The sequence below is a fragment of the Luteococcus sp. Sow4_B9 genome (genome assembly GCF_052116585.1).
Classification (GTDB): Bacteria; Actinomycetota; Actinomycetes; order Propionibacteriales; family Propionibacteriaceae; genus Luteococcus.
Genome location: NZ_JBQKKT010000010.1, coordinates 1 through 56071 on the forward strand (window position 1 = coordinate 1; position 56071 = coordinate 56071).

The 56071-nt window shown below is 67.2% G+C and carries 53 protein-coding genes and 1 tRNA gene (1 of these 54 cut by a window edge); 27 read left to right on the forward strand and 27 right to left on the reverse strand.

All coding sequences use genetic code 11. The features are described 5' to 3' along the window. Window positions 1-204 precede the first annotated feature (204 nt). The 3 genes from ACTQ49_RS07990 (at window position 205) to ACTQ49_RS08000 (ending at window position 2444) form a co-directional block, all read left to right on the forward strand. Window positions 205-1026, forward strand: coding sequence for a tyrosine-type recombinase/integrase (locus tag ACTQ49_RS07990; RefSeq protein WP_441827318.1), 822 nt, complete (start codon window positions 205-207; stop codon window positions 1024-1026). Between the two features lie 217 nt (window positions 1027-1243). Continuing rightward, window positions 1244-1891: a hypothetical protein gene (locus tag ACTQ49_RS07995; protein ID WP_441827319.1), complete on the forward strand. Its 648-nt coding sequence runs from the start codon at window positions 1244-1246 to the stop codon at window positions 1889-1891. Window positions 1892-1904: 13 nt separating this feature from the next. Beyond that, window positions 1905-2444 (forward strand): OmpA family protein, encoded by a 540-nt coding sequence (locus ACTQ49_RS08000; protein WP_441827320.1) that lies wholly within the window; start codon window positions 1905-1907, stop codon window positions 2442-2444. A gap of 100 nt (window positions 2445-2544) precedes the next feature. Here ACTQ49_RS08000 and ACTQ49_RS08005 read toward each other — a convergent pair whose 3' ends face one another. After that, complete coding sequence (locus ACTQ49_RS08005; RefSeq protein ID WP_441827321.1) at window positions 2545-3426, reverse strand: alpha/beta hydrolase-fold protein; 882 nt, start codon at window positions 3424-3426, stop codon at window positions 2545-2547. A 143-nt stretch (window positions 3427-3569) separates the two neighbouring features. Here ACTQ49_RS08005 and ACTQ49_RS08010 point away from each other — a divergent pair, with 143 nt between their 5' ends. Beyond that, complete coding sequence (locus ACTQ49_RS08010; protein ID WP_441827322.1) at window positions 3570-5651, forward strand: HelD family protein; 2082 nt, start codon at window positions 3570-3572, stop codon at window positions 5649-5651. A gap of 61 nt (window positions 5652-5712) precedes the next feature. Beyond that, the gene (locus tag ACTQ49_RS08015) at window positions 5713-7746 is read left to right on the forward strand and encodes an FG-GAP-like repeat-containing protein (RefSeq protein ID WP_441827323.1); all 2034 of its coding nucleotides are present in this window, start codon (window positions 5713-5715) and stop codon (window positions 7744-7746) included. Window positions 7747-7779: 33 nt separating this feature from the next. On the opposite strand, the gene ACTQ49_RS08020 is transcribed toward ACTQ49_RS08015, so the two are convergent. Further along, a complete protein-coding gene (locus ACTQ49_RS08020) occupies window positions 7780-8178 on the reverse strand; it encodes a GtrA family protein (protein ID WP_441827324.1) in 399 nt (132 codons plus the stop codon). Between the two features lie 26 nt (window positions 8179-8204). Beyond that, a complete protein-coding gene (locus tag ACTQ49_RS08025; RefSeq protein ID WP_441827325.1) occupies window positions 8205-9155 on the reverse strand; it encodes a glycosyltransferase family 2 protein in 951 nt (316 codons plus the stop codon). A 92-nt stretch (window positions 9156-9247) separates the two neighbouring features. On the opposite strand from ACTQ49_RS08025, the gene ACTQ49_RS08030 reads away from it, so the two are divergent. Then, complete coding sequence (locus tag ACTQ49_RS08030) at window positions 9248-11773, forward strand: YfhO family protein (protein WP_441827326.1); 2526 nt, start codon at window positions 9248-9250, stop codon at window positions 11771-11773. 35 nt (window positions 11774-11808) lie between these two features. Here the strand turns inward: ACTQ49_RS08030 and ACTQ49_RS08035 are convergent, their stop codons facing one another. The 4 genes from ACTQ49_RS08035 to groL all read right to left on the reverse strand — a co-directional run bounded on the left by ACTQ49_RS08035 (window position 11809) and on the right by groL (window position 16735). Then, window positions 11809-12522 (reverse strand): copper homeostasis protein CutC, encoded by a 714-nt coding sequence (locus ACTQ49_RS08035; protein WP_441827327.1) that lies wholly within the window; start codon window positions 12520-12522, stop codon window positions 11809-11811. Window positions 12523-12591: 69 nt separating this feature from the next. Beyond that, a complete protein-coding gene (locus tag ACTQ49_RS08040; RefSeq protein WP_441827328.1) occupies window positions 12592-13626 on the reverse strand; it encodes an acyltransferase in 1035 nt (344 codons plus the stop codon). Between the two features lie 81 nt (window positions 13627-13707). Continuing rightward, window positions 13708-14910, reverse strand: coding sequence for a hypothetical protein (locus ACTQ49_RS08045; RefSeq protein WP_441827329.1), 1203 nt, complete (start codon window positions 14908-14910; stop codon window positions 13708-13710). Window positions 14911-15112: 202 nt separating this feature from the next. Next, window positions 15113-16735 (reverse strand): chaperonin GroEL, encoded by a 1623-nt coding sequence (gene groL / locus ACTQ49_RS08050; RefSeq protein ID WP_441827330.1) that lies wholly within the window; start codon window positions 16733-16735, stop codon window positions 15113-15115. A gap of 210 nt (window positions 16736-16945) precedes the next feature. On the opposite strand from groL, the gene ACTQ49_RS08055 reads away from it, so the two are divergent. Then, on the forward strand, window positions 16946-17389 hold the full coding sequence (locus ACTQ49_RS08055; protein WP_441827331.1) for a hypothetical protein: 444 nt from the start codon (window positions 16946-16948) through the stop codon (window positions 17387-17389). A 99-nt stretch (window positions 17390-17488) separates the two neighbouring features. Here the strand turns inward: ACTQ49_RS08055 and ACTQ49_RS08060 are convergent, their stop codons facing one another. Together ACTQ49_RS08060 and ACTQ49_RS08065 are read right to left on the reverse strand one after the other, a co-directional pair. Continuing rightward, a complete protein-coding gene (locus ACTQ49_RS08060; RefSeq protein ID WP_441827332.1) occupies window positions 17489-17683 on the reverse strand; it encodes a CsbD family protein in 195 nt (64 codons plus the stop codon). 137 nt (window positions 17684-17820) lie between these two features. Continuing rightward, on the reverse strand, window positions 17821-18099 hold the full coding sequence (locus ACTQ49_RS08065; RefSeq protein ID WP_441827333.1) for a DUF3263 domain-containing protein: 279 nt from the start codon (window positions 18097-18099) through the stop codon (window positions 17821-17823). A gap of 142 nt (window positions 18100-18241) precedes the next feature. On the opposite strand from ACTQ49_RS08065, the gene manA reads away from it, so the two are divergent. Beyond that, a complete protein-coding gene (manA, locus tag ACTQ49_RS08070; protein WP_441827334.1) occupies window positions 18242-19411 on the forward strand; it encodes a mannose-6-phosphate isomerase, class I in 1170 nt (389 codons plus the stop codon). 64 nt (window positions 19412-19475) lie between these two features. Further along, a tRNA-Thr gene (locus ACTQ49_RS08075) sits at window positions 19476-19551 on the forward strand. A gap of 18 nt (window positions 19552-19569) precedes the next feature. Here the strand turns inward: ACTQ49_RS08075 and ACTQ49_RS08080 are convergent. Beyond that, window positions 19570-19887, reverse strand: coding sequence for a rhodanese-like domain-containing protein (locus ACTQ49_RS08080; protein ID WP_441827335.1), 318 nt, complete (start codon window positions 19885-19887; stop codon window positions 19570-19572). A gap of 144 nt (window positions 19888-20031) precedes the next feature. Here ACTQ49_RS08080 and ACTQ49_RS08085 point away from each other — a divergent pair, with 144 nt between their 5' ends. Further along, a complete protein-coding gene (locus ACTQ49_RS08085; RefSeq protein WP_441827336.1) occupies window positions 20032-20649 on the forward strand; it encodes a class I SAM-dependent methyltransferase in 618 nt (205 codons plus the stop codon). 77 nt (window positions 20650-20726) lie between these two features. Here ACTQ49_RS08085 and ACTQ49_RS08090 read toward each other — a convergent pair whose 3' ends face one another. Continuing rightward, a complete protein-coding gene (locus ACTQ49_RS08090; protein WP_441827337.1) occupies window positions 20727-21851 on the reverse strand; it encodes a hypothetical protein in 1125 nt (374 codons plus the stop codon). 171 nt (window positions 21852-22022) lie between these two features. Between ACTQ49_RS08090 and ACTQ49_RS08095 the strand changes: the two genes are divergently transcribed. After that, on the forward strand, window positions 22023-22541 hold the full coding sequence (locus ACTQ49_RS08095) for an O-acetyl-ADP-ribose deacetylase (protein ID WP_441827338.1): 519 nt from the start codon (window positions 22023-22025) through the stop codon (window positions 22539-22541). A 35-nt stretch (window positions 22542-22576) separates the two neighbouring features. On the opposite strand, the gene ACTQ49_RS08100 is transcribed toward ACTQ49_RS08095, so the two are convergent. From ACTQ49_RS08100 to tdh, 3 genes are read right to left on the reverse strand one after another with little or no spacing between them, the layout of a single operon-like run. Next, window positions 22577-23383, reverse strand: coding sequence for a DedA family protein (locus ACTQ49_RS08100; RefSeq protein ID WP_441827339.1), 807 nt, complete (start codon window positions 23381-23383; stop codon window positions 22577-22579). 52 nt (window positions 23384-23435) lie between these two features. Then, window positions 23436-24629 carry a glycine C-acetyltransferase gene (locus ACTQ49_RS08105; RefSeq protein ID WP_441827340.1) on the reverse strand — a complete coding sequence of 398 codons (1194 nt, stop codon included), beginning with the start codon at window positions 24627-24629 and terminating at the stop codon, window positions 23436-23438. A 1-nt stretch (window position 24630) separates the two neighbouring features. Then, window positions 24631-25659, reverse strand: a complete 1029-nt coding sequence (tdh, locus tag ACTQ49_RS08110; RefSeq protein WP_441827341.1) for an L-threonine 3-dehydrogenase — start codon at window positions 25657-25659, stop codon at window positions 24631-24633. Between the two features lie 127 nt (window positions 25660-25786). Between tdh and ACTQ49_RS08115 the strand changes: the two genes are divergently transcribed. The 9 genes from ACTQ49_RS08115 (at window position 25787) to ACTQ49_RS08155 (ending at window position 36710) form a co-directional block, all read left to right on the forward strand. Next, a complete protein-coding gene (locus ACTQ49_RS08115; RefSeq protein ID WP_441827342.1) occupies window positions 25787-27178 on the forward strand; it encodes an L-serine ammonia-lyase in 1392 nt (463 codons plus the stop codon). Between the two features lie 284 nt (window positions 27179-27462). After that, complete coding sequence (locus ACTQ49_RS08120; RefSeq protein WP_441827343.1) at window positions 27463-28575, forward strand: ABC transporter ATP-binding protein; 1113 nt, start codon at window positions 27463-27465, stop codon at window positions 28573-28575. A 159-nt stretch (window positions 28576-28734) separates the two neighbouring features. Next, window positions 28735-29973, forward strand: a complete 1239-nt coding sequence (gene metB, locus ACTQ49_RS08125) for a cystathionine gamma-synthase (RefSeq protein WP_441827344.1) — start codon at window positions 28735-28737, stop codon at window positions 29971-29973. A 114-nt stretch (window positions 29974-30087) separates the two neighbouring features. Beyond that, window positions 30088-31485 (forward strand): DUF4032 domain-containing protein, encoded by a 1398-nt coding sequence (locus ACTQ49_RS08130; RefSeq protein WP_441827345.1) that lies wholly within the window; start codon window positions 30088-30090, stop codon window positions 31483-31485. Next, the gene (locus tag ACTQ49_RS08135) at window positions 31482-31721 is read left to right on the forward strand and encodes a hypothetical protein (RefSeq protein ID WP_441827346.1); all 240 of its coding nucleotides are present in this window, start codon (window positions 31482-31484) and stop codon (window positions 31719-31721) included. The genes ACTQ49_RS08130 and ACTQ49_RS08135 overlap by 4 nt, the downstream gene beginning before the upstream one ends. Before the next feature lie 51 nt (window positions 31722-31772). Then, window positions 31773-33224 (forward strand): cysteine--tRNA ligase, encoded by a 1452-nt coding sequence (cysS, locus tag ACTQ49_RS08140; RefSeq protein WP_441827347.1) that lies wholly within the window; start codon window positions 31773-31775, stop codon window positions 33222-33224. Beyond that, window positions 33224-34192 (forward strand): 23S rRNA (guanosine(2251)-2'-O)-methyltransferase RlmB, encoded by a 969-nt coding sequence (gene rlmB / locus ACTQ49_RS08145; protein WP_441827348.1) that lies wholly within the window; start codon window positions 33224-33226, stop codon window positions 34190-34192. Before cysS ends, rlmB begins: the two co-directional genes overlap by 1 nt. 175 nt (window positions 34193-34367) lie before the next feature. Beyond that, window positions 34368-35132 carry a class I SAM-dependent methyltransferase gene (locus tag ACTQ49_RS08150; protein ID WP_441827349.1) on the forward strand — a complete coding sequence of 255 codons (765 nt, stop codon included), beginning with the start codon at window positions 34368-34370 and terminating at the stop codon, window positions 35130-35132. A gap of 126 nt (window positions 35133-35258) precedes the next feature. Beyond that, entirely contained in the window at window positions 35259-36710 is a 1452-nt protein-coding gene (locus tag ACTQ49_RS08155) for a glycine hydroxymethyltransferase (RefSeq protein WP_441827350.1), read from the forward strand. A 298-nt stretch (window positions 36711-37008) separates the two neighbouring features. On the opposite strand, the gene ACTQ49_RS08160 is transcribed toward ACTQ49_RS08155, so the two are convergent. Next, window positions 37009-38730: a DUF2207 family protein gene (locus ACTQ49_RS08160; protein WP_441827351.1), complete on the reverse strand. Its 1722-nt coding sequence runs from the start codon at window positions 38728-38730 to the stop codon at window positions 37009-37011. A gap of 192 nt (window positions 38731-38922) precedes the next feature. On the opposite strand from ACTQ49_RS08160, the gene ACTQ49_RS08165 reads away from it, so the two are divergent. After that, window positions 38923-40047 carry a VanZ family protein gene (locus tag ACTQ49_RS08165; RefSeq protein ID WP_441827352.1) on the forward strand — a complete coding sequence of 375 codons (1125 nt, stop codon included), beginning with the start codon at window positions 38923-38925 and terminating at the stop codon, window positions 40045-40047. Between the two features lie 10 nt (window positions 40048-40057). Beyond that, on the forward strand, window positions 40058-41353 hold the full coding sequence (locus ACTQ49_RS08170; RefSeq protein ID WP_441827353.1) for a neutral zinc metallopeptidase: 1296 nt from the start codon (window positions 40058-40060) through the stop codon (window positions 41351-41353). A gap of 141 nt (window positions 41354-41494) precedes the next feature. Here ACTQ49_RS08170 and ispF read toward each other — a convergent pair whose 3' ends face one another. The 3 genes from ispF to ACTQ49_RS08185 form a co-directional block, all read right to left on the reverse strand. Next, window positions 41495-41962 carry a 2-C-methyl-D-erythritol 2,4-cyclodiphosphate synthase gene (ispF, locus tag ACTQ49_RS08175; protein ID WP_441827390.1) on the reverse strand — a complete coding sequence of 156 codons (468 nt, stop codon included), beginning with the start codon at window positions 41960-41962 and terminating at the stop codon, window positions 41495-41497. Window positions 41963-41967: 5 nt separating this feature from the next. After that, window positions 41968-42705, reverse strand: coding sequence for a 2-C-methyl-D-erythritol 4-phosphate cytidylyltransferase (gene ispD / locus ACTQ49_RS08180; protein ID WP_441827354.1), 738 nt, complete (start codon window positions 42703-42705; stop codon window positions 41968-41970). Window positions 42706-42766: 61 nt separating this feature from the next. Continuing rightward, the gene (locus ACTQ49_RS08185) at window positions 42767-43252 is read right to left on the reverse strand and encodes a CarD family transcriptional regulator (protein ID WP_441827355.1); all 486 of its coding nucleotides are present in this window, start codon (window positions 43250-43252) and stop codon (window positions 42767-42769) included. Window positions 43253-43507: 255 nt separating this feature from the next. Here ACTQ49_RS08185 and ACTQ49_RS08190 point away from each other — a divergent pair, with 255 nt between their 5' ends. Beyond that, on the forward strand, window positions 43508-44104 hold the full coding sequence (locus tag ACTQ49_RS08190) for a hypothetical protein (RefSeq protein WP_441827356.1): 597 nt from the start codon (window positions 43508-43510) through the stop codon (window positions 44102-44104). Between the two features lie 102 nt (window positions 44105-44206). Here ACTQ49_RS08190 and ACTQ49_RS08195 read toward each other — a convergent pair whose 3' ends face one another. Both ACTQ49_RS08195 and ACTQ49_RS08200 read right to left on the reverse strand, forming a co-directional pair. Beyond that, a complete protein-coding gene (locus ACTQ49_RS08195; protein ID WP_441827357.1) occupies window positions 44207-44884 on the reverse strand; it encodes a response regulator in 678 nt (225 codons plus the stop codon). After that, window positions 44881-46071 (reverse strand): sensor histidine kinase, encoded by a 1191-nt coding sequence (locus ACTQ49_RS08200; RefSeq protein WP_441827391.1) that lies wholly within the window; start codon window positions 46069-46071, stop codon window positions 44881-44883. The genes ACTQ49_RS08195 and ACTQ49_RS08200 overlap by 4 nt, the downstream gene beginning before the upstream one ends. Window positions 46072-46279: 208 nt before the next feature. On the opposite strand from ACTQ49_RS08200, the gene phoU reads away from it, so the two are divergent. After that, window positions 46280-46945: a phosphate signaling complex protein PhoU gene (phoU, locus tag ACTQ49_RS08205; protein WP_441827358.1), complete on the forward strand. Its 666-nt coding sequence runs from the start codon at window positions 46280-46282 to the stop codon at window positions 46943-46945. An 89-nt stretch (window positions 46946-47034) separates the two neighbouring features. Here phoU and ACTQ49_RS08210 read toward each other — a convergent pair whose 3' ends face one another. Further along, entirely contained in the window at window positions 47035-47784 is a 750-nt protein-coding gene (locus tag ACTQ49_RS08210) for a phosphoglyceromutase (RefSeq protein WP_441827359.1), read from the reverse strand. An 82-nt stretch (window positions 47785-47866) separates the two neighbouring features. Between ACTQ49_RS08210 and ACTQ49_RS08215 the strand changes: the two genes are divergently transcribed. Beyond that, complete coding sequence (locus ACTQ49_RS08215) at window positions 47867-48607, forward strand: SDR family oxidoreductase (RefSeq protein WP_441827360.1); 741 nt, start codon at window positions 47867-47869, stop codon at window positions 48605-48607. Between the two features lie 321 nt (window positions 48608-48928). Further along, window positions 48929-49774: a dihydropteroate synthase gene (gene folP, locus ACTQ49_RS08220; protein ID WP_441827361.1), complete on the forward strand. Its 846-nt coding sequence runs from the start codon at window positions 48929-48931 to the stop codon at window positions 49772-49774. Window positions 49775-50312: 538 nt separating this feature from the next. Here folP and ACTQ49_RS08225 read toward each other — a convergent pair. From ACTQ49_RS08225 to ACTQ49_RS08240, 4 genes are read right to left on the reverse strand one after another with little or no spacing between them, the layout of a single operon-like run. Further along, complete coding sequence (locus ACTQ49_RS08225) at window positions 50313-50684, reverse strand: biotin/lipoyl-containing protein (RefSeq protein ID WP_441827362.1); 372 nt, start codon at window positions 50682-50684, stop codon at window positions 50313-50315. 24 nt (window positions 50685-50708) lie between these two features. Beyond that, entirely contained in the window at window positions 50709-50963 is a 255-nt protein-coding gene (locus tag ACTQ49_RS08230; RefSeq protein WP_441827363.1) for a hypothetical protein, read from the reverse strand. A gap of 15 nt (window positions 50964-50978) precedes the next feature. After that, complete coding sequence (locus ACTQ49_RS08235; protein WP_441827364.1) at window positions 50979-52529, reverse strand: acyl-CoA carboxylase subunit beta; 1551 nt, start codon at window positions 52527-52529, stop codon at window positions 50979-50981. Between the two features lie 21 nt (window positions 52530-52550). Continuing rightward, window positions 52551-54047: a methylmalonyl-CoA carboxytransferase subunit 5S gene (locus ACTQ49_RS08240; protein ID WP_441827365.1), complete on the reverse strand. Its 1497-nt coding sequence runs from the start codon at window positions 54045-54047 to the stop codon at window positions 52551-52553. 123 nt (window positions 54048-54170) lie between these two features. Between ACTQ49_RS08240 and ACTQ49_RS08245 the strand changes: the two genes are divergently transcribed. Then, window positions 54171-54434: a hypothetical protein gene (locus tag ACTQ49_RS08245; protein WP_441827366.1), complete on the forward strand. Its 264-nt coding sequence runs from the start codon at window positions 54171-54173 to the stop codon at window positions 54432-54434. Between the two features lie 94 nt (window positions 54435-54528). Here the strand turns inward: ACTQ49_RS08245 and fbaA are convergent, their stop codons facing one another. Both fbaA and ACTQ49_RS08255 read right to left on the reverse strand, forming a co-directional pair. Continuing rightward, window positions 54529-55557: a class II fructose-bisphosphate aldolase gene (gene fbaA, locus ACTQ49_RS08250; RefSeq protein WP_441827367.1), complete on the reverse strand. Its 1029-nt coding sequence runs from the start codon at window positions 55555-55557 to the stop codon at window positions 54529-54531. A 211-nt stretch (window positions 55558-55768) separates the two neighbouring features. Continuing rightward, window positions 55769-56071: the final stretch of a hypothetical protein gene (locus ACTQ49_RS08255; RefSeq protein ID WP_441827368.1), read on the reverse strand. Its footprint extends 357 nt past the window's final position; the window shows 303 of its 660 coding nt (coding positions 358-660); the start codon falls outside the window, past its right edge; it ends in the stop codon at window positions 55769-55771.

Here is a 56071-nt window from a genome sequence, read left to right on the forward strand (position 1 = left end):
CTGGAAGGCAGCCCTTGCCGAACTCGCCAACGTCTACCCAGAGCGCTTCAACCCCTACCTGTAATCAAACATTCAACCGATCATCACTTACACAGATAGCTTGACAAGCTCAAGTCAACGGCCTGCTGACGAAACTCTGCCGAGTAGAACTTCTGGGCCATGATGATGATCATCTCGCTTCCTCCAGCCCATGCTGGATTTCACGTGTCCACAACCCGGGGTCAGGGTCCCATCGGTGAACTGCTCGACCTCGAGCTCGATGCCGTCATCGACCTGCCTGGCGCCGGGTCCTGGCTGAAAGTCCCGCTCGGCAAGCTCGAGACCGAGCGGATGGTCCCCATCGACGCCGACATACTCACCCTGCTCGACAGGATCACCACCACCCGCACCCCGGGCAGGCCGATCCCGCACCCCCGCACCGGCAAACCCGCCGATTTCTTGTTCACCGACCACGGACACCGCATCGGCTCCAACCGGCTGCGCCACGTCCTCAACCAAGCCACCCAGACTGCCCAGATCGGGCATGTCACTCCGCACCAGCTGCGGCACACCTACGCCACCGCCCTGGTCAACGCCGGTGTCTCGCTCCAAGCACTCATGGTCATCCTCGGGCACTCCTCGGCCGAGATGAGCCTGCGCTACGGGCGCCTGTTCGACAGCACCGTCCGTGACGAATACGAGCGGGCTCTCGACCTGGCCAAACAGCGCATCGGCGCGCTGCCTGCAACCCCCGCTGAGGATCTCGACGACGGCGTCGACTGGCGCACGACGCCGACCATCAAGACCGCCCTGGCCGGCGGCTACTGCCTACGCGCGCCTGCCCAGGGAGCCTGCAGCTACGCCAACATCTGCGAGAACTGCACCAGCTTCCACACCACCCGCACCTACCTGCCCGTCCTCCAAGCCCAACGCGACGACGCCAGAACCCTCGCCGACGACGCCCAATCTCGCGGCTGGGACCCCGAAACCGAACGTCATCTCCGCCTGATCAACCGCCTCAACACCCTCATGGACCACATCGCCTGACCAGACCACCGCAACAGGCCCTGACCAGCCCCGACTAGCCGGATAAGCAGGGGACAACGCCGCCATGGAAAGCTTCTTCGCCCTGCTGCAGAACAACGTTCTCAACCGTCACTATGGGGCTGGTCGCAGGGCCGGGCCCCGTGGCAGCAGCACACGGACAACAGGTGGACAACACCGGTCCCACCCGGGACAACACGGGAACGGCTGGGATGGAGCCATGAGAATCACGACCCTCCTGCTGGCCCTGACGGCCATCCTGTTCGCGGGATGCAGCCGTACCAGCGCACTGCCCGCCCCAGTCACCGAGGCTGCCCCAGTCACCGAGCCGGCCACAAGCACCGTCGCTCCCACCGAGAGTGGTCACCTGCCCGTCGGCAAGCCCTCCCAGGAAGGCACCGCAGGATCCACCAGTTCCGCCAGCGGCACCCCCGCCTCTCCACCACCGGCTCCCGTTGGCACTCGACGGGCCGCCAAGGACGGCATCACCTTCGACTTCGACCTCTTCCCCCTGCAACGGCAGGGCAAGGCGGTCGAGCTCACCGGACGCCTCACCGTGCGCGAGGTGCCGCCAGGTGGTGCAGAACTCACCGCTGGAGACCAGCTGTTCACCACCGTCAGCAAGATCGACGACCCCAACCACGGGCGCGCCAATGGTTTTCGTCTGGTGGACACTGCCGGGGCGGTGGTGCACTTGCCTGCCCGGATCGACGGGATCGACGCGTGCAGCGTGGAGAAGACGCCTCAGTGGCACGTGGGCGACGTGCTGTGGGTGAGCTGTCTGTTCGCAGCGCCGCCCGAGACCGTCCGGACCGTCATGGTGCAGACCCAGACCTTTGGATCCTTCAATGACGTTCCGGTGCAGTAGTCTCCGCCGGGCGGTGGCGCTGGCCGCAGTGCTGGCCGCTGCTCCGTTCGTCCTGACGACCCCGGGCCACGCCGAGAGCGCTGGACCATCGCCGCTTCCTCAGCCCGACGAGTACCGAACTCGCCCCTTCGCCGGCCCGATCCGTCCGCTGCTGCCCGTCACCCAGGACCTGGCGGGGATGGCGACCACCGAGATCGGGGCACGCCGCGTGTCAGCCCGGCTGGATGCGAACCTCGCCTTTGGGAAGGATTCGGCCGTCCTGCGCCCCGCCGCGCACCGGCACCTGTCCGAGTTGGCGACGGTGCTGGCCTCACGCCCGCCAGGCACGGTGGAGATCATGGGGCACACCGACGATCTGGGCAGTGCCCAGCACGGCTATGACCTGTCCCGGCGACGAGCGAACGCCGTGCGCAACCGGCTGGGCCCGGCCCTGGCGAAGCATCAGGTCATCATCCAGGGCCGCGGCGAGGACGAGCCCTTGGTCGAGAACCGCGACGAGGCCAGCCGGGCCCGCAATCGCCGCGTCGAACTGAGCTATCGAGCACCGTCCTGACGGTGGAGCGCAACACGGCGCGAGTCTCACAGCGAGCCCAGCGCGAGAGAGCCCGACCCGACCGGGCCAGACCCGAACGAGCCAGATCAGGCGAACGGAATCAGAGGCGGTCGGCGACGAAACGCATCTGCACCGGGGCCGCGCGACGCCAGAAGTCCGACTCGTGGTCTCCGCGCACGAACAGCGTCTGCGGCTCGGGGTCGAACTGCTTGGCCAGCCAGCGGTTGATGTCGATGTAGAAGTCGTTGACGCCGCAGGCCAGGTGCACCGGCAGATCCTTGATCTTGTGCAGGCGGTCCTGGAGGTTGTTCTCGATGTAGTCCCGCTCGTCATCGAAGGCATCGGGGTGGGGGCACCGTTCGAAATCCGGGTAGATGGCCGTGGCCATGGACCCGACGGCCTTCACCCTGCCGTGCAGTTCCTCGGCAGCCAACCGCAGCGCACCGTAGCCCCCCATCGAGTAGCCGATCAGCCCAAGTCTCGACGTGTCCAGACCCTTCTCCTGCAACTGCGGAACGAGCCCGTCGGAGACCACCCGCGCCCAGTCGACGCCGTCGGCCCGCTCATGCCAGAAACTGTGCCCGCCATCGAGTGTGGCCACGGCGAAGGGCTGCGCCCCCTCTGCGATCACTCTGTTCTGGTACCGGTCGAAGCCCAATTCCTCGAAGGGAAACCGGTGGTCGTCGCCATAGCCGTGCAGCACCACGATGACCGGCAGTCCGTCGGCGGACATCCCCTGCGGCACCGAGAGCGCCCAGGGCTCCGGGACCCCCGGCCGTGCGGCCGTGCTGAAGGTTGCGTACTCAACCTGGCCTGGCGGATCGGTGGGCATGGGCACGGGATCACCGTCGAGCTGCAGCCAGTAGCCGATGCGGTGACGCCCTGGCAGAACTCGCTCGTGGATGGCGACGCCGACGCCCGTCGCGCCCACGGCGGCAGCGCCTGCACCGAGCCCGAGAACCTGTCTGCGTGACATCCCCATGGAGTCACCCTAGGCACGCCCCGGACGCCGTCGGAGGTCCCGGGCGTAGACTTCTCCGGCTGCTCTCAGCCAGTGCTCAGCACCTCGTCGCAGCCCCGCAGTGGTGGAAACCCACCCTTTGCCTTGCCTGACAGGAGACCCAGATGACGACCCGATCGGAGACGGTGCTCCAGGAGGAAAGGGCGCACCTGGCGAAGTCCCATCGGGCCCTGGCCCGGATGCGCGAGGAGTCCGCCGACTGGCAGCAGGCCGTCGCAGGCGACTCCGTGAGCACCGCCTACCTGCGCCAGATGCTCTTCCGACGCATGGAGAGCCTGGAGAAGGATCCGGACACACCGCTCTTCTTCGGCCGGCTGGACTACAGACGTTCGGCCGGTGCCGAGGTGGACGAGGTCTGCCACATCGGCCGTCGGCACGTGATTGCAGAAGCGGGCGGCGATCCGCTGGTCATCGACTGGCGAGCACCCCTGAGCCTGCCTTTCTACCGCGCCCACGCAGGCGACCCGATGCACTGCACCCTGCGTCGTCGCTTCGGCTTCCAGCATGGCCAGATGACTGCCTACGAGGACGAGCAGCTGGACCAGACGCCCAGCGGTTCAGTCTCCGCCCTCCTCGAGGCGGAGATCGAACGGCCCCGTACCGGGCCGATGCGCGACATCGTGGCCACCATTCAGCCTGACCAGGACGTGCTGGTGCGCGCCGACCTGTCCACTTCCCTGGCGGTCCAGGGCGCCCCGGGAACCGGCAAGACCGCCGTCGGTCTGCACCGAGCCGCCTATCTCCTCTATGCCCATCGCGAGACGCTGACGCGCCGCGGGGTTCTGGTGATCGGCCCGAATGCGAACTTCCTTCGCTACATCGCCGACGTGCTGCCGGCACTGGGCGAGGTCGATGCACGGCAGGAGACCATCGACAGCCTCGTGGCGACGCACACGGGGCTGACCTGCAAGGGCGTCGATGAACCTGCCCGGGCGGTCCTGCTCGGCGACGCCCGAATGGCACGAGTGGCCTCCCGCGCCGTCTGGAGCCATGTCCGCGAGCCCGAGCGCACGCTGGAGGTGCCGATGGGGGTGCGGGTATGGCGCGTGCTGCCCCACCACCTCGCCGACGCGGTGCGTCAGGTCCGGACCCGTGAGGTGCGCTACACCGCAGGGCGCGAGATGCTGCCACAACGCCTGGCCCACCAGGTGCTGCTGCGGATGGAGGTCTCCGGCGCCGTCACCGATGACCGCGTGCAGAACAAGGTGGCACGTGGCAAGGACGTGAAGGCCATGGTCAATGAGATCTGGCCTGCGCTCACGGTGCCGAAACTCACCCACCGTCTGCTCACGGACCGCTCCTTCCTCGCGGCGTGCGCCGAGGGCATCCTGACCGAGCAGGAACAGGATCTGCTGATCGGGCCCAAGCCCGCCCGGACCCCCGGGGCACAGAAGTGGACACCGGCGGAGATCGTGCTGGCCGACGAGGTGGCCGATCTGCTGCTGCGCACGCCAAGCCTGGGGCACGTCATCATCGACGAGGCCCAGGACCTGTCCGCCATGCAGCTCCGAGCCGCGGGCCGACGAGCCAGCACCGGCTCCGTCACGCTCCTGGGAGATCTGGCCCAGGCCACCACCCCTTGGGCCACCACCAGCTGGCAGGAGTCACTGGCCCACATCGGACATCCCGAGGCAACCGTCCGGGAGTTGGTGGAGGGATTCCGCGTTCCGGGTGCCGTCATCGACTACGCAGCCCAGCTGCTGCCATCGATCGCTGCCCAGCTCACTCCCCCGCGCTCGATCCGCCACGACCGTGGCGAGCTGATCGTGCGGCCCTGTGAAGACCTGCTGACCGAGGTCGTGACACACACCCGCGCGCTGCTGGCAAAGGAGGGAACGGTGGGCGTGATCGTCGCGGACAATCAGGCCGAGGCGATCCGAGAGGCACTGGTCTCAGCCGGCGAACTCGTCGCCATTCCCGACGAGGCACCGGTCCGTGAGGCGCTGCCGGAGCCCGGGCCCAGCTCACGGCTCGAGGTGGTTCCCGCGGGGCTGACCAAGGGTCTCGAATTCGACCACGTCCTTCTGGTCGAGCCTGCAGGCATCGTGGCGGGCGAACCCGACCGGACCACCGGCCTGCGCCGGCTCTATGTCTGCCTGACCCGTGCGGTGACCTCCCTGATCATCCTCCATCATGACGACGTCCCGGCTGAACTCGCGCTATCCGACGGTCCTACGATGAGTTGAGCTCGTCCCCTTGCCGTGGATCGGCCCCGCCGCATCCGTCCCGACCAGTCTGGAGCCAATGATGTCCTCCCCCCGAGCCGCGACCACCGCATCCCACCAGACCCGGCGCCGCGGCGGCCCTGGCGGCACCGCCCTGTCCATAGGGCTGGCTCTCTGCCTGACCACATCGTTGACCGGCCTTGCGCAGGCGGCGCCAGATCCCAGTTCGCCTGATCCCCGGGTCCACCGGGTCACCGTGCTGTGCGACCAGCTGGGCGAGGTCGACCTGGAACTGACCGATGGACTCGACCAACCCGGCGCCGTCCGGGTGGCGGGCACCGGCCCCGTTCACCTCGCCGGCGAACCCTCCGTCACCGTTCGGCCGCACTCGGGAGATGCTCGGCGCACCGCTGCGCTCAACCGGCGCCCGACGAGCGCCGAGGCCACTGGTCTGCAGTGCGAACCAGTCACGCTGGAACTGCAGGCCGGTGCGGTGGCCAGCCCCGAGCGTGTGCAGGCAGCGGGCCTGTCCGCGGACGAGTCCGTGACCACCACCATCCAGGCACGGATGGACTATGACACCGACTCCGTGGTGCGCGCAGCTGCCGAACAGGCCATCAAGCCGATGGCAGTGGCACCCGGCAACCAGGCTGCCTACGGCGCCGTGGAAGCCTTCCCCTATTCCAGCCAGCTGACCAGCTACCTCGCCGGCCGATCCGGATCGGTGGCCCTGGCCTACCGTGCCGAGGGAACGAGCACCATCTACAGCCATGTGAAGGGCTCGGCCACCAATGTCACGGCCAGCATCGTGAAGATCGCCGTGATGGCCACCGTGATGGACAAGGCCCAGCGCGAGGGGCGCGCCCTCTCTGCCTGGGAGAAGTCACAGATCTCGCCGATGATCCGCTACAGCGACAACACGGCCACGACCGCCCTGTGGAACCACGTGGGACGGGGTTCGGCCGTGGGCGCCACGCTCTCCCGAATGGGGCTTCGCCAGACCACACCCGGATATGCGGGCTACTGGGGTCTCACAGTGACCAGCGCCCCTGACCAAGTGGTCCTGATGGATCACTTCGCCCGATCGAATCCCGTCATCAACGCCACCAACCGCAGTTACGGACTGTCCCTGATGCGTTCGGTCGCCTCCGATCAGGACTGGGGTGTCACAGCCGGCTCCGGCGACGACATCGCGGTGAAGAATGGCTGGCTGCCCCGCTCCGACGGCTGGCACGTGAACAGCGTCGGCTACAACCACAAGCTGCCCCGTCGCTACTCGGCCGCCGCACTGACGCACTCGACGACCGCTGGCATGTCCACCCAGATCTCCACCATCGAGGGCGCGTCGCGCATCATGTGGAACCGTCAGGTGGGCGCCCGGGGTGACTTCACCAATGACGGCCGCGCCGACCTGTTCGGCGTCAAGGGCGACACCCTCCACCTCTTCGCGGGGCTGGGCAATGGCAGGCTGGGGGCGCCGGTGGCGCGCGGTGCGGGATGGTCTGCAGTGACCTGGATCGGCAGCCCCGGCGACGTCACGCGGGACGGTCGCAGCGACCTGCTGGCGCGCCGCAGCGATGGCACGCTGCACCTGTACCGCGGCACTGGAGACGGCACCGTCACCTGGCTGCGCCAGGTGGGCCACGGTTGGGACGGCATCACCGCCTTCGCGACCGTGGGCGACTTCGACGGTGACCGCACGCCGGACCTGTTGGGGCGGGCACGCGACGGCCGTCTGATCCGCTATGTGCTGCCGAGCACCGGCGGCGCCTACAACGCGGGGACCGTGGGCACCTCCTGGAACTCGATGACCGCGATCCTGGGCGTCCAGGGCGTCACCAATGACGTGCGCGGTGACGTGATTGCGATGCGCAATGACGGCCTGATGTTCGCCTACACCTCCACCGGGGTCAGGCTGGCTCCGGGCAAGCAGGTGGGTCACGGCTGGCGCCCGGTCCTGGTGGCTTCGTCCGGGGACCTCACGGGAGACCAGGTGGATGACATCAGCTACCAGACGTCGACGGGATTGCAGACCTATCCCGTGGCGCGCGGTGGCCAGATCCAGCCCGCTCGCCCGTCGGGCACCACGGCCACAGGATTCCGACTGCTCGGCTGAGACTGTCCGGGCGGCCGCGGCCCAGAGGGGGGCTCAGGCCGCCCGGTCCTCGGCGTTCATGCCCTTGGTCAGGACGAAGGTGGTCACGGCAAAGGTGAACGGGATGGCCAGGATGCCCATCAACAGGGTGGCGTAGCGCTCGTCGAAGTGGATGGCCTCGACGAGGATGGCTGAGCCCACGCTGGTGAACAGCAGGTTCACCAGTGTGGAGGCCGGGAAGGCCAGGAAGCGCTTCCAGGTGGGGCGCACCCGGTAGGTGAACCAGCAATTCATGAAGAAACTGAAGACCACGGACACCGCCCAGGCGAGCAGGTGGGCGGGGAACCACGCCATCACCAGCAGCAGCGCGCGGTAGCAGAGGTAGTAGACGGCCGTGTTGGCCACGCCGACGACGCAGAAGCGGACGAGGCGCCACAGAGTGGGCGACCACATCTCCCAGCGATCCTGGAGACCGGCCTTCACGAATTGCCTTCGAGCTCAAGCCTGCTGTCGTGCTCGACGACGTAGTGCGGACGAGCCTTGACCTCGGCATAGATCCTGCCGATGTACTCCCCCACCAGCCCCAGGGAGAGGAGCTGGATGCCGCCCATGATCGTCACCACGGCGATGGTGGTGATGTACCCAGGGGTCTCGACGCCGGTGCGCAACCAGTTGACGACGAGCCACAGCAGGTACAGCAGGCCACCCAGCGTCGTTGCTCCGCCGACGCCGGCCAACTGCCGCAGGGGCCTGTCATTGAAGCTGATCACACCGTCCAGCCCGTAGTTGACCAGGGAACGGAAGCTCCACGACGAAGCGCCGGCATTGCGCTGGACATTCGCGTACTCGATCGTCTCGACGGGGAACCCGATCCACGCGAACAGCCCCTTGCTGAACCGGTTGCGCTCACACAGCGAGAGCAGCGCGTCGACTGCCGGCCGGGAGAGCATCCGGAAGTCGCCGGCTCCGTCCTGCAGTTCGACATCGATCATGGCGTTGACCATGCGGTAGTAGAAGCGGCTCATCATGGTGCGTGTGAAGGGGTCGCCGGCGCGGGTCCGACGCGCCACCACCTGACCCGCACCGCTCGTCTGGAGTCGCTGGTACATGTCCGCCAGCAGCTCGGGGGGATGCTGCAGATCCGCATCGATGATCGCGACGGCCTCGCCGGTTGCTTCCCGGAGGCCGGCGAGCATGGCAGCCTCCTTGCCGAAGTTCCTGGAGAAGGAGATGACCCGCACCATCGGGTCCTGCTGGGCGATGCCCCAGGCCACCTCGTAGGTGTTGTCCGGGCTGCCGTCGTTGACCAGGAGAAGCTCCATGGCGACCCCCAATTCATCCCTCAGTGCCTGAATTTTCTGATGCAGCATGGAGAGGTTCTCGGCTTCCCGATAACACGGGACAACGACCGATAGCGCGGGGTCGGGCACGCGCCAAGTGTAGGCGCCAGTTCCACTTTCCCACTAACTGAACACGTCATTCTTTCAAGAGTCATAGGATGTCGTGACCCCAAGGAGTTCCCGTGCCCACTGCACTTCGCCACCACCGCATCCTGTCCGCCTCGACGGCGGCCGTGCTCACCCTGGCAGTGCACCTGTTGGTCATGCGCAGGCGACAGATCGTGCCCTTTGGCGAGACGACGCGCGGCGTGGGCGACTATGGCCCCCAGTACGTCCCCTTCCACCATGCCCTGTCCCAGATCCTGCACGGCTCGGAGCAGATTGGCCTCGATTTCAACTGGCTGTCCGGAGGCGGCGTCGCCTTCCTTCCCGACTACACCACCTATCTCGCAAGCCCCTTCGCACTGATGGTGGGTCTGTTCCCGCCCAGCCAGACGGAGCTCGCACTGACCGTGACAATCTTGATCAGGCTGTCAGTCGCGGCAGGCGCGATGTCCCTCCTGCTGACGAAGCTGACACCTTGGGTGACCCCATGGGCCACGCTGCCCTTCGCAGTGACCTACGCCACCAGCGCCTGGGTCTTCGACATCGCGATCTACACGCCCCAGTGGCTGGATGGACTCATCTCCTTCCCCCTGTTGTGCCTGGCAGCTCTGTGGTGTCGGGAGGACCGTCGTCGGCTCCTCGCGATCCTGGTGGTGGCCGAGGCCTGGTGGTCCAACTACTACACGGCCTACATGGCCAGCCTCGGGGCGGCCCTGTTCCTGGTGCTCTGGCTGGCGACGACGGGGGTCTCCTGGCTGGAAGGGCTCCGGTCAGTCCTTCGATTCGCCCTGACCGGTCTCGTCGGCGTCCTGCTCGTAGCCCCGCTCCTGGTGCCCACCGCCCTGGCCGTCGCGAACGGCGTCCCCTATGGCCGCAGTTCGCTGGGCGAGGTGACCCCCCGCTCAGCGCTGGTGCGGCTGCTGCCCTTCACGGAGGGGGTCATGCGAACCCCGGCGCTGGCCGTGGGGACTCTGGGCCTGCTGCTCGCCCTGGCCCAGCCCTTCTGCTCCCGGCGCCCCCTTCGGCAGCGGCTGGTCTGGACCGGCGGTCTGGCCGCACTCTTCGGAAGCCTGCTGTGGCTTCCCACCGTGATGGCCTGGAATGTCTTCGACATCCCCAATGGAAATCCCTTCCGCTTCTCCTTCGTGCTCACCGGCTTCCTGGTGCTGACCGCGTGGTTCTGCGTCCAGGATGGCAGGCTGGGCTCCGTGACGGTGCTGCGTTGGCCGTCGATGCTGGCCTGTCTGGCCGGAGTCGGGCAACTCATGCTGCTGACACGTCTGGCGAACCAAGTGCAGGAGAAGCAGCTTCTCATCCACCCGAGTGCAATCTCGGCCTGGTCCCTCCGAATCGGGGCGGGTGTGCTCCTGGTGAGCCTGGTCCAGTTGCGCTGGCGCAAAATTGCCGCCCTTGCGGCGGCCGCACTGGCCCTGCTCTCCTTCGTCGAGACGGAACGCAGCGCCTACTTCATCGACACCGCCCTGAGGATCGATCTGGGGACTGCTCCCGCCCATGATCCGACGGCGAGGAACTACCAGACACTGGCCAGTCGGGCCACCAGCCAGGCCACCTGGCCCCAGGGACGTGTCTCGGCGGAAGCGTGGCCGCGAGAGTACTCCTGGATGAGTTACAACAACCCGTTGCTGCGGGGCTATCCGTCACTGCCCTACTACAGTTCCACGCTTCCCTTGGCGGTCTCCGAGACCCTGCAGGGTCTCGGTGTGGCCTCCCGGGCGAATGGTCGCATGCTGATCGACACCCGCGATCCGGGCCTCGATCCGCTCCTCGCGGTGTCCGTGCGAGGGTCGGACCACCTACTCACACAGACTGACCGACTGGAGGCCTTTGCGATGGTGCGCGCGGTGGGTGCGGCGCCCGCTTCCGCCGCCGGCCTGCCGCGTCCCGCCCGCCTGCGCAATGACCTGCTCGACGAGCCGGTCTATCACCCAGCAGAAGGCATCCACTTCTCGAAGGAGCCCCGACAGAACGGACGCCTCACCGTGGGAGTCGGCGAGACGGTGGTGGCCACTGCCTCATGCGCACCGGGGCAGGTGCTGCAGCTGTTCATCGACGGTGGTAATGGGCTGGTGGAGTGGTCTGATGCCTCGGGCGGCAAACACCGCATGGGCAGCTTCGACCGCCGGGTGCTGACCCTGGCCCCGGCGCCGCGGGGGGCCATCCGCCTGTCGGGGCGCTCACCTGCAGGCATCAGCATGACCCCAGGGGGTCTGGCCTGTCTGGACAGCAGTTCCCTCGCGCAGCAGGTCTCCAGCATGGAGACACCGTTGATCGACGTCGACGGGGCAAGTATCCATGCGCAATTCGCACAGCCGATCCGCGGCTCGATCATCGTGGCCACCACGGCGCAGCGCGGATGGACCTGCAGCCTGGACGGGCGCGAGGTGCCGGTCGAGCCACGCTCGGGCCTGTTGGGCGTGCACGCCGACGGGCGGTCCGAGCTGTCCTGCAGCTACCACACGCCCGGGCTGCGGACGGGCCTCGCCCTGGGGGCACTGGCCGCGATCCTGGCCATGGCCTACTGGTGGGCCGGACGCCGACGCGACCGCGTGCGGGCGGCCGCGACACGGGCGGAGGGTGACTGAGCCACAGCCCCGACGCTCCCCTCGGGCCGATGCACTCAGCCCCGGTCTGGCCCCCAACGGCCCACCTCGTCGTCCACCAGTTCACGCCAGGCTCGCACCAGGGGCGCATCCACATAGGCCTTGTACTGTCCGAGCGGTCGCGCACTGCCACTGATGTGGAAGGCTGTCACCCCCGCGCGCGCCAACCAGGGAATGTGCTCCGGCTGGAGACCGCCGCCGGCCATCACCAGCGCCGACACCCGATCGTCGCGACGGCAGCGCTCCAACAAGTCGTCGAGACCGTACTCCACCCCGCGAACCGAACCCGCGCTGAGCACCTGGTCCAGCCGTGGCAACGGGAGCAGGGCTCGCCAGGCCCGGTCGGTGTCCAGCGCGTGGTCGACGGCTCGATGGAAGGTCCACGGACAGTCAAGCTCGGCGGCCAGGGCCGCGCAGACCTCGACGTCCACCTCGTCGTATCCGTTCAGGAAGCCGAAGACCACCCCGTCGGCCCCCGCATCGCGGTAGCTCTGCACGAGCCCCGTCAGGCGCGTGAACTCGCCGCCGTCCGTACCGAATCCTTCACGCAGGCGCAGCACGGGGCGGATCTCGATGTCCACGGCCGTCCGCACTCGCTCGACCATTGCTGGTTCCGGGGATGTCCCTCCACCCTCAAGCGTGCCCACGAGTTCCACGCGGTCGGCACCACCCTCCGCACTGCGACGGGCATCGTGCTCGTGCAGGCAGGTCACCTCCAGCAGTCCAGGCATGGTCACATCATGTCCCACGACGGCCTCCACCAGCAGCTGATTCGTTGTCCGATCGACCCGCGGAACCGTTCAGACGATGCGCTCCCGCAGTGGACGCACCAGCCGCAGCAGCCAGACCAGCAGCATCGAGGTGGCCGACGTACCAAGCCAGAACAGGAGTGAGCGTCCCAGACCTCGCTCGAGCGGGATGGTCTGCTGCCTCAACAGACCGAGGAGCATGGGGTGAACCAGGTAGACCCCGAAGGCCAGGGAACCCAGCTGGCCCAACCTCGCGGCCAAGCGAGGATGGAGTTGGAGCCAGGGCTCAGAGCGTTGGGCCAGCAGGAAGACTGCCACCGCACTCGTGACCACCAGGGGCGTCTCGTACTCGAACCAGACGAAGATGTGCTCGGCTCGCCGCGCGGAGTCCCACAGAGTCAGCGCGCCAATGCCCAGCACTGACCCTGCAAAGAGCCCTACCAGCCATCCCGGGGGCGGCCGACGGTCAGTGGTGGCCAGCAGGCCCCCCAGCAGGACGAACATCGCGTAGCCGGTCACCTGGGGCGGCGTGACCCACTCCAGGGCGCGCCACAGGATCCCGGTGGGTTCGAAGGGCGCCAGGGAGTTTGCGCTCATGAAGGCGGCCCACAGAATGACCATCCCCTTGGCCAGCCGTCGCTCCCGGAAGATCCACCACAGGACTGGCAAGACCAGGTAGACACCGATCATCACGGGCAGGAACCACAAGTGGTAGTACGAGACGGGCAGTGTTCGCAATGCACCATCTCGCTCGAATTCCTGCCCTTTCAGAAAGGGATCGAACCAGCTGTAGACCAGACCCCAGAAGACCAGCGCTCCCAGGAGCCGCGGGATGGAGCGGCGCAGCAGTGAATTCCATGTCGGCTGGCGGCGGCGACGAAGGAAGAGGGCCCCGGTCAGCATGAAGAAGATCGGAACGCACCACCGGGTTGCGGCATCCAGATAGGCCAGTTCACGCCATCCCCGCGTGTGGGGATCGGTCAGGCCCCATTCCAGACCAGATGCATGCAGAAGAACGACGGCGGCGGCGGCCCCGCACCGCAACAGGTCCAGATATGCAATGCGCTGCCTCTGCTCCCCGGCCAAGACACCTCCCACATCATGGACAACAGACCGAAAGTCTAGGCCGGTGAATTCCCCCAGGGAGGCGCGACACCCGAACAGGCGTCAGGGAATGACCACCTGCGCAGACCAGGCCCAGGTGAGGGCCATCTGCACCGGAACCAGGAAGACACAGACCACCACGAACCAACGCCCGGTGAGCTTCTGCCCCACCAACCAGAACAGGGGGAAGGCCGCCATCAGGAAGCGACCCCGCGGGCCCACACCGGAGAAGAGGACCATCTGGGCCGTGAGCAACAGGGCATAGGCGGCGGGCACCCACGGGATCCGGGCGCCACGCCAGATGGCCCAGACCACCAGGGCCAGGAAGAGGAAGCCTGCCTCGGTCACCATGTAGTCAGGGTCCCGGACCAGCTCCAGTGGGTTCTTGAGGATCAGCCAGAACTTCCACCCCAGGTCAAAGCCCTGCCCCCAGAAGCGGTCCTGGATGGTGAACCAAGCGGCCGGATCGCCGGTGTGCCGCCCCAGCCACACCCAGTAGCCGAGGATTCCCAGCGGGGCGAGGGCCGGTGCCAGCACGGCCCCCCGAGTGGGGACGAGAGTGGGTGCCGGCTCCAGGCGGGCCTGTCCTTCCTGCCACTCGAGGAGCCAGCGACCAAGCCGACTCCGCCCCAGTGCCGTGCGCAGCCAGGGCCAGACACCGGGCCAGCACAGGGCACCTGCCACGGCACCGGCAGCCACCAGGCCGACGCCATTGGGTCTGGTGGCGGACGCGTCGGCGGCCAGCAACCCGGCCACCAGCCAGCGACGGTCATGGAGGGCAGCCATGCTGGCGATGGCAAGTGTCACCATCAGCGGATCCGACATCACCAGGGTGCTGGTGGCCAGGCCTGGCATCACGACGAAAAGCAGCGCCGCTCGCCGAGCAGCCAGAGGCGTGGTGATCCTGCGCCCCAGCCACAACATGAGCGCAGCGGCCACCGCACCCAGACAGAGGTTCAGGACCACCGCCACGGTCACCGGTGGCAGCTGGGTGATCCGCACCAGGGCCCTGACCACCAGCGGGAAGAGCGGGAAGAAGGCGCCGCGGGCCTCATTGATCTGTCCGGCCTGCGGAACCTCGTCGGGGTAACCAAGGTGGGCGATGTCCAGATAGAAGGGGCCGTCCCAGGGAGCGAAGACGCGACGCCAGCCAAGTGATTCCCGTTGGTGCAACCCATAGAGGGCCAGGAGGCCCAGGATCCTGGTCAGCGCATAGAGCCCCAACACCTGCCCCAGGTGCCGCGTCCAGCTCGACTGCGCCTGCATGTCCCCCGCCAACCCTTCCTGCCACTGAAACGTCTTCCCAATCTAGTGCGTCGGGAGGTCAGTGACCGCCCTGCACACTGGACCGCCCTGCACACTGGGCGGGAGAGCACACTGGGCGGGACAACAGAATGGGCGGGACAGGCCACGAGGGCGACCCCCCTTGTGGGGAGCCGCCCTCGTGGGACGCAGCGTGCGGGCGGGATCAGAAGCCCATGCCGCCCATCTCGTCGCCGCCGGGCATGGCCGGAGCGGCCTTCTCGGGGGCATCCGCGATGACAGCCTCGGTGGTGAGGAAGAGCGCGGCGATGGAGGCGGCGTTCTGCAGGGCAGAACGGGTCACCTTGGCCGGGTCGATGATGCCCGACTCAACCATCTTCACGTACTCGCCGGTGGCGGCGTTGAGGCCCTCACCGACGGGCAGGTTGGCAACCTTCTCCGCGATGACGCCACCCTCAAGGCCAGCGTTGAGGGCGATCTGGCGCAGCGGGGCCTGAGCGGCCTGCAGCACGATCTGGGCGCCGGTGGCCTCGTCACCCTCGAGCTGGTCGAGCTTGACGTTCTTGGCGGCCTGGATCAGCGCCACGCCACCACCGGGGACGATGCCCTCCTCGACGGCAGCCTTGGCATTGCGGACGGCGTCCTCGATGCGGTGCTTGCGCTCCTTGAGCTCCACCTCGGTGGCCGCGCCGACCTTGATGACGGCCACGCCGCCGGCCAGCTTGGCGAGGCGCTCCTGCAGCTTCTCGCGGTCGTAGTCGGAGTCCGAGTTCTCGATCTCCTTGCGGATCTGGGCCACGCGGCCGGCGATCTGCTCGGCGTCACCAGCACCATCGACGATGGTGGTCTCGTCCTTGGTCACCACGACGCTGCGGGCCTGGCCCAGCAGCTCCAGGGTGGCGGTCTCCAGCGAGAGGCCCACCTCCTGGCTGATGACGGTGCCGCCGGTCAGGATGGCGATGTCGGCCAGCATGGCCTTGCGACGGTCACCGAAGCCGGGCGCCTTGACGGCAACCGACTTGAAGGTGCCACGGATCTTGTTGACGATCAGGCCGGCCAGGGCCTCACCGTCGGTGTCCTCGGCGATGACCAGCAGCGGACGGCTGGACTGCATGACCTTCTCGAGGACGGGCAGCAGCTCCTTCAGCGAGGAGACCTTGCCGTCGACGAGCAGGATGTAGGGGTTCTCGAGCTCCGCCACCATCGACTCGGTGTCGGTGACGAAGTAGGGGCTGATGTAGCCCTTGTCGAAGCGCATGCCCTCGGTGAGCTCGAGGTCGAGGCCGAAGGTGTTCGACTCCTCGACGGTGATGACGCCTTCCTTGCCCACCTTGTCCATCGCCTCGGCGATGATCTCGCCGACGGTCGGGTCGGCGGCGGAGATCGACGCGGTGGCGGCGATCTGCTCCTTGGTCTCGACGTCGATGGCCATCGTGCCCAGCTCCTCGCTGATGGCCTTGACGGCGGTCTCGATGCCCTTCTTGAGACCCATCGGGTTGGCGCCTGCGGTCACATTGCGCAGACCCTCACGGACCATTGCCTGGGCCAGCACGGTGGCGGTGGTGGTGCCGTCACCTGCGACGTCGTCGGTCTTCTTGGCGACCTCCTTGACGAGCTCGGCACCGATCTTCTCGAAGGGATCCTCGAGCTCGATCTCCTTGGCGATGGACACGCCGTCATTGGTGATGGTGGGGGCGCCCCACTTCTTCTCCAGGACGACATTGCGGCCCTTGGGGCCGAGGGTGACCTTGACCGCGTCAGCCAGGGTGTTCATGCCCCGCTCGAGTCCGCGGCGGGCCTCGATGTTGAATTCGATCAGCTTTGCCATGGTCTTTCGGGAGTCCTCCCGCGTAAGGGGCCATTGGCCCCGGTTCTGTCAGTGTCTTGTGGCGCGTGTGTCCCGATGCCCGCGACGGACGGCCCTGGGGCCTCATCGATGACCTCGCGCTGGCACTCGATTACCCTGAGTGCCAACTCCATTTTTAGCACTCGACACAAGAGAGTGCAAAGACCCATCGACGACGGGCAGAATGGCCGCGTGGTCAAGCCCTCCCCCGGCCGCCAACCGGCCTCTCGAACGATGCTCGCGGTGCGCAATGTCGGCAACTGGTCGAACCTGAGCACCCCGGCGGGCCTCATCGTCGCGCGTTTGGGTGGGGCCAGGCTTCGCCGCGGGCCTCGGGGACTGTGGTTCGCCGATGGCTACCGATGGGGCTTCCCGGCCGGATCGGCCTTCACCATCGGCAATGTGGTGACCACTGGCCACCCCGATCTGGCAGCGCTGTTGGCGCGTCGTCCCGGATTGCTCGAGCACGAGGAGAGCCACGCCTGGCAGTGGGCGATGTGCGCTGGGCTGCCCTTCCTTCCGCTCTACGGCTCCATGGCGCTGTGGTCACTGCTGCACCACGGCGACCATGCCACCGGCAACTTCTTCGAGCGCCAGGCGAACCTGCGCGACGGCGGTTACCCGACGGGAACGTGACCGTGCCCGGTACTCCCACGGGAGCACCGAGCACGATCGCCCCTTGTCGGGGCTGAGTTACTTCAGTCCGTCAGGGCTACTTCAGCCTGTCAGGCGAACTCAGTTCTTCAGGTCCTCAACGACGTCGTTGACCTTGTCCTTGGCCCCTTCGACCTTCTGGCCCACCTGGCCGTCGAACTCCTGCGCGGCACCCTCGGTCTGCAGTCGCTCGTTGTCCGTGGCGTCACCGGCCGCCTGCTTGGCCTTGCCAACCGCCTGGTCCTTGAGATTGTCGATCTTGTCACCGAAACCCATGACTGCTCCTCACATTCGTCGGGATGGTCGACCCTTGCGGATCGGCCAGTGAATTCGACGGTAGTGCGCGCCGGCCGGCGATCGCGAGGACTTGCGCGCCAAGCGAAATGTGCACCTGCTGGAGATCTGGTGAGAAATCAGCCAGGCAACCGGGCGGCGGAACGGGCCTGCGCCCGCTGCCCACGCAGCCGCTGGAGCCGCTTCACCAGCAGAGGATGACGCTGGAGGGCCGCCGGCTCGTCGATCACCTGGTTGAGCAGCTGGTGGTATCGCGGCAGCGAGATACCGAAAAGATCCCTGACCTCCTGCTCCCGCACGGAACGGGCGGTCGCAGGCCGGCTGGCCGCGAAGTCCAGTACGGCCAGTTCCAACTGGTCGAGACCGCTGGGCGTCTGGTCGCAAAGGGCATCGGGCATGCGGACGATTCTAGGCCCGGAGTCACCCCGGGCTGGCCGAACGACAGTTCTGAAGGATGCCAGCTCACCCCCCGAGCTGCCAGACTGGACGTGCGCACGGCCACTCGGGAGCCGTACCCGGACCACGAAGGACACCAGACGCATGCACCAGATGTCGGGCACCCTCCAGCACTACGCGTGGGGATCGACGACGGCGATCCCTGAGATCCTGGGGATCGAGGCCACAGCGGAACCGCAGGCCGAGTACTGGCTCGGAGCACACGCCAGCGCCCCCTCGACCGTTGACGGCCAGCCGCTGGACCAGCTGATCCAGCAGAACCCCGGCATCGTCGGGACGGCCAGCGTCGACAGCTTCGGCCCCTGCCTGCCCTACCTGCTCAAGGTTCTGGCTGCCAACCGTCCCCTCTCCCTGCAGGCGCACCCGACCCGCGCCCAGGCTGAGGAGGGTTTCGCCCGGGAGAACGAGCAGGGGATCCCGCTGGACGACCCCAAGCGCACCTACAAGGACTCCTGGCCCAAGCCGGAGCTGATGCTGGCGCTGACCCCCTTCGACGCGCTGTGCGGTTTCCGCGACACCCTGAAGACCGCGGAACTCTTCGAGCAGGTGGGCATCCCGGCCCTGGACCAGATGGTGGCTCCACTGCGACTGCGCCGCGGCTCGGCCGGCCTGATGGAGGTCTTCCTGGACGCCCTCGGCCAGACCGATGAGCGTCGCGACCTGGCCAATGAGACCGTCGCGCGCTGCCTCCCCCACGTCGAGGACGAGGGCGATTTCGGAGACTTCTGCCGCACTGCGGTGATGCTCGACGAGTACTACCCGGGCGACGGTTCGATCCTGGCCGCGTTGATGATGAACCGCTTCACGATGCAGCCGGGCGAGGGGGTCTTCCTGCCCGCCGGCAACATGCACGCCTACCTCAAGGGCACTGGGATCGAGATCATGGCGAACTCGGACAATGTGCTGCGCGGTGGCCTGACCCCCAAGCACATCGACGTGGACGCACTGGTCTCGGTGGTGGACTTCGACGCCGCCCCGGTGGAGCTGGTGCGCGCCGTGGAGGAAGCCCCCGGCCTAAGCCGCTATCCCACCCCGGCCCCCGAGTTTGCCCTCTGGCAGCTGGACCTGCGCGATGGCATCGAGGTGCGGCTGCCGGCCACGGGCTCCGGGCGGACCCTGCTCGTCGTCGACGGTGACCTGACGGGCTCCGATGGCACGACCCTGAAGAAGGGCGAGGCTGCCTTCCTGGAGGCCGGCGAGGATGTCACCGTCACCGGCAACGCCACGGCCTTCCTCGCCGCGCCCGGCGTCTGAGAATCGACAGCGGGCCCGTTGGCTGGGCACAATTGACCCCAGCCAACGGTCCTGCCGTCGGCACGCCTCTGTAGCTCAGTCGGTAGAGCGCCTCTCTTGTAAAGAGGATGTCGCGGGTTCGAATCCTGTCAGAGGCTCCACCGGCCGGCCGCGGCCCCTCACTGGGCCAGCGGCCGGCCCTTTGACTTCCAGGCCCTCATGCCACCGGTCAGTTCGGCCGCGTCGACGCCGCGCTCGATGAGCATGGCCGTCGCCTTCTTGGCCTTCGTTCCGCCACCGCAGCTCACCGGAATCGGTCCGGACAGCGTGGGCAGCTCATCCAGCCGAGCGAGGAGCTGGGTCAGCGGGATGTGAATGGCGCCCGGGGCGTGACCCGCATCCCACTGGGACTGGTCACGCACGTCGAGGATGACGGCATCGTCGGTCAGGTCATCGATGGAAACCTGTGGGAGCGAGGAGAAGTCGGCTTCGGTCATGACCCAATTCTGTCGCAGGAGCGCCGCACCGGCAGCCCGCCGCGGGAATTGTCGCGACCGCTGGACTGGGCGCCGAGATGCACGGGGCTTGCTTCCGGAGGTGCTCGCGCCGCAGGGAAGGGGGCGGCGTGGAAGGATGGCGTGGTGACTGACAACCCGATCGAGCCCGGCACCTGGGAAAAGATGGTGGCGGCCAACCCGCAACACCCGTACAACTACGCGGAGCGCTTCCGCCAGATGGCCGCGCAGGGAGCGGACCTCTTGGGCGAGGCGCGCTTCGTGGACGCCATGGCCCCGCGCGGTGCCCGCATCCTGGATGCTGGCTGTGGCCCAGGCCGCCATGCCAGCTGGCTGGCCCAGCGTGGACACGAGGTCGTGGGAGTTGATCTTGATCCGACGCTGATCGAGATTGCCCGTCGTGAGGCACCAGGCCCGCAGTACTTCGTGCAAGACCTCATGCTCCTCGACCTCCCAGCCCAGGGCGTCACCGAGGGATTCGACGTGATCATGAGCGCCGGGAATGTGATCGCCTTCCCAGCTGCATCGAGCCGGCGACGCATCCTCGCCAACCTGGCAGCCCACCTCAAGCCGGAGGGGCGGGCCGTGATCGGCTTCGGCGCCGGGCGCGGCTACGAGTTCCCCGACTTCTTCGCCGACGCCGAGGCCAGCGGCCTGCAGCTCGACCTCGCGCTGTCCACCTGGGATCTCAAGCCGTACACGCCGGACTCGAACTTCCTGGTGGCCATCCTGACGCGCGCCTGATCTGCCAGCCAACGTGAGAGGGCCCCGGTTTCCCGGGGCCCTCCCTCATGGTGCAGTGCCAAGAGACCGCGCACCGGTCACTGCGGGGCTGCGGTGCAGCTGGTCCCGCTGGGGGAGAACTCGCACAGCTGGTCCGCGGAGCCGCCCGGCTCCCGGTAGGTCACCACGTCGCTGTCGCCGCTCCACTTCACGTCGGTCACCATGTTGCCGCCAGCACTGTCGTAGGAGGTGCCGCCGTCGACCATCGATTGCAGGTGGAGTCCGCTGGAGGTCATGCCACCCTCGATCACGAGCAGGTAGTTCTTGGTGAAGCCTGCCATGCGGTAGGGCCGCCAGGAGCTGCTGTACCGGGATTCGCCATCCCACGAGTAGGCCACCCGCGTCGGCGGGTTCACCGCCGTGGCGGGGTGGTCGATCATGAAACCAGGGCCAGCTGCCTCGACCAGCGAGCCACCCTCGAAGACCTGCTGGCTGTCCTTGGACGTCGCCAGATCCAGGTGCCACAGAACGTAGGTCTTCTCCTCCACCTTGATCAGCGCGTGCACCTGCCCGTCCTGGAGCACGGCCCGGACCACCTCACCGGAAGGCGCCTGGTGGCGGACCGCCCGATCAACCCAGACCTCGTTGACCGTGGCCTGGGAGGCCATCTCCACCGTGCGGCCCTGCCAGGTGCCCAGGGTGGAAGCGGGGGCGTCGGGCAGCAGCTGCTGACGCTGCGGCGTGGCCGTGGCCGTGGCCGACCGTTGCGTGAGGTCACTACCGTGCCCCACCCGGGCGTCCAGCTTGACCCAGGTGCCACCAGTCTGAGTCCAGCCCACCAGGAAGACCTTCTCCCCCACCATCTGTGACGTGATGGGCAGCCACGCCGTCAGCTTGTTGCCCGCACACTGCTCGACGGTGAAATTGGCATTGACCCATCCGTCGGCGGTGTGGAATCCGGCCCCCAGATTGGCGCAGTCAATCTGGGACCCGACGGTCACCTCGATCATGCTGCGACTGCCAACGGCCCCAGTGGTGACCGTGGGCGTCGTCACGTAGAAGTGGACATTGCCCGTCGGGGCCACCCACGGATCCGGCTCCTGGTAGGAGACCCACAGCAGGGGACCAGCGGATCCGGGGGACTCTGCGGCCATGGCCGCCGGTGCCCCGAGGCCTGGAAGGAGGAGCGCCACCATCACGAGGCCACCAGCGCGTCGATTCATCATCTCATCCCGATCGTTGGGGTGGACGACGACCCCAGCGCCCCCGCCCTTGGCACAAAGGTAAGCCCGCGCAGGGCCTTGGCTCCAGCACGACCTGCCCAATCTGGCCAAAGAGATTTCCTGTGCCCACAGGTGATTCAGCGCGAATTGCAAGTGCCCTAGTCTGGGGGCATGACACCTGCTCTGGAAGTGGTCCGAGGCGACATCACCGCGCTGGACCGTTCGGTTGACGTGATCGTCAATGCGGCAAATTCAGGGCTGCTGGGAGGATGTGGCGTCGACGGCGCGATCCATCGTGTGGGCGGGCCAGACATTCTGACGGCCTGCCGAGAACTTCGTGCCGGCGCACTGCCCGATGGCTTGCCCGCAGGGCAGGCAGTGGCCACGACGGCCGGGCGACTGGACGCGCGCTGGGTGGTGCACACGGTCGGGCCTGTCTGGTCGGCCAGCACCGACCTCAGCGAGACCCTGGCCTCCTGTTATCGCGAGACGCTGAGGGTCTGCGATGAACTCGGCGCCACCAGTGTCGCCTTTCCGACCATCAGCGCAGGTGTCTACGGTTGGCCGATGGACGAGGCCACCAGGATCGCCGTGCAGACGGTCCTCACCGCACCTTCCCAGGTGGAGCTCGTCCTCTTCGTCGCTTTCAGTGCGCAGGCGGAACGGGGCTATCGCGCGGCGCTGCCCTGAGCGGCCAGATCGCGACGAACGGCGCCGCTTCCTGGTCAGGCCTGCTTGCGTCGGCTGTTCACCACCGTGGAGCCCACGATGAAGACGATCAGGCCGATCGCGACGTAGTTAGCCACCTTGGCGTACTGCTTGAGCAGGACCACCGCGGGTTCACCCACGCTCCAGCCGAACCAGAAATACGCGAGCAGCCAAACCGTACTGGCCAGGAAGTCCAGTGCCATGAACTTCTTCCAGCCCATGCCGGTGGAACCGGCCAGCACGAAGATCACCTGCATCAGGGGCAGCGGAATCGGTACATAGGCGACGAACATGCCGATCCACCCGAGCTTGTGCGCCCAGGTCTCCGCCTTGGCGTAGTTCTTGGCGGCGCGCTTGGACTGGCCGGCCCAGACCTCGATCATGCCGCGGCCCCAGAGCTTTCCGGCCCACCAGAAGACCCAGTCGAACTTGATCGACATGATCGATCCGGCCATCAGGTAGAGCCACCAGTTGTTGGCCAGACCCTGGCTGGCCAAAGCCCCCATCGCGGCCGTACCGGACCTCGATCCGGTCAGGGCCACGAGCACCGGCGGGTTGAGGCCCAGCAACCAGCCACGCAGCGGCAGCATCGCCATGCCGAACAAACCCATGAACAGTATCCAGGCCATGCACTGCTTGTCTGCCCTGCCGGGTTCATGCTTCCACGGCATCCCCGGATCGTCCCACCACTCCTTCTCCGGGGCAGCCTGGGCGGTCGCGGCGCCCTGGTCCTGGCCCGCCGGATCCTTCTGCGGGATCGACGAGCCACTGGCGGCGGGGGCCTCGGGCCGGGCCTGCCAGGGGTCGGGCTGCTGCGTGGTCACCGCGCCAGCGTACCCGGCACGGGGCCGTGCAGCCCGCCACTCGGCACGCGCCTCAGCCCACCGCCGCTCGAGCCTTCTCGAAGGCGGCCACGGCGGCTTCCAGATCGGCCTGGGTGAGCGTTGCCGACATCTGGGTGCGGATCCGCGCCTTGCCCTGCGGCACCACCGGGTAGCTGAAGGCCCGCACGTAGATTCCCTCGGCCAGGATGATGTCGGCCATCCGGGCCGCCTTGACCGCGTCGCCGATCATCACCGGGACGATCGCGTGGTCGCTCTGGGGGATTTCGAAGCCGCGTCGGGTCATCTCTGTACGGAACCAGGCGGTGTTGGCGTTGAGCTGTTCGCGCAGCTCGTCGGAGCTCTCCAACAGTTCCAGGGTTGCCAGGGCGGCGCCGGCGATGGAGGGGGCCAACGAGTTGCTGAACAGGTAGGGGCGGCTCTTCTGCCGCAGCATCTCGACGATCTCCGCCCGGGCACAGGTGTAGCCACCCGATGCGCCACCAAGGGCCTTGCCCAAGGTGCCGGTGATGATGTCGACACGGTCCTGCACCCCGAAACGCTCCGGCGTGCCCGCGCCGTGCTCACCCACAAAACCCACCGCGTGTGAGTCGTCCACCATCACCAGCGCGTCGTACTTCTCGGCGAGCTCGCAGATCTCGTCGAGCGGCGCCAGGTAGCCGTCCATCGAGAAGACGCCGTCGGTGGCGATCACCCGTCGGCGGCAGTCCTGCGCCTCGATGAGCTTCTGTTCGAGGTCGGCCATGTCGCGATTGCGGTATCGCAGCCGCTTGGCCTTGCTCAGCCGCACCCCGTCGATGATCGAGGCGTGGTTGAGCTCGTCGGAGATGATCGCGTCCTGCTCACTGCACAGCACCTCGAACAGGCCGCCATTGGCATCGAAGCACGACGAGTACAGGATGGTGTCCCACTCGAGCTGGGTGACAGGGTGCAGGAAGGTGCTGATCCTCTGCTCCAGGGTCTTGTGAAGGTCCTGGGTGCCGCAGATGAAACGGACGGAGGCCATGCCGAAGCCCCACTCGTCGAGCGCCTGCTTGGCGGCCGCGATGAGCCGGGGGTCGTCGGCGAGGCCGAGGTAGTTGTTGGCACAGAGGTTCACCACACGACGCCCCTCGACGTCGATGTGGGCGTTCTGCGGCGAGCTCAGCGGCACCTCCACCTTGTAGAGGCCCTGGGCCTTCAGTTCGGCCAGTTCGGCGACGAGTTGGTCTTTGGTCTTCGAGTACATGTCAGTTGCTCCAGTCCATGACGACCTTGCCACCCATGCCGTTCCCGGCGGTGGCGAAGGCCTGTTCGTGTTCGGTGTAGTGGAAGCGATCGGTGATGACGCCGGAAATGTCCAGACCTGACTCCAGCAGGACGCTCATGGCATACCAGGTCTCGAAGATCTCACGCCCGGTGACGCCCTTGAGCGTGAGCATGTTGAAGATGATCTTGCTGAAGTCGATCTCGGTGGGGCGACTGGGCGTGCCCAACAGGGCGATCCGCCCGCCATGGGTCATGTGGTCGATCATGCTGGCGAGCGCGACGCCGGAGCCGGACATCTCCAGGCCGATGTCGAATCCCTCCTTCATGCGGGCACGCTCGAAGACGGTGCCCAGTGAATCCCGTCCCACATTGATGGTGTCCCCCAGACCAAGGCTGCGAGCCAGCTCCAGACGTTCATCTGACAGGTCGCTGACCACCACGTGCCGCGCCCCGGCGAACTGGGCCACCAGGGCAGCCATGATGCCGATCGGGCCCGCACCGCTGACCAGGACGTCCTCCCCCAGACAGGGGAATTGCAATGCCGTGTGCACTGCATTGCCGAAGGGGTCGAAGATGGCCGCGACGTCCGGGTCGATGGGCCGTTGGTGCACCCAGATGTTGCTGGCAGGCATGGCGAAGTATTCGCTGAAGCAGCCCGGGACCATGTATCCGATGCCCTGGGTGTTGCGGCACAGGTGGCGCTTTCCCGCAAGACAGGCCCGGCACCGGCCACACACATAGTGGCCCTCGCCACTGACCACCATGCCGATCTCCAGATCCTGGACCTCGGAGCCCAGGTGGACGATCTCCCCGCAGAACTCGTGCCCGATGACCAATGGGGTGGGCACCACCCGCTGTGCCCACGGATCCCACTGCTCGATGTGCAGGTCGGTTCCGCAGATGCCTGTCCGCAGCACCTTGACCAGCACCTCATTGGGGCCGGCCACGGGCTCGGGCACCTCGACGAGCCGCAAGCCGGGCTCCGGCGCCACCTTGACCAGGGCCTTCATCATTTCTCCTCATCCGGATTCCCGACGGAAAATGCTCTCGCTGACCCAAGGATCGCACGAAGGTCTGACAGCGCAACGCCCACCCTGTCCGATTGGCAGGAGCACTGTGTTGATGCAGACTTGAGCCGTGGCGATCAGCTCCTTCGACATGTTCAAGATCGGCATCGGGCCGTCCAGTTCTCACACCGTCGGCCCCATGCGCGCCGCGGCGCACTTTGCCGAGGGTCTGCTGGACGACGGGTTGGCGCAGCGGGCCACCCGCATCCAGGCACAACTCTTCGGTTCGCTGGGCGCCACCGGACACGGCCACGGTTCGCGGCCGGCCGTCCTGCTGGGCCTCGAAGGGCACCACCCGGAGTCCGTGGACACGGCCATGGCGCCCGTGCGCACCGCCGAGATCGAGCGCTCCGGAAGGCTCCGCCTCGCGTCCACGGACGGCCCGGAGATCGCCTTCGACAGCTCCGAGGACCTGGTGCTGCACCGAACCAGACGCCTGGACTTCCACACCAATGGCATGGTCTTCACCGCCTTCGAGGGCGACGAGATCCTCTGCGAACGCACCTTCTACTCAATCGGCGGAGGTTTCGTGCTGGAGGACGACGGCTCCGGCCGGCCTTCGATCCAGCCTGACCGGCGCCCGGTCCCCTTCCCCTTCCGCACCGGTGCCGAACTCCTGGCCCACTGCCGCGACCACCGGCTGGCGATCTGCGAGGTCCAGATGGCCAATGAACTCGCCCTGGGCCGGACAGAACAGGAGGTGCGGGAGGGTCTGCTGCACATCTGGCAGGTGATGGACGGATGCATCGCGGCCGGCTGTGCTACGTCCGGGGTGCTTCCCGGCGGACTCAAGGTCCGACGCCGCGCCCATCGCCTGCACCTGGACCTCACGGCCCGGGAGCGCCAGCCCGCGGGTCCGGCCGATCCCCTGGCGGCGATGGACTGGCTGACGCTGTGGGCGCTGGCGGTCAACGAGGAGAATGCGGCGGGCGGTCGCGTGGTGACGGCACCGACCAATGGGGCGGCGGGCATCATCCCGTCGGTGCTGAAGTACGCGATGACCTTCATGCCGGGCGCCAACGACGAGACGGTGGTGGACTTCCTGCTCACAGCCGGGGCAATCGGCGCCATCTACCAGCAGAGCGCCTCCATCTCCGGGGCGGAAGTGGGCTGCCAGGGCGAGGTGGGCGTCGCCGGCTCGATGGCCTCGGCCGGACTCTGCCAGGTGCTCGGCGGCAGCCCTCAGCAGGTGAGCAATGCGGCAGAGATCGGACTGGAGCACCACCTTGGCCTGACCTGCGACCCCGTGGGGGGTCTGGTGCAGATCCCCTGCATCGAGCGCAATGCGATGGCCAGCGTGCAGGCGATCACGGCCGCGCGTCTGGCGCTGCAGGGCGACGGGCAGCAGATCGTGAGCCTGGACCAGGTGATCAAGACCATGATGGAGACGGGCGCGGACATGAAGACCAAGTACAAGGAGACGGCCCGCGGCGGGCTGGCCGTGAACATCGTCGAGTGCTGATCACGCCCTCCCATACGGCACCTCGGTCATCCCGACTGGGCGCGACGGCCGGGCTGAGCCGGGCTGTGCGGTCTCCTGATCGGCGCACCGCCCTGCAGGACGTTCACGATTTCGTAACTTCGCCTTCGATCACCCCTTGTCACAGGCTGATCAATCGTTAACCTCCGGGCCACCTCTTGACTGGAGAGGCTGGTGTGCGAGGCTTGCGAGGTGGACAAAGTCGGTCCACGGATTCCACTACGGATCGTCGGGCACGTACCTGCCCGTGGAAAGGAAGTGTGGCAATGGCCACCGTCAGTTTCAGGGACGCCTCGCGCGTCTACCCGGGCGCAGATCGCCCCGCCGTCAACAAGCTCAACCTGGAGATCGGTGACGGCGAGTTCATGGTCCTCGTCGGCCCCTCCGGCTGTGGCAAGTCGACCAGCCTGCGCATGCTCGCCGGCCTCGAAGAGGTCAATGCCGGAAGCATCCACATCGGGGACCGCGACGTCACCGACCTGCCGCCCAAGGACCGTGACATCGCCATGGTCTTCCAGAACTACGCCCTGTACCCGCACATGACCGTCGCGGACAACATGGGCTTCGCGCTGAAGATGCAGAATGTGCCCAAGGAGGAGCGCCAGAAGCGCGTCCAGGAAGCGGCCAAGCTCCTGGGCCTGGAGGACTTCCTGGCCCGCAAGCCGAAGGCCCTCTCCGGCGGTCAGCGCCAGCGCGTCGCCATGGGCCGCGCCATCGTCCGCAACCCGCAGGTCTTCCTGATGGACGAGCCGCTGTCGAACCTCGACGCCAAGCTGCGTGTGCAGACCCGCACCCAGATCGCCGCGCTGCAGAGCCGCCTGGGCGTCACCACCGTCTACGTGACCCACGACCAGGTTGAGGCCATGACCATGGGTGACCGCGTCGCGGTCATGAAGGACGGCGTCCTGCAGCAGGTCGATTCGCCGCTGGCGCTGTACGACACCCCGGCCAACCTGTTCGTCGCCGGCTTCATCGGTTCGCCCGCCATGAACCTGATCCCGGCCACCGTCGTCGACGGCGGCGTGCTGGTGGGCGACTACGTGGTCCCGGTGCCGCGCGAGACCCTGGCGAAGGCCCCCGGTGAGAAGGACCTCACCATCGGCATCCGCCCGGAGACCTTCTCCATCGCCACGGACAACAACGGCATCCCGGTCGACGTCGCGGTGGTCGAGGAGCTCGGCGCCGACGGCTACATCTACGGCACGCTCTCGGGCCTGCCCGACGACGAGAAGCTGACCGCGGCCCAGATCGTCGCCCGCGTCTCCGGCCGGGTTCAGCCCCAGCGTGGCACCACCGTGCGACTGGCCGTCTCGCCCAGCGACGTGCACGTCTTCAGCAACGAGTCGCAGCTGCGCATCTCGGGTGGCACGCACCGCTGATCCCGCGGACACCGCCCCAATCATTGCAGCAGGAAGGGCCCTCGCCTCGGCGCGCCCCCTTCCGCGTCCCCAAGACCTCTCCCGCGCTGCCCACTGATCTCTCCCTCCCGGGCGTGGACCCGTTCCACAATCCTTGGGGGTGGTGAATAGTCTCGTCACATGCCCCTGGACCACGAGAACCCCCGCCCGGACGAGTCGCCCTCCTGTCAGCCCACCGCCAGGAAGGAACCCAGCCCCAGTCGGCAGACGCTGGGGTTGCGCACGGGACTGGACCGCGACCCCGCCATGCAGTCGGTGGTTCCGCCCATCCACATGTCCACGAACTACGCCTTCCGCGGTCTCGACGGCCGTGGGGAGTTCGACTACTCGCGCAGCGGCAATCCCACCCGGGCTCTGCTCTCGGAGGCTCTGGCGACACTGGAAGGCGGCGCTGGGGCGGTGGCGACGGCCAGCGGCATGGCGGCCGTCACGCTGTGCGTCAATGCCTTCGTGCCCGCTGGCGGCCGCGTCGTGGCACCCCACGACTGCTACGGCGGCACCTGGCGTCAGCTGAACTGGCTGGCAGAAAAGGGCGTCCTGCGGGTCGACTTCGTCGATCTGACGAGCCAGGAGAGCGCCGCTGCAGCCCTCGCCGAGCCGGCTGCGCTGGTACTGGTGGAGACGCCGTCCAATCCGCTGCTGCGGCTGACCGACATCGAGGCGGTGGCCGCGATGGCGCACGCCGCCGGAGCCGTGGTGGCCGTGGACAACACCTTCTGCTCCCCAATCCTCCAACAGCCGCTGGAGCTGGGAGCCGACGTGGTGCTGCACTCCACCACCAAGTTCATCAACGGACACTCCGACGTGGTGGGCGGCGCAGTGGTCGCCAAGAACCAGGAGCAGGTGGAGCTGCTGGCGGGGTGGGCCAACTGCCTGGGTCTCACCGCCGGCGCCTTCGACGCCTACCTGACCCTGCGCGGCCTGCGCACCCTGGACGCCCGGGTCCGGGTCCACGAGGAGAACACCCGCGCCATCCTCCAGTTGCTGGATTCGCACCCCGCCGTTGGCGCAGTCAATCACCCGTCGCTGCCCCAGCACCCGGGACATGACCTTGCCCGACGCCAGCAGCCCGGCGGATTCGGTTCCCTGCTCAGTTTCGAGCTCGTCGGGGGCCTGCCGGCGGTGCGCCGTTTTGCCGAGGGACTCCAGATCGCACTGCTGGCCGAGAGTCTGGGCGGCATCGAGAGTCTCGTCTGCCACCCGGCCACCATGACCCACGCGTCGATGCCGGCCGAGATCCAGCAGGCCGCCGGGATCACCGACTCGCTCGTGAGGATGAGCGTCGGCATCGAGGGCGGCCAGGACCTCGTGGCCGACATCCGGGCCGGTCTGGACCGGGCCCTGATCAGCGGCGACTGACCGGCCTCGACTGTCATCGGACCGCCCACTGCGCAGCTGAGAGGTAATTCACCGCCTCCGGCGTGGCGAGGCCCCCATCGGTCATCTCGTTGGTCCTGATGGCAGGATGAGGGGGTGCCTCGATTCCTGTCTGCCAAGCCGGATGCCCGGCTGATTCCGCTGCCGTGGGGCACACCCCTGGCAGAGTGGCCCACCGAGCAGCTCGTCGCGCTCCCCCGTGGCATTTCCCGGCACGTCGTGCGATTCATCCGTGTGGATGACCAGGTCTACGCGGCCAAGGAGGTCATCGAGCACCTGGCGATCCACGAATACCGGATGCTGCATGACCTGATGCGTCTGAACACCCCCGCGGTGGAACCCCTGGGGGTGGTCACTGGCCGGATCGGCCCGGAGGGGCAGCCCCTGGACCCGGTCCTGATCACCCGCCACCTGCAGTTCTCACTGCCCTACCGTTCGCTGTTCAGCTCGGGCGTCCGCCAGGACACCGTGATCCGCCTGATCGACGCGCTGGTGGTGCTGCTGGCCCGCCTGCACCTGCTCGGCTTCCTCTGGGGCGACGTCTCACTGTCCAATGTGCTCTTCCGCCGCGACGCGGGCGAGTTCGCCGCCTACCTCGTCGACGCGGAGACCGGCGAACTGCACGACTCCCTGACTCGCGGCCAGCGGGAACACGACCTGCAGATCGCCCGCACCAACCTGTTCGGCGAGTTCTGCGATCTGGAGGCAGGCGGCCAGCTCGACGAGGCGCTGGATCCGCTCAGTCTCGTGGAGACGATCGAGAGCCGCTATCGCGAGCTGTGGACCGAGTTGACCGGCATCGAGGAGTTCGCCGGGCACGAACTGCACCGCATCGAGTCCCGAGTGCGTCGCCTGAACGCCCTCGGTTTCGACGTGGCCGAGCTGGACATCTCCACCTCCCGGGACGGGGCGATGGTGCGCATCCAGCCCAAGGTGGTGGACGCCGGCCATCACTCCCGCCGACTCATGCGCCTGACCGGGCTGGACACCGAGGAGAACCAGGCCCGACGCCTGCTCAACGATCTGGACACCTACCGGGCGCGCACAAACCAAGGCTTCGTCGACGAGGCACAGGTGGCCCACCAGTGGCTGACCCAGTGCTTCGAGCCGGCCGTCGCCACCATCCCACCGGACCTGCTGGGCAAGCGGGATGCCGCCCAGTTCTTCCACGAGGTGCTGGACTACCGGTGGTACGCAAGCCAGCGCAATGGCTACGAGGTCTCCCACGTCGACGCGGCCCACGGCTATGTCAATGACATCCTGCGCAACCTGCCCGATGAGGCGATCAGCGAGGGCTCGATGGAGCAGCTGGCGGAGGGCAACCGCGTATTGGCCAATCCCTTCGACCCGTCGCAGGGCTACCTGGACCAGAACGACGAGAAGCCCTACGACCCCTGGGAGGACGAAGTGGACGACGACGCTGGCCCCCTGGCCCCCTTCGGTGGCTTCGACATCAATGCCCTTCGTGCCAAGGCCTCCGGCGGGTCCGCATGAGACGCCACGACACGCCCGCCAGCTCCGGCACCCCACGCTGGTTCTTCCCGGCACTGATGGCGCTGCTGGGAGTGATCCCGGTGGTCCTGTCATGGCGCCAGGAGTGCATGAGCCTGCCCGGTGGCGAGACGGCAGACCAGGTGTGCACCTCCGGGGCCCCGGCGGGGGCCTGGATCTTCGCTGTCATCTGCTGGTTCTGCGCCTGGTTCCTGTGGGTGGCCCAGAAGCGCAGTTGAGCTGGTCACGGGCCGGTTCGGCCAGACCAAGCCGTCGCCTAGAATGACCGGGTGAACTTCCGCCTGTATGACAGCGCCACGCGCCAGCTGACCGACTTCGTCCCCCTCGTTCCGGGCAAGGTGTCGATCTACCACTGTGGCCTGACCGTGCAGAGCGCCCCGCACCTGGGCCACATCCGCAAGGAGGTCGTCTTCGACGTCCTGCGCCGCTGGCTGACCTTCAGTGGTCATGAGGTGACCATCGTCGCGAATGTGACCGACATCGACGACAAGATCCTCGCCAAGAGTGCCGAGGCGGGCGTCGAATGGTGGGCGCACGCCTACCACTACGAGAACGAGCTGCACGCTGCCTACCGTTCGCTCGGCTGCCTGCCGCCCACCTACGAACCGCGCGCCACCGGGCACATCCCCGAGATGGTCGAGCTGATCGCCGAACTCATCGAGAAGGGTCATGCCTACCCGGCGCCCGACGAGTCCGGCGACGTCTACTTCGACGTGAAGAGCTGGCCGGCCTATGGCAGCCTCAGCCACCAGAAGGCCGACGACATGGAGGCCGCCGAGGACTCCGACCCCCGCGGCAAGCGCGATCCCCGCGACTTCGCACTGTGGAAGGGCTGGAAGCCCGGTGAGCCCGAGACCGCATCCTGGCCGTCGCCGTGGGGCCGCGGCCGCCCCGGTTGGCACATCGAGTGCTCCGCCATGGCCGGCAAGTACCTGGGCGACGCCTTCGACATCCACGGCGGCGGTCTGGACCTGCGCTTCCCGCACCACGAGAACGAGCTGGCCCAGTCCACCGCGGCCGGGCGCCCCTTTGCGAAGTACTGGATGCACAATGCCTGGGTGACGATGGCCGGCGAGAAGATGAGCAAGTCGCTGGGCAACACCGCGCAGGTCACCGAGGTGACCAAGCAGTACAACCCGCGGGCCGTCCGCTTCTTCCTGCTGGCACCGCACTACCGCAGCATGATCGAGTTCTCCCCGGCCGACGAACAGTCGCGCGGCTCCCTGGTGGAGGCCGAGAAGGCGATCGAGCGGATCGACTCCTTCCTGGAACGCGCGCAGGACTTCCCGGTGGAAAGCATCGAGGCAGCCGATCCGATGTCCCTGATCGGGGCCGACTTCGCCGCGGCCATGAACGAAGACCTGGGCACCCCCAAGGCCGTCGCAATCCTCTTCGACCGGATCACCCAGGGCAACAAGGCGATTGCCGCCAAGGACGTGGATGCGGTGCGCGAGCACCTGGCCGCGGTACGGATGATGCTGGAGGTCTTCGGGCTGGATCCCGATTCCCCTGAATGGGCACACCTGGCCTCCGACGGGGGTTCCAACCTGGAGCCCGTCGTCGACTCCTTGGTGCAGAACCTGCTGGCGCAGCGCGCCGAGGCCCGCGCCAACAAGGACTGGGCCGCTGCCGACGCGATCCGCGACATGCTGGCCGCCACCGGCCTCAAGATCACCGACACCCCAGAGGGTGCCACCTGGAGCCTGGAGGGCAAGAACTGATGGCCGGAAACTCGCAGCGCCGCGGCGCCACCACCAAGGGCAAGGGCAAGACCGCAGGTTCGGGCGGCCGCGTCCGCAAGGGCCTCGAGGGGCGCGGCCCCACACCCAAGGCGGAGGACCGCACCTATCACAAGGCCTACAAGGCCAAGCAGGTGAAGCCCGGCACCACCAAGGAACAGCTGGCCCGTCGCCAGGGTGGGCGCACCACATCGGGCAAGCCCATCGGCAAGGCCGGCGCCGAATGGGTGGTTGGCCGCAATCCCGTCTACGAGGCCCTGCAGGCCGGCATGCCGGTGAAGAGCCTCTACGTGGCCGAGGGTGCCGAGCGCGACTCCCGGCTGGCCGACGTGCTGAAGCTGGCAGCCGAGAACTCGCTGCCCCTGCTTCAGGTGACGCGCAATGAGCTGGACCGCCTCACCGGCGGGGCGGTGCACCAGGGCCTGGCGATGCACCTGCCACACTACGAGTACGCGCACCCCGATGACCTGCTGGCCGACTCGCTGGACGGCGAGACCGCACCGCTGGTGGTCTTCTGCGACGGGATCACCGATCCGCACAATCTGGGCGCGATCATCCGTTCCGCAGCTGCCTTCGGCGCCAATGGCGTGGTGATTCCCGAGCGTCGCAGCGCGTCGATGACTGCGGTGGCGTGGAAGAGCTCCGCCGGAGCGGCCGCCCGAATCCCCGTCGCGATGTGCACCAACCTCAACCGCGCCATCGACGACTACTCGAAGGCCGGCTTCACCGTGGTGGGCCTGGCCGGTGAGGGCGATGTGGAGATCGGCGGCATCCCCGGCGTCGACGGGCCCCTGGTGGTGGTCGTCGGTTCCGAGGGTGACGGCCTGGCCCGTCTGACCCGTGAGAAGTGTGACCACCTGGTGAGCATCCCCATCACGTCGGCCGTGGAGTCGCTCAACGCCTCGGTGGCCACCTCCATCGCGCTGTACGAGATCAGCCGCTGCCGCTGACGGCGGGCCCGGCCCACCACCTGCCACCCGCTGGCCTCCGGCCGCCAGAAACAGATGCATAGGTGATCAGCAGCGCAGCAAATGCACTGGTGACCACCCATGCATCTGTTTCTGGCAGCGGACAGCGCCGGACAATCCAGAGGCTGGCACAGCAGGGCTGTGGCAGGGTGGCCCCATGCAGATCGAGAACCGCGAGCGCCGGGCCCAGAGCTTCCAGGAGATCGGGCAGGAGTACCACCGGCTGCGCCCCGACTACCCCTTCGAGGTGGTCGAGTGGATGCTGCCGCACAATGCCGCCACCGGCCGCTCCCCGCAGCGGGTGCTCGATCTGGGCTGCGGCTCCGGCAAGCTGACCGAGGCCCTGGTGGCTCGTGACCTCGACGTGGTGGCCGTTGACCCGTCCGAGGAGATGCTGCAGGTACTGCGGCAGAACCATCCGGAGGTGGAGACCCACGTCGCCACGGCCGAGGCACTCCCCCTTCCCGACGAGTCCGTGGACGCCGTCGTGGTCGGGCAGGCATGGCACTGGATGGACCCACTGGTGGCCGGGGCCGAGGTGGCACGGGTTCTGCGACCGGGTGGCAGCCTGGCCATGGCGTGGAATGCGGACCAGACGACGCAGCCCTGGCAGCAGGCCTTCGAGGAGGTCCAGAGCGCTCCTCGCGGCATCACCCTGAACAGCTCCCCCGAGCGTGATCCCCACCCCGGTGAGCAGTTCATGCCCTTCGAGACCAAGCACGTCGCCTGGGCGCGCACCATGACCGGCGACGACTTCCTGCAGCTGCACAAGACCCACTCCGCGTGGCTGGTGGCCGACGAGGCGACGCGGGCCGAGCGGATCACCCGGTGGAATGCCGTCCTCGACGAGGCGGATGCGCACGGGCCGGTGCAGATCGACATGATCACCGAGGTCTGGCGCACCATGCTGGAGCCGGCCTGAGCCGGGAGCCCCGTCCCGGAGGTCTGCCCCGAGCAATGCACCCGGGCACTGGGCAGTCCGGTCCGTGAGGGGTCCAAGGCGATAGATTGGGCTTCGTTCCCAGTCGCCTCCCGTTCAGGAGTACCCGTGACCGACGTCGCGTCCACCAACAGCACGGCCGCCAGCGCCTACCGCACCATGCTCGAGATCATCGGCGGGGTGGAGCCGCGCATCGCGGATGCCACCCGTCAGGAGCTCACCGACCAGCGAGAGAGCCTCAAGCTGATCGCCAGTGAGAACTACGCCAGTCTGCCCACGCTGATGACCATGGGCACCTGGTTCAGCGACAAGTACGCGGAGGGCACCGTCGGCCACCGCTTCTACGCCGGCTGCCAGAATGTCGACACCGTCGAGTCCGTCGCAGCCGAGCACGCCCGCGAGCTCTTCGGCGCCGAGTACGCCTATGTGCAGCCCCACTCCGGCATCGACGCCAACCTGGTGGCCTACTGGGCCATCCTCAACAAGCGCATCGAGAGCCCCGAGCTGGAGCGTCTGGGCGCCAAGACCGTGAATGACCTGTCCGAGGCGGACTGGGAGACCCTGCGCAAGACCTTCGCCGAACAGCGTGTGATGGGCATGAGCCTGGATGCTGGCGGCCACCTCACCCACGGCTTCCGTCACAACATCTCCGGCAAGATGTTCCACCAGCGCTCCTATGGCACCGATCCCGAGACCGAGCTGATCGACTACGACAAGCTGCGCGCCGACGCCAAGGAGTTCAAGCCGCTGATCCTGATCGCGGGCTACTCGGCCTACCCGCGTCGCGTGAACTTCGCCAAGATGCGCGAGATCGCCGACGAGGTGGGCGCCACCCTGTTCGTCGACATGGCCCACTTCGCGGGCCTGGTGGCCGGCAAGGTCTTCACCGGCGAGGAGAATCCCGTCCCCTATGCCGACGTCGTGGCCTCCACCACCCACAAGTCGCTGCGCGGCCCGCGCGGTGGCTTCGTGATGAGCACCGCGGAATACGCCCCGTCGATCGACAAGGGCTGCCCGATGGTGCTCGGCGGCCCGCTGAGCCACGTGATGGCCGCCAAGGCCGTCGCCTTCGCCGAGGCCCGCCAGGAGTCCTTCCAGACCTACGCCCAGCAGGTGGCCGATAATGCCCAGAGCCTGGCCGAGGGCCTGATGAAGCGGGGTGTGAAGCTGGTGACCAATGGCACCGACAACCACATCAACCTGCTGGACGTCACCTCTTCCTTCGGTCTGACCGGCCGCCAGGCGGAGAGTGCCCTGCTGGACTCGGGCGTGGTCACCAACCGCAACTCGATCCCGAACGATCCCAACGGCGCCTGGTACACGTCCGGCGTTCGCATCGGCACCCCCGCCCTGACCTCGCGTGGCTTTGGTGCCGACGAGTTCGACCAGGTGGCCGAGCTGATCGTCGACGTGCTGAAGAACACCACCCCGGTGACCGCCAGCACGGGCAAGCCGGGCAAGGCCAAGTACGAACTGGCCGACGGCGTCGCCGACCGCACCAAGGCGGCCTCGGCCGAGCTGCTGGGCAAGTTCCCGCTGTACCCGGGCCTGGAACTCTGACCGGACCGACCGACTGACATCACGGGCCCTCTTCCTCCGTTGCGGGGAAGAGGGCCCTGACACGTGCTGGAGACCTGATCCGTGCTGGAGAGCTGATCCGTGCTGGCCCCAGCTCTCTCAGAGCCCGCGGGCCGGCCCCGCGTAGCCCGCGGGCCGGCCCCGCGTAGCCCGCGGGCCGGCCCCGCGTGCTGTCGGTGCATCCGCGACGGTTACAGCGCACGCGAAGCCGAGAAAGCCACGCGAGAGCGAGGAAGGCAGACCGGGGTGAGGGAACAGACAGGTCCTTCTGGGACGCCGGTCAGCGGCCGAAGAGCTTGCCCTGCACCGTGACGATGAAGGCCTCCAGAGAATCTGGCAGGTCCTGCAGGTGCCAGTCGCCCGGGGCGTGGTACCACGCAAGGTCCTGCGGGTCCGGTGCCGCGTCATCGTCCTCGGCAACGATCGCGTCGATCCAGCGTCCCCTGCCGCCCAGCACCACCGCATAGGGCAGGATCTGCGAAAGCTCCTCCATCTCACGGCCGCGGGGCAGGTTGGTGATGGGCTGCGTCTGCAGCTGGCCGGCCAGAGCCGAGAGCCCCGCCAACAGCGCTGTCCCAGCGGTGGTGCGTCGCGGCATCTGCTGGCCGATCAACAGTGCTCCCAGCGCCAGAGCCGTCAGGGCAAAGCCCACGAGACCATAGGTGGTGAAGATCACCAGCAGGATGGTCGTCAGGATCGCGAACAGCAGCGCGCCCCAGCCCAGCAGAGTCCAACGGTTGCGGATCTGGTCCGGGTTTCGCTCAAACCAGCCGCGGTGGACCACGTCGGCATAGAGCTCGTCCTGCACCTTCTCCACGACAGGATCGATCGCATCCGTGATCTCGGAGACGCGGCAGGCCTCTCGGTCAGCTGGCGCCACCGCATCGCGCAGGTGCGCTTCGAAGGGGCGCAGCTCGCCTCGTCCGTCCTCCAGTCGCTCGAAGGTCCAGTCGAGAGGCTTGTGCGGAGCGTCGGGCAGTTCCACGATGCGCAGCCACCCCCGCACGGCCAGATCCAGCAGGGTGGCGGTGATGTCCACCGGATCGACGTGCTCGTCCGCGACCGTGCCGACGTGTCCGGGCCGCACGTCCTCCAGAACGGTGAACTCACTTTCCCCTGCCCCGACGGGCCGGAACTCTGCCACCGGCGTCACGCGCCCACCGTGGGCCACGTCGCGCCCCGTGCGGCGGTGCAGGAGCCAGAGCAGAGATCCACCCAGCAGCAGCGGGAGCAGGGAGGCCAGCAGAGTCCGGCTGTTGACGCTGAAGGCGCGGTCCAGGGACCAGTGGTGCTTTACGGTCTCATTGGCGGAGACCATGGTCCGGGGCAGGGCAAAGGACAGCTCCACAACGTCACCGGCAGCGCGGGGGCCGTCGGTGAAGGACGGCTGGGGAGAGTCGTGCGTCCCCCCACCGAAGGTGCTGCAGGGACTCAGCAGACCCACGGCCCCGGATTCACACGTGACGAAGGAGATGGTGCCCGGGGTGTTCACGGCGCCCGTGACCTCGCGAACCGGCACCGACAGCCCTTGCAGGAAGGCCCATTCCACCTCGGTTCTGGGCGTCTGCCCCGCCACCTCGGGCGTGGCGTGTGCAGCGCCGGTGACGGCGTAGTTGATGGCGAGCTCGCTGACGCCAGCAACGCCGTCGAGCGTGATCCGGGTGTGGTCGTCCTCGTCCTCCACCCGCGGGGTGATCGTCTTGCCGTCCGCTGTCACGGTGATGTCACTGATCTCGTGGGCATAGTACGAGCCAGAGGCGGCCTCCCTGGTGGTCTGCAGTTGCTGCACCACCTGTGCAGGTGCGCCGTCCGGGAAGTCGATGGTCTGCCCCACCTGCACCTTGCCGTTGGCCGCGACGCTGGCCTCAACCCGAGCGGTGGCATCACTGCCTTCTGCCTGTGCCGGGACGGCCAGCGGGCCGGCAGACAGGACGATGCCCGCGACGGCAGCGAGCAGGAAGCCGCCGTGGCGGGCGATGGCTGGGGGCTTGCTGTGGTGCACGCTGGCGCCTTTCTGGCGGGTGGGCGGAACGACTCCCAGCTTGGCACACACCACTGACATCACGCTGCAGTCGTCGCCGACATCACGCGGCTGTCGCAGCTGGCGGGAACCGAGCCGTGGCCCCCGCCAGCTCTGGGCGAACACCCGGCGTGCACCTCGCCGTACTCGAGCTCGGCTTGCCACACTGGGCCGGTGCTCCAGAACGCCATCAACTCGCTCATCGCTGGGGGCCTGCTCTCACTGGTCCTGTTCATCCCGATCGTGATCGTCCAGTACCGCCGCTACGGCGAGATCGCGGAGATTCGCCTGGGACTGCTGTGCGCCCTGCTGGTCTACAGCTCAGCACTGGTGGCGTACACGATGTTCCCCCTGCCGGATCCCCAGTCGCTCACCGACAGTTGGTGCGCCCGCAGGGTCAGCTTCAATCCAGATCCCCTGGACGGCGTGCGCCGCGTCCAGACGGCGGTCCAGGGACTGACGCCACGCCAGGCGCTGCTGGACAAGACCGTGCTGGAGATCGTCTTCAATGTCGCGCTGTTCGTCCCACTCGGCTGGTTCGGGCGACGGGTGCTGGAGTGGCGCGTGCTGACCACCGCGCTGGTGGGGTTTGGTGTCTCCCTGCTGATCGAGGTCACCCAGTTCACGGGCGTCTACGGCATCTTCCGCTGTGCCTACCGGATGGCCGATGCCGTGGACTTGGTCACGAACACGACGGGAACCCTGGTGGGCATCGCACTGGCGGCCGCCTTTCCCCGCCTGTTCCCCAGCATGGACCAGCTCGAGGCCGATGCGGACCGGGCACGCGAGGTGGACCGGGGCCGTCGATGGCTGGGCCAGGCACTCGATGCTTTCTACTTCGTGGTGGCGCTAGCCGTGGTCGGTTTCCTGATCGCCCTTGCCTTCGACGCGCTGGGCTGGGCCTCCCGATCCGAGCCGGAGCCGGTCTTCACGGCCCTGATGTGGGCCGCGAACCTGCTGGCAATCGGTTTTGCACTGATCTCCTTCACCGGCGACGGATCGTCCATGGGCCAACGCACCACCTACCTGCGTCCCAAGCCCGAGCCGGGCACGGACCGGGCGGCCCGCTGGCGACGGCTGCTGCGCCCCTTCACGGTCATGGTCCCCGTGGCCGTGCTGGTCTTCGGGCAGCCCACCCTGCCCGGCCGACTGGCTGGCATGGTGTGGGCGGGCGTCGCCGTCGGGTGGATCCTGTTCTCTCGACGTGGACTCAGCGGATTCCTGTCTGGGGTCGATTTCATCGACAATCGACGTCACCGGCCGACTAAGACCTCCAATTCTGTCGGCATCGACGGCTAGTCTCGTGGACGTGACACAGAATCCATGGGGAGACCAGCGCCGCAACCCGTGGGCGCCTCCGCAGGGCTCCCCTTGGGGAGACCCGCGGGCGAGCCGCGGCTCTGCCAACCCATGGGGCCCACCTGATCCCCGTGGCAGAGCCGTCCCGAGAGGTGGCCAGCAGGGCACCTCGCTGGACCCGTGGGGCCGCCCCACCGGGCAGTTCTCCGGCTCCCCATGGCCCGCACAGCAGGGGCCCGGGCGAGGCCAGATCGTCTTCGGTGCCCCGCCGCCCCGGCGGCGTCGCAACCCGCTGGTGACCCTGTTCAAGGCGTTGATCCTGCTCGCCGTGCTGGGCTTTCTGGGTCTGATCCTGCTGGGTTGGCTGCTCAGCCAGGTGGTGACCGATCTGCCAGCCCCGGCGCCAGCACCCTTCCCCACCAGCCAGACCAGCAGTCCCGCTGGTGAGGGCGCCGGCAGCTCCGCGCAGCCAGCCCCGCGGGCCTCCACGCCGCCCGGTACCTACCAGAACGACGACTACGTGGTGCCGCCCGTGAGCCGCAATCCTCCTCCGCTGCCGGAGCCCGAGACCTATGAGGAAGCCACCCAACTTCTGGAGGCCAATCCCCTCTACTCCACCCAGGTTCCCCGCCCCGTGCGGTGTGAGATGCAGGAGATCGACGTGGCCAATGCCTCTCGCGCCGAGCTCACCGGGCACCTCAACGAGATGATGGGCTGTCTCATGCGGGTCTGGGAGGGTCCCTTGAGCCAGTCAGGTTTCCAGGCCGTTCGGCCCAGCGTGACGGTCTACTCCAATCCGGTGACCACCAAGTGTGGCAAGCTCCCGATGCAGAATGCGGTCTACTGCGGCGCAGACCAGCAGGTCTACTACGCGCAGGACCTGCCACGGGTCATCCCCCGGGATCTGCGCAATTCGCGCTTCATCACCGAGAGCGTGGTGGCCCACGAGTTCGGCCATGCAGTCCAGGCCCGCAGCGCCATCCTGGTCTCCGAGCTGGCCTGGGAGGAGAAGTCCAACAAGTCCAAGGAACTGCAGCTGAGTCGACGCCTCGAGGTGCAGGCCGACTGCATGGCTGGCCTCTTCCTGGGCTCCATCCAGCAGTCGACGAGCATGAGTGACCAGGAGCTGCAGAATGTGGGCAAGCTCTTCTACTCGATCGGTGACGACGTCCTGACCGGTCGCGCGGGATACGAGGGAAATCACGGGTCGGGCGAGAGCCGTCTGGCCTGGACCAGGACAGGTCTGGACAGCACCTCCGTGGGAGCCTGCAATACCTTCGCGGCCCCCGCCTCCAAGGTGCGCTGACTCGAGACCGCCCTGACTCGAGACCGCCCTGACTCGAAACCGCCCTGACTCGAAACCGCCCTGACTCGAAACCGCGCCGCCGGCAAGGCTTGCGACGGGGCGCCATCGACTTGATGGGGCCCCGCGACTGGGGGCGGTGGATCAGGCGGTGTACACCAGAGCCGTGGCCATCGCCGCCACGCCCTCACCACGACCGGTGAGACCCAATCCGTCGGTGGTGGTGCCGGCCAGGCTCACCGGCGCCGCCAGCGCCTCCCCCATCACCTTCTCGGCTTCGGCCCGTCGGGCCGCCAGACGCGGCCGGTTGCCGATCACCTGAACGGCTACATTGCCGATCTCGAATCCCGCTGCCCGCACACGCCGAGCAGTCTCGGCCAGGAAGGCCACCCCGCTCGCGCCCGCCCATTCCGGTTCGGACGTGCCGTAGTTGGAGCCAAGATCCCCGAGGCCAGCAGCACTCAGCAGGGCATCGCAGATCGCATGGCACGCGACGTCACCGTCACTGTGCCCCGAAAGCCCCCGGGGCTCATCGGGAAAGTGCAGCCCCCCACACCACATCTCCTCGCCCTCGACGAGCTGGTGCACGTCGATACCGATACCGGTCCGGATGGGAATCACTGCTTCTCCTTGTTCAGGTCAACGGCCACTGGGCCTTCGCTCCCGCTTGCGACACGAGCGGCGGCGATCGCGGTGGCCACCACGATGTCGAAGGGTTCGGTCACCTTCATGGCTTCCCGTGCTCCGGGGACCAGGGTCACAGGATGCCCAGCCGCCTCGCAGACCGCCGCATCGTCGGTCACCTCGAGGCCCAGTTCCGCCGCTCGCAGGTGGCAGCTCCTGAGGGTGGCGATGTCGAAGCCCTGCGGGGTCTGCACCGCGGCCAGCTCGGACCGGTCGACCACCACCGAGCCCTCGGTGCCCACCCGACGAATGCTGTCCACGACTGGCAGCACCGGGATCGCGCACACGGCCCCACTCCCCACCGCTCGCCGCACGGCCTGGACCACCTGCGCTGGCACGAAGGGGCGGGCAGCATCGTGCACCAGCACGATCCCCTGCTCCCCCACCGCCGCCAGACCGTGGGCGACGGAGTCCTGCCGTCTGGAGCCCCCGACCACCAGCTCCACGGGGATCGAGGCCTCGGCCAAGGCCACGCGGAAATCGTCGATCAGCTCGGCAGCAACCACGACCACAGCCCTGTCGCAGCCCCCTGCAGCCAGGGCGTCCACCGACCATCGCACCAAGGGGCGTCCACCGATCTCCACCAGCGCCTTCGGGACCGGACCGCCCAGCCGGGTACCAGAACCGGCCGCCACCACGAGGGCGACGGCCGGTTCATCAATATTCTGCATGTTCGTCATTCTGGACCATCGGGCATCCCGAGTACAGGACACCCGCGGCCAAGGAATTGGCTCAGGAGGCGAGGACCTCGTCGAGCATGACCTCCGCGCGGTCCTCCTCGACCTTTTCGGCCAGGGCAAGCTCTGAGACGAGGATCTGGCGGGCCTTGGCCAGCATGCGCTTCTCGCCGGCGGACAGACCGCGCTCCTTCTCCCGACGCCACAGGTCGCGGACGACCTCGGCAACCTTCATGACGTTCCCGCTGTGCAGCTTCTCCAGGTTGGCCTTGTAACGACGCGACCAGTTGGTGGGCTCCTCCGTGTGGGGGGCCCGCAGCACGTCGAAGACCTTCTCCAGGCCATCCTGGTCAACCACGTCACGGACGCCGACCAGATCGAGGTTGCACGCCGGCACCCTCACCACCAGATCGGTCTGTCCGATGATTCGGAGCACCAGGTAGAGGCGATCTTCGCCCTTGATCTTGCGGGTTTCAATGTCTTCGATGACAGCAGCCCCATGATTGGGGTACACCACCGTCTCACCGACCGTAAAAGTCATATTATTTGCAACCCCTTTCCCGGGGACCATTCTAGCACGTACTGAGGCGCGCCTGACTTGCGTCATTCCTTGTCAACCGATAATGGAAAGGCCTGCGAAGCCTTGACAAAGGTGGCACAATATGCGCTGGGAGCTGTCTCGCATCGTGGCAGAGAGGCTTTCCGAGGAGCAGCACCAACACATGGTCCGACGGGCGCGACGACGAGAAAATGGCTAGTCTGATCGCATCCGGACACCGAAAAGGAACTTCTGACGATGAGCATGCCTGCCAACGCCGCCCGACTTCGCCCCGTCGCCGTCGCCTCCGCCCTGGTGCTTGGCCTGGGCCTGGCCGGCTGCGCGAACTACGACACCCTGGATCCCTACCAGCCGGCCGCTGGCATCCAGACCGACGCCCCCGGCGTGAAGGTGCGCAACCTGATGGTGCTGAGCGAGGGTGACTCGATGCACCTGGCCGGCACGCTGATCGCGGACGCAGAGGACACGCTGGAGAAGGTGGAGGGCACCGCCCTCAAGCCCAACACGGACCCCGCTGGCCCCCTGACCATCGCCCAGTCCGGCACCATCAAGCTGCCCGAGCTCCAGCGCGTCAACCTGGCCGACTCGAACATGAAGGTCACTGGCGACGTGAAGCCCGGCGGCATGACCGAGATCTCGCTGGACTTCGCCAAGGCGGGCTCACTGAAGCTCCACGTGCCGGTCGTCGACGCCAAGGCCCAGGGCTTCGCCAGCTCCAGCCCCGAGGCTGACGCCAGCGCCACCGCGACTCCCGCCGCCAGCGCCACCGCGACTCCCGCCGCCAGCGGCGAGGCCTCCGCCAGCGCCACGCCGAGCGCCACCCCGGGTTCCTGAACCCGGAACAGAACCCAGAACGCCAGAACCCCGCCACGAGCTCTCGTGGCGGGGTTCTTCGTCGTTCTGTGCGGCCCCGGTTGCTGCCCGACGCCGAAACGATCAGCCCTCGAACTTGTAGCCCAGGCCTCGCACGGTGACCAACAGCTGCGGGTTGGAAGGATCGGCCTCGATCTTGGCGCGCAGACGCTTCACGTGCACGTCCAGCGTCTTGGTGTCGCCCACGTAGTCAGCGCCCCAAATCCGGTCGATGAGCTGACCGCGGGTCATCACACGGCCGGAATTGCGCAGCAGCAGCTCGAGCAGCTCGAACTCCTTGAGCGCAAGGCGGATCGCCTCGCCGTTGACGGTCACCTCATGCCGCTCGACGTCCATCCTGACGCCGCCGGCCTCGATCAGCTCCGGGAGCAGCTCGGACTCCTGGCCTCGCCGCAGCACGGCCCTGATCCGAGCCACCAGCTCGCGGTGGCTGAACGGCTTGGTGACGTAGTCGTCAGCGCCGAGTTCCAGCCCCACCACCTTGTCGATCTCCGCATCGCGGGCAGTGACCATGATGATCGGGACATTGCTGCGCGTGCGCAGCTGCCGGCAGACCTCGGTGCCGGGCATGCCGGGCATCATCAGGTCGAGCAGCACCAGGTCTGCCCCGACCCGCTCGAACTCGGCGAGGCCCTTCATGCCATCGGCCGCCTCACTGACCTCGAAGCCCTCCTTGCGGAGCATGTAGCCGGTCGCCTCGCGGTAGGATTCCTCGTCCTCGATGATCAATACGCGCGTCATGACTGCCTTTCGGAATCGATCCTGGATGCCCCAGCCACTGGAACACGATCTTGCGAGCCCTCGACGGGCAGACGAAGGGTGAAGGTGGAGCCCTGCCCGAGCTTGCTCCACACGTTCACGGAACCGCCATGCACGGCGGCAATGTGCTTCACGATCGAAAGCCCGAGCCCAGTACCACCGTTCTCACGGCTGCGACCATAGTCCACCCGGTAGAAGCGCTCGAAGATGCGCTGCTGGTTCTCCGGGGAGATCCCGATGCCGTTGTCGGCGACACTGATCTCGACGAACTCGTCCCCAGCATCGTCGCGAATGGTGGTGGTCACGACCACTCGGGCACCCGTGTCCGAGTAGACGATGGCGTTCGTCATCAGGTTGGCGATGGCATCGACCATCTGGTCCCGGTCGCACAGGACCAGACGATCCTCCTCGCCAGCTCGCACCAGGTTGATCTGCCGGGCCTGTGACAGTTCCTGGGTCCGGGCAAGCGCCTCGTCGAGCAGTTCCTTGAGCGGCACGGGTTCGGCCCGGAGCATGGGGTCATCCGACTGCAGTCGGGACAGGTCGATGATCTGGGAGACCAGCTCGCTCAACCTTGCGGACTCTTGGCTCAACCGTCCTGCGAAGCGACGCACCTCGTCCGGATCATCGGCCGCCTCCTCGACGGCTTCGGCCAGCAGGGAGACCGCACCGATCGGTGTCTTTAGTTCATGGCTGACATTGGCCACGAAGTCGCGTCGGGTCTCGTCGACCCGCAGCAATGGAGTCCGGTCATCGACCAGCACGAGTTCCGTGTCATCGCCCATGGGGCCGATGCGGACATTGAGGTGCAAGGTCGGAGCCCCCACACCACGGGACAGAGTGGTGTCGAAGACCGCCGGTTCGCCCGAGCGGCGCACCTCCCGGATGCGTTCCAGCACGGAGGGCACCATCACACGCTGCCCCCGACACAGTCCCAACGACCTTGCCTGGGGATTGCTGTGCAAGACCTCGTCATGGGGCCCAATCAACAGGGCAGCCGAGCGCAGGAGGTTCACGACCTCGATCACCTGTGGATCGACCAGGGTCGGCTCCGTCGGAGAGATCTGCTGCACCTCGTTGTACCGCTTCTCCGAGCGGTTCCACAGCAGCATCACGCCGACGCCGAGGACGAGCCCGACCCCCAGCCCGCACAGTGCCCCGAGGAACATCATCACCGTCCCAGCATATGGCCCCGATCAGGGGTTTTGCACTCGATAGCATGGTCATGTGACGTAATCATTTCCCCAGTGTTCACCGGCCGCTCACCGGGGCGAAACATCCCTGCCCCTGCAGATCCATACCCTCGTCACGATGTCTGCGCCCAAGGTGGCAGGATGTCAGCACGCTGAGACTCGCATCCCAAGGAGGCACCACCCAATGCGCGAGAGCTACCGAGAAGAACTCAATGACGTCGTGACCCAGCTGGTCAGCATGAACAGCATGGTCCGCACTGCCGTGCACGACGCCACGGCCTCCCTGCTGAAGGCTGACCTGCGCACCGCTGAGCGCGTGATCGCCGACGATGCCCGTCTGGACGCCATGTACGAAAAGATCGAGCGCCAGTGCTTCCAGCTGCTGGCCCGCCAGGCCCCCGTGGCCGGCGAGCTGCGCACCATCGTCGCTGCCCTCCGCATGGTCTTCGAGCTGGCTCGCATGGGCGATCTGGCCGCCCACGTCGCCAAGATCGCACGCCTGCGCTACCCCGAGCACGCCGTTCCGGAGAGCCTTGAGGCCAACTTCAACCGCATGTCCGAGCTGGCCGACGAGATGATCGCCGCCGCCGGCCGCGTCCTGGATGAGCGTGACGTCGAGGAGGCCGAGAAGCTGGCCGAGCACGACGAGGAGATGGACGAGCTGCGTCGCGAGCAGTTCCGCGTCCTGCTGGCCGACGACTGGTCGCACGGTGTCGAGAAGGCCGTGGATGCCGCCCTGCTGGGCCGCTACTACGAGCGCATCGCCGACCACGCCGTCGCCATGGCCGCCCGCATCATCTACGTGATCACCGGTGAGGCCCCCGAGGGCGAGGACTGGCCGATCGCCTGACACTCAGCGCACACGAGAAAGGGGCCCGACCCCTGGCGGGGGCGGGCACCTTTTGTCTGCCGCGGCGGTGCACCGCGGGAGCGACGAACCTACTTCTTGCCCTGGTTCTTGACGGCCTCGATGGCGGCCTTGGCAGCCTCCGGATCCAGGTACTTGCCACCCTTGGTCACGGGCTGGAAATTCTCGTCCAGCTCGTAGTACAGCGGGATGCCGGTGGGGATGTTCAGGCCGGCGATGTCCTCGTCGCTGATGCCGTCCAGGTGCTTGACCAGCGCACGCAGCGAGTTGCCGTGGGCGGTGACCAGGACGGTCTTGCCGGCGGCGAGGTCGGGCTTGATGTTCGACTCCCAGTACGGGAGCATGCGGGCCACGACGTCCTTGAGGCACTCGGTCTGGGGACGCTCGTTCTCCGGGATCGCCGCGTAGCGAGGATCGTTGAACTGGCTGAACTCCGCATCCTTGTCCAGGACGGGCGGCGGGGTGTCGTAGCTACGACGCCACTGCATGAACTGCTCCTCGCCGAACTGCTCACGAATGGAGGTCTTGTCCAGACCCTGGAGCTTGCCGTAGTGGCGCTCGTTGAGGCGCCAGCTGCGCTCCACGGGAATCCAGTGGCGGTCGCATCCGTCGAGGGCCAGGTAGGCGGTGTGGATGGCGCGACGCAGCAGCGAGGTGTGCAGCTTGTCGGGAAGCAGGCCCTCCGCCTTGAGCATCTCGGCGGCCTTCTTGCCCTCGCCGACGCCCTTCTCGTTGATGTCGACGTCCACCCAACCGGTGAACAGGTTCTTCTGGTTCCACTCACTCTCGCCGTGGCGGAGCAGGATGAGCTTGTAGGTCATGCCGACAGCCTACCCAGAGCCGGACCTCCCGTGGCTGGGCGGGAGGGTTGATTCGAGCCCTTCTGCTCGGTTGAATCGAGCCATGGAGCTCAAGACTGCAGTCGTGACCGGTGCCAGCTCGGGCATCGGCGCCGCCACCGCCCGCCACCTGGCCAGGGAGGGCTACCGGGTGCTGTGCGTGGCCCGACGCGCCGACCGGATCCAGGCCCTCGCCGACGAGATCGGCGGGATGGCCGTGCCCTGTGACATCACCGACGAAGACCAGGTCCAGACCCTGGCACAGACCGTCGGCGACCAGCTGGACCTGCTGGTGAACAATGCCGGCGGCGCCGTGGGACTGGAGCCGGTGGGCGAGGCCGATCTGGACGCCTGGGAGACGATGTACCGGGTGAACGTGCTGGGCACCGCCCAGGTCACGAAGACATTGCTGCCCGCACTGGAGGCGGCCCGTGGAACCATCGTCTTCGTCACCTCCACCGCCGCCGATGGGGGCTACGAGGGTGGAGCCGGCTACTGCGGCGCCAAGGCCGCCGAACGTGCCATCGTGGAGACCATGCGTCTGGAGCTCTTCGACAAGCCGGTGCGCATCACGGAGATCTGCCCGGGCATGGTCCACACCGACGAGTTCAGTCTGACCCGCTTCCACGGCGACCAGGCCAAGGCGGACAAGGTCTACGCCGGCGTCGCGGAGCCGCTGGTGGCCGACGACGTGGCCGATGCCATCACCTGGATGGCCACCCGCCCGCGCCACGTGAACATCGATCGGATGACGATTCGCCCCCGGGCCCAGGCGGCACAGTTCAAGGTCTTCCGGGAGAGCTGATCCCGTTCTCCAGCAGACGGTCCCGTGACCGCCGCGCCGGGGACGAAAAAAGTGGTGGCGAGGCCCGAGGACCTCGCCACCACCTTTGCGTTCTCGCGATCGACCCTGACGGTCGTTCGCACATCCCCCACTTGGATGTAGAACCCCAACCACCGTTTCCGGGGCTGGATGTTTATACCGTACGTCATAGTTGGGTCACCGGGCAATTCGTCCTCACCAGGTCAGAATCCCTTCAGCAATGATCCCCTGAGCCCCCGACGAAGTAGGCCCGCCCCAACGCAATGCAACACGGACAGCTCCTTGCTGCCCTAGGGTCTCAGTGTGGAAGCGCTCATCCCCGACGGCCGGGTTGCCGTGATGGCCGTCGTGAACAGGACTCCGGACTCCTTCTATGACGGCGGCCGGACCTTTGGGCTGGACGCGGCCGTGGGGGCCGCCTGCCGCGCCGTTGACGAGGGAGCCGACTGGATCGACATCGGAGGTCTTGCCTTCAGCCCGGACACTCCCCTGGTGAGCGTCGACGAGGAGACCGAACGCGTCGTCCCCGTGATCGAGGAATTGCTCCAGCGCCGAGACATCGTGGTCTCCGTGGACACCTGGCGGGTGGAGGTGGCCCGCGCCGCCATCCAGGCCGGAGCCCGGGTCATCAATGACACCTCCGGCCTGCACGATCCGAACATGGCGGATCTGGCCGCGGCGACGGGCGCCAGCCTGGTCATCTGCCACTCCCTCGGCGAGCCCCACACGCACGTGCGCCGCCCCCAGTACGAGGACGTCGTCGTGGAGGTGCGCGACTTCCTGCTCCAACGACGTGAGACCGCCCGTGGACGGGGAGTAAAGGACCAGCAGATCATCCTGGACCCCGGCCACGACCTGACGAAGAACACCCAGCACACCCTGGCGATCACTCGGCACTTCGACCAGTTCGCGGCTCTGGGGCATCCGACCGTCGCGGCTGTCAGCCGCAAGGACTTCCTGGCGGAGTCCCTGGACCTGCCCAAGGCGGAACTGCACGATGCTTCCGTCGCGGCCGCCAGCTGGTGCATGGCCCTGGGCGCACAAGTCATCCGCATGCACGATGTGCGGGCCGGGGCGCACGCCGCCCGACTGGCGGAAGTGATCCGAGGCGCCCGCGAACCGCTGGGCCGACCACACCACAACGTGTAGCCGAACCGACGGTCGGGAATCGACCGCTTGACTGGCCCCGAGACACCAGGACACGAGCCACACCACCACCCATGGCCCCACTCCGCACGCCCACCTGCCACGTGCACCCGCTGCAGCACATGCCCCGAGAAGTACGACGTGCCCCGAGACATCGGAGCGGCCCCGAGACACCAGGACACGAGCCACCGCACCACCCTTGGCCCCACTCCGCACACCCACCTGCCACGTGCACCCGCTGCAGCACATGCCCCGAGAAGCACGACGTGCCCCGGCAGTACGACGTGCCCAGAGAACTTCCACATGCCCCGGCAAGCACGACGTGCCCCGGCAAGCACGACGTGCCCCGAGACATCGGACCGACCCCGAGAACCTCCACCTGCCCCCGGGAACTTCCACCTGCCCCCGGGACGAGAGCTCCGGGTGCCACCAGCATCCCCAACGCCGACGGCGGGGCACCCCCGAAGGGGCACCCCGCCGTCGAGCCTGGGGAACCAGCGATACTGCGTGAGATCAGGGAACTGGGATCAGGCCAGCTGAATCACGCAAGCTGGATCAGGGCCTGACCACCCTGAACGGCCTGGCCGGCCTCCACCAGAACGGCGCCAACCTTGCCGTCGCCGGGGGCGGTGATCTCGGTCTCCATCTTCATGGCCTCCAGCACCACCAGCACCTGGCCGGCGGTGATGTCGTCCCCCTCGGACACCAGGATGCGGGCCACCGAGCCAGCCAGCGGTGCGACGACCGCATTGCTGCTGGCGGCGGGCATCGAAGCGGTGCCCTTGGTGGGAGCGGCCAGCGGGCCGCCTCCACCGATGACGATCGGGGCGAGAGCAGGATTCTGCTGCTCGTCCTCCTCCACCTCCACGTCGATCACATATTCCTGACCGTTGACGGTCACCTTCAACTTCATGTCAATCTCTCCAGGGGTCTGCGGTCAGTTGACCGAGCGGTTGTGGACTCGACCGCGGGCCTCGGTGGACCAACTACGGCTGTTGCGCAGACGCACGGCCTTGACCGTCGCCTTGTGACCCAGGAACGCCGCGACGGCCGCCGAGATGGCCACCATCACGTCGTCGGGAATCTGCTGGTTGCCCTCCAGGGTGGCCACCCGGTCCTCGAGCGCGGTGAGGCGCTCGGAGAGCTCGGCGACCAGCGCCTGCAGGCCAGCAGTGCTGACGTCTTCTGCCATTGTCTTCTGCTCCGATCAGGCCGGCGAGAGGCCGTGCTTCTTGGCCGGACGCAGCTGGCGCTTGCTGGCCAGCATCTCCAGGGTCAGGGCGATCTGACGACGGGTGTCCGCGGGATCGATGATGTCGTCCACCTGGCCACGGGCAGCGGCCATGTACGGCGTCGAGAAGGTCTCGCGGTACTCCTCCACCAGCTCCGCCTTGCGCTGTGCCGGATCCTCGGCCTCCGCGATCTCGCGACGGAAGACCACCGCTGCGGCACCCTCGGCACCCATCACGGCGATCTCGGCGCTGGGCCAGGCGAAGACCTTGTCCGCACCCAGGTCCTTGGAGCACATGGCTAGGTAGGAGCCACCGTAGGCCTTGCGCATCACGATCGTGATCTTCGGGACGGTTGCGGCGGAGTAGGAGTACAGCATCTTGGCGCCGTGACGGATGATGCCACCACGTTCCTGGGCCACGCCCGGCAGGAAGCCGGGGACGTCGACGAGGTTCACGACGGGGATGTTGAAGGCATTGCAGAAGCGGATGAACATCGAGCCCTTGTCGGAGCTGTCGATGTCCAGCACGCCCGACATCACCGACGGGTTGTTGGCGATGAAGCCGACGGTGCGGCCGACGACGCGGCCGAAGCCGACCACCAGGTTCTGGGCCCAGCCGGCCCGCACCTCGAGGAAGTCGCCACGGTCGACGATCTCGCGGATGACCTCGCGCACGTCGTAGCCCTTGTTGCCCTCGTCGGGGACGATGGTGCGCAGCTTCTCGTTGGGCTCCACGTTCTCGTCGGGCTCGACGATCGGCGCCTCTTCGGAGTTGTTCTGCGGCAGGAAGCTGAGCAGCTTCTTGGCGATGAGCAAGGCCTGCTCGTCGTCGTCGGCCACGAAGGAGACCACACCGGAGGCCATCTGCGCGTCGGCGCCGCCGAGCTCGTCCTGGGTGACCTCCTCACCGGTCACCTGCTTGATGACGCCCGGGCCGGTGATGAACATGTGGGCCTTGCGGGTCTGGATGATGAAGTCCGTCAGGGCCGGCGAGTAGACCGCGCCACCGGCGCAGGGGCCGGCGATGATCGAGATCTGCGGCACGACGCCCGACAGCAGGACATTCTCGTAGAAGACCTTGCCGTAGCCGGACAGCGAATCGATGCCCTCCTGGACACGCGCGCCGCCCGAGTCGTTGATGAAGACGAAGGGCGTGCCCGTCTCCAGCGACTTGTGCAGGGCCTCGGCCACCTTGATGTTGTGCACCTCGCCGGCGGAGCCACCGGCGACGGTGAAGTCCTGACTGGCGAAGTGGATCGGGCGGCCCAGCACGGCGCCGGCGCCGGTGATGACGCCGTCGGCCGGCATGTCCGCCTTGTCCATGCCGAAGAAGGTGGTGCGGTTCTTGCGGAAGGCGCCGTCCTCCAGGAGGGTGCCCTCGTCGATGAGTGCATTGACGCGCTCACGCGCCGTCATCGCACCCTTGGCGTGCTGCTTCTCGATGCGCTTCTCGCCACCGCCGGCCTCCACGCGTGCGCGCTCGGAAGCCAGCTTCTCCAGGCGATCTGCCATTGTCTGCTTTGCCATTGTCTGTGTGTCCTATCGCGATCAGGCCGGCTCGACCTTGACGCTGTGCGAGCGTCCGTCGAAGGTGACGTTGTACTGGATGGGCTGCTGGACGGCCTTTGCCTTGCCAGCGGCCACCTCGGCCTCCTGCTTGAGCTGCGCCTCGGTCTTGCCGACATTCTTCGGTCCGTCCTGGCGGGAGGCGAAGAACTTGGGGGCGACGCCGGGGAACATGGCATTGGTGAGGACGTCCTCCTCCGAGCCGTTGAAGCCCGGCAGGGCCTTGGCGTCGCTCTCCAGCTTGTCCCACTCGGGCTCGAGCAGATCGGCCGGGCGGCAGGTGATCTCGTCCTTCTTCTGCTGCGCCTTGGCCAGCTTGACGACCTCCGGGTTGCGCTCCCCGATGCACTCGCCGTAGTAGCCGAGCATCAGGTCGGCGAACTCGCCCGTCATGACCTTGTAGCGGCCCATCAGCACATTGAAGACGGCCTGGGTGCCGACGATCTGGCTCGACGGCGTGACCAGCGGCGGGTAGCCGGCGTCCTTCTTGACCACGGGCACCTCCTCCATGACCTCGCGGATGCGGTCGCCCGCGCCCTGGGCCTTGAGCTGGCTCTCCATGTTGGACAGCATGCCGCCGGGGATCTGGCTGCGGAAGATGTCCGTGTCCACCAGGGTGGCCGACTCGAACTCCTTGTACTTGGGGCGGACCTTGGAGAAGTGGTCGCGGATGCTGATCAGGCGGTCCATGTCCAGCCCGGTGGTGTACTCGGTGCCCTCGAGCATCTCGACGAGGCTCTCGGTGGGATTGTGGCCCGGGCCGAGCGACATCGAGCTGATGGCCGTGTCGACGACGTCGGCGCCGGCCTCGATGGCCTTCATCAGGGTGACCATGGTCACACCGGTGGTGGAGTGGCAGTGGACATTGATCTGGGTGTCCTCGCCGTAGGTCTCCTTGATGCCACGGATGATGTCGTAGGCCGGCTGCGGCTTGAGCAGGGCGGCCATGTCCTTGAAGGCAATGGAGTCGGCACCCATGTCCAGCAGCTGGCCGGCGAGCTTCACGTAGCCCTCGGTGGTGTGCAGGGGGCTGATCGTGTAGCAGATGGTGCCCTGGGCGTGCTTGCCAGTCTTCTTGACGGCCTGCATGGCCTGGGCCATGTTGCGGGGATCGTTCAGGGCGTCGAAGACGCGGAAGACGTCCATGCCGTTCTCGGCAGACTTCTCGACGAACTTCTCGACGACCATGTCCTCGTAGTGCCGGTAGCCCAGCAGGTTCTGGCCGCGCAGCAGCATCTGCAGCTTGCTGTTGGGCAGCAGCTTGCGGAAGGTGCGCAGACGCTCCCACGGGTCTTCGTTCAGGAATCGGATGCAGGAATCAAAGGTTGCGCCGCCCCAGCACTCGACGGACCAGTAACCGGCAGCGTCGATGTCTGCACAGGCATCGACCATGTCTTCCATGGCCATGCGGGTGGCCATCAGGCTCTGGTGCGCGTCGCGGAGGGCAACCTCGGTAACGCCAATTTGTCGCGGACTCATGGGTCCATCCTTCCACGGGATCGGGCAAGGTCGAAAAGCGGGGTGGACATTAGGTCCGACCACACAATGTCTTCATGTCAAGGCATTTCACCGTCGGCCCCCCACCCATGGAAGACTCTTGCCATGACTCGTGAACTGAAGATGAACGACTGCAAGGGCACGTGCGACTGGCAGCCCACGGACGAGCTCAGCGACGGACAGCGCATCTTCGCGTGCACTCCGTGCGGCAGCGAATGGACAAGCGACCAGGGCTGGACGCCGCGCAATGCCGACGGCGAGGTGCCGGCTGCCGTGGCCGCCGAGAAGGCGGCAGCAACGCCCCGCACTGCGATGGGTGAGCAGGAGCCCCCGGCCGGCCACGGCGGCAACTCCGTCGGCGCCTGGTGAGACCCCGGCACTGGGCACACGCACTGCGACGGCCGACTCCCCTCACGGGGAGTCGGCCGTCGCCGTTCGCAGAAGCGATCAGACCGTCAGGCGATCAGGCGGTGTGCGTACCGGCGGAACGCAGCTGCTGGCAGGCCTGCACGATGCGCTCGGCCATGCCGGCCTCGGCCAGCTTGCCCCAGGCGCGGGGATCGTACATCTTCTTGTTGCCGATCTCGGAGTCGACCTTCAGGACACCGTCGTAGTTCTTCATCATGTGGTCGACGACCGGACGGGTGAAGGCGTACTGGGTGTCGGTGTCGACGTTCATCTTCACGACGCCGTAGTCAACGGCGTCGCTGATCTCCTGATCGGAGGAGCCGGAGCCACCGTGGAAGACCAGGAAGAAGGGCTTCTCGTCGGTGCCGTACTTCTCGCTGACCGCGGCCTGGAGGTCCTTGAGGATCTCGGGACGCAGCTTCACATTGCCCGGCTTGTAGACGCCGTGCACATTGCCGAAGGTGAAGGCGGTCAGGTAGGAGCCCTTCTCGCCCAGGCCGAGGACCTCGGCGGTGTGCAGCGCATCCTCGACGGAGGTGTACAGCTTGTCGTTGATCTCACCAACGACGCCGTCCTCCTCGCCGCCGACGGCGCCGATCTCGATCTCCAGGATCTGCTTGTTGGCCTTGGTCTTGGCCAGCAGCTCCTCGGCGATCTGGAGGTTCTTCTCGATGTCATCCATGGCGGAGCCGTCCCACATGTGGGAGTTGAAGATCGGGTCCTGGCCCTTGGCGACACGCTCGGCCGAGAGGTCGAGCAGCGGACGGACGTAGCCGTCGAGCTTGTTCTCGGGGCAGTGGTCGGTGTGCAGGGCCACGTTGATCGGGTAGTTCTTGGCGACCTCACGCGCGTAGTCGGCCAGGGCGACGGCGCCGGTGACCATGTTCTTGATGCTGGGGCCCGAGCCGTACTCGGCGCCACCGGTGGACACCTGCAGGATGCCGTCGGAGCCGGCATCGGCGAAGCCCTTCAGAGCCGCGTTGATGGTCTGCGAGGAGGTGATGTTGATGGCGGGGTAGGCGAACTTGCCTGCCTTCGCCTTCTCGTACATCTCGGCGTAGACCTCAGGAGTTGCGATGGGCATGCTTGCCTCTTTCTCTGGGAAACGGTGTTGCGCACTGCTCATTCTTCCAAAGATGCCCACCGCCCGCAGCCCCGGGGGTCAAACGAACGGCGACACCGCAACCAACACTACGTGGACTGGGAATCACCTTGTCAGAAGAATCTGGGACTCCCCGTAGAATCTGGGACTCCCCGTAGAATCTGGGACTCCCCGTAGAATCTGGGACTCCTCGTCAGAAGATGCTGTCCAGTCCCGAGAGGTCCAGGCCATGACGGCCGGCAGAAGTGGCCCGCACTCCCCCGTCGATCGTGCCGGGCAGGGCGTCCAGGAAGCTCAGCGGCATGGACCACACCTTGCCCTGGCGCGCCTCCACCACCAGTTCGGGTCCGGCCCCCACCTTGAGCCCGGCGGCTCGCAGCGCCTTCACGTCGTCCCATTCGATGTCCAGCACCGCTCCCTCCAGGGTGTGCAGCCGCAGGCCCTCGCGGCCCGCCTGCAACGCGGGCCCACGGCCGATGCGGGCCAGATTGCGCCG

Excerpts from the sequence above, each read along its gene's own strand:
- tdh (WP_441827341.1), bottom strand. The coding sequence starts at position 25,659 with ATGAAGGCCCTGGTCAAGGTGGCGCCGGAGCCCGGCTTGCGGCTCGTC.
- ACTQ49_RS08245 (WP_441827366.1), top strand. The coding sequence starts at position 54,171 with ATGACTCGTGAACTGAAGATGAACGACTGCAAGGGCACGTGCGACTGG.
- ACTQ49_RS08195 (WP_441827357.1), bottom strand. The coding sequence starts at position 44,884 with ATGACGCGCGTATTGATCATCGAGGACGAGGAATCCTACCGCGAGGCG.
- ACTQ49_RS08005 (WP_441827321.1), bottom strand. The coding sequence starts at position 3,426 with ATGGGGATGTCACGCAGACAGGTTCTCGGGCTCGGTGCAGGCGCTGCC.
- manA (WP_441827334.1), top strand. The coding sequence starts at position 18,242 with ATGCACCAGATGTCGGGCACCCTCCAGCACTACGCGTGGGGATCGACG.
- ACTQ49_RS08200 (WP_441827391.1), bottom strand. The coding sequence starts at position 46,071 with ATGTTCCTCGGGGCACTGTGCGGGCTGGGGGTCGGGCTCGTCCTCGGC.
- groL (WP_441827330.1), bottom strand. The coding sequence starts at position 16,735 with ATGGCAAAGCTGATCGAATTCAACATCGAGGCCCGCCGCGGACTCGAG.
- ACTQ49_RS08105 (WP_441827340.1), bottom strand. The coding sequence starts at position 24,629 with ATGTACTCGAAGACCAAAGACCAACTCGTCGCCGAACTGGCCGAACTG.
- ACTQ49_RS08235 (WP_441827364.1), bottom strand. The coding sequence starts at position 52,529 with ATGGCAAAGCAGACAATGGCAGATCGCCTGGAGAAGCTGGCTTCCGAG.
- ACTQ49_RS08090 (WP_441827337.1), bottom strand. The coding sequence starts at position 21,851 with ATGAATCGACGCGCTGGTGGCCTCGTGATGGTGGCGCTCCTCCTTCCA.
- ACTQ49_RS08010 (WP_441827322.1), top strand. The coding sequence starts at position 3,570 with ATGACGACCCGATCGGAGACGGTGCTCCAGGAGGAAAGGGCGCACCTG.
- ACTQ49_RS07995 (WP_441827319.1), top strand. The coding sequence starts at position 1,244 with ATGAGAATCACGACCCTCCTGCTGGCCCTGACGGCCATCCTGTTCGCG.
- ACTQ49_RS08020 (WP_441827324.1), bottom strand. The coding sequence starts at position 8,178 with ATGTGGTCGCCCACTCTGTGGCGCCTCGTCCGCTTCTGCGTCGTCGGC.
- ACTQ49_RS08230 (WP_441827363.1), bottom strand. The coding sequence starts at position 50,963 with ATGGCAGAAGACGTCAGCACTGCTGGCCTGCAGGCGCTGGTCGCCGAG.
- ACTQ49_RS08095 (WP_441827338.1), top strand. The coding sequence starts at position 22,023 with ATGACACCTGCTCTGGAAGTGGTCCGAGGCGACATCACCGCGCTGGAC.
- ACTQ49_RS08240 (WP_441827365.1), bottom strand. The coding sequence starts at position 54,047 with ATGAGTCCGCGACAAATTGGCGTTACCGAGGTTGCCCTCCGCGACGCG.
- ACTQ49_RS08065 (WP_441827333.1), bottom strand. The coding sequence starts at position 18,099 with ATGCCCGATGCCCTTTGCGACCAGACGCCCAGCGGTCTCGACCAGTTG.
- ACTQ49_RS08060 (WP_441827332.1), bottom strand. The coding sequence starts at position 17,683 with ATGGGTTTCGGTGACAAGATCGACAATCTCAAGGACCAGGCGGTTGGC.
- ACTQ49_RS08215 (WP_441827360.1), top strand. The coding sequence starts at position 47,867 with ATGGAGCTCAAGACTGCAGTCGTGACCGGTGCCAGCTCGGGCATCGGC.
- ACTQ49_RS08210 (WP_441827359.1), bottom strand. The coding sequence starts at position 47,784 with ATGACCTACAAGCTCATCCTGCTCCGCCACGGCGAGAGTGAGTGGAAC.
- ACTQ49_RS08045 (WP_441827329.1), bottom strand. The coding sequence starts at position 14,910 with ATGCAGGCGCAGTCGAGCTGGACGCGGCACCTGGGGCAGGTGTTGGGG.
- metB (WP_441827344.1), top strand. The coding sequence starts at position 28,735 with ATGCCCCTGGACCACGAGAACCCCCGCCCGGACGAGTCGCCCTCCTGT.
- ispD (WP_441827354.1), bottom strand. The coding sequence starts at position 42,705 with ATGCAGAATATTGATGAACCGGCCGTCGCCCTCGTGGTGGCGGCCGGT.
- phoU (WP_441827358.1), top strand. The coding sequence starts at position 46,280 with ATGCGCGAGAGCTACCGAGAAGAACTCAATGACGTCGTGACCCAGCTG.
- ACTQ49_RS08135 (WP_441827346.1), top strand. The coding sequence starts at position 31,482 with ATGAGACGCCACGACACGCCCGCCAGCTCCGGCACCCCACGCTGGTTC.
- ACTQ49_RS08080 (WP_441827335.1), bottom strand. The coding sequence starts at position 19,887 with ATGACCGAAGCCGACTTCTCCTCGCTCCCACAGGTTTCCATCGATGAC.
- ACTQ49_RS08150 (WP_441827349.1), top strand. The coding sequence starts at position 34,368 with ATGCAGATCGAGAACCGCGAGCGCCGGGCCCAGAGCTTCCAGGAGATC.
- rlmB (WP_441827348.1), top strand. The coding sequence starts at position 33,224 with ATGGCCGGAAACTCGCAGCGCCGCGGCGCCACCACCAAGGGCAAGGGC.
- ACTQ49_RS08120 (WP_441827343.1), top strand. The coding sequence starts at position 27,463 with ATGGCCACCGTCAGTTTCAGGGACGCCTCGCGCGTCTACCCGGGCGCA.
- ACTQ49_RS08035 (WP_441827327.1), bottom strand. The coding sequence starts at position 12,522 with ATGCCTGGACTGCTGGAGGTGACCTGCCTGCACGAGCACGATGCCCGT.
- ACTQ49_RS08015 (WP_441827323.1), top strand. The coding sequence starts at position 5,713 with ATGTCCTCCCCCCGAGCCGCGACCACCGCATCCCACCAGACCCGGCGC.
- fbaA (WP_441827367.1), bottom strand. The coding sequence starts at position 55,557 with ATGCCCATCGCAACTCCTGAGGTCTACGCCGAGATGTACGAGAAGGCG.
- ACTQ49_RS08225 (WP_441827362.1), bottom strand. The coding sequence starts at position 50,684 with ATGAAGTTGAAGGTGACCGTCAACGGTCAGGAATATGTGATCGACGTG.
- ACTQ49_RS08185 (WP_441827355.1), bottom strand. The coding sequence starts at position 43,252 with ATGACTTTTACGGTCGGTGAGACGGTGGTGTACCCCAATCATGGGGCT.
- ACTQ49_RS08190 (WP_441827356.1), top strand. The coding sequence starts at position 43,508 with ATGAGCATGCCTGCCAACGCCGCCCGACTTCGCCCCGTCGCCGTCGCC.